This window comes from Simplicispira sp. GW247-4R2A, assembly GCF_059424465.1.
The window spans coordinates 150,016-193,109 of record NZ_JBWKZM010000005.1 but is presented as its reverse complement, the minus strand read 5'-3'; the positions used below and the strand labels follow the sequence as shown (position 1 = coordinate 193,109).

The window sequence follows — 43,094 nt, the reverse complement described above, 5'->3', positions numbered from 1 at the left end:
GGGGCGCGAGGGCTCGCACCACGGCATGGACGACTATGTGGAGATCAAGTACCTGTGCCTGGGGGATATTCAGCAGTGAGGGGCGCCGCGCCGCGCCGCCAGTACTCTTGAATTGATAGCTGCTAGCGCTTGATTGGTAAGCGCTAGAGGGCTATTTTGCTTGAAATTTTGCGCTGTGGGCCCTCTACGCCAGCGCCTCATCCAGCACCTGCACCCAGTGCTTCACCGGCGTGGCCGTGCCGCTTTGCAAATGGGTGATGCAGCCGATGTTGGCCGAGGTGATGACGACGGGTTCCAGGGCCGAGAGGTGGCCGATCTTGCGCTCCAGCAACTGGTGCGACAGCTCTGCCTGCAGCACCGAGTAGGTGCCGGCGGAGCCGCAGCACAGGTGCGATTCGTTCAGCGTCAGGCGCACGTCAAACCCCAGCGCGCGCAGGTGCTGCTCGACGCCGCCGCGCAGCTGCTGGCCGTGCTGCAGCGTGCAGGGTGGGTGGAAGGCGATCACGCCCTGGGGCACGCGCCGCAGCTTGCCTTGCAGCGCCGGCGCAATCTCGGGCAGCAGTTCCGAGAGGTCGCGTGTCAGCGCGCTGATGCGGGCGGCCTTGTCGGCGTATTGCAGGTCGTGCTGCAGGTGGTGGCCGTATTCCTTCACCGTCACGCCGCAGCCCGAGGCATTCATCACGATGGCCTCCACCGCGCCGCTTTCCACCTGCGGCCACCAGGCGTCGATGTTGGCGCGCATCTCGGCGCGGCCGCCGTCTTGGTCGTTGAGGTGGAACTTGACGGCGCCGCAGCAGCCCGCGTCGGGCGCCACCATGGTCTGAATGCCGATGGCGTCAAGCACGCGTGCGGTGGCGCTGTTGATGCCCGGCATCATGGCCGGCTGCACGCAGCCCGCCAGCAACAGCACCTTGCGAGCGTGTTCGCGCGTGGGCCACGCGCCGGGGTTTTCCTTGGCTGGCACCTTGGCCCGCAAGGTTTCCGGCAGCAGACCGCGCACCGCCTGGCCCATCTTCATGGCCGGGCCAAACAGCGGTGAGGGCAGGCCTTCCTTGAGTGCCCAGCGCACACCGCGCTCAATCACGGGGCGGCCCACTTTGTCTTCCACGATCTTGCGGCCGATATCCACCAGCTTGCCGTATTCCACGCCGCTGGGGCAGGTGGACTCGCAGTTGCGGCAGGTGAGGCACCGGTCCAGGTGCAACTGCGTGGCGCGCGTGGGCGTGGTGCCTTCCAGCACCTGCTTCATCAGGTAGATGCGGCCGCGTGGGCTGTCGAGCTCGTCGCCCAGCAGTTGGTAGGTCGGGCAGGTGGCAAGGCAAAAGCCGCAGTGCACGCATTTGCGCAGAATGGCTTCGGCCTCAGCGCCTTCGGGCGTGCCTTGGAATTCGGGAGCGAGCTGGGTTTGCATGGCGGTAGGGGGACGGGGGTCAGGAGCTGTGACCGGGCTGCGTGGCACTCGATTTGTCTGTCCGCCTCAGCATGACGCGCAGATGGGCGCGGTCAATCCACAGCGGCGGCAGGGCGAGCGTGAAAAGCACCAATGCCAGCGGCACCACAAACACAAAGCCCACGTGCTTGAAGCCCGCCGCGCCGGCCACGCCGCCGAGCAAGAATATGCTCACCAGACTGGCGTACAAGCCGAGGCGCCGGCGATTGGCGCGCACCTGTTGCTCGGGCGGCTTGCCGCTGCGGTTCCAGTACAGGAGCTTGCCCAGTTCAATGCCCAGGTCGGTTGCATTGCCCGTCATGTGCGTGGTGCGGATCTCGGACGACGACATCTTGCTGATCGTGGCGTTCTGCAGCCCCATCATGAAGGACAGCAGCAGCACCGTGGCGGGCACGGCAAACGGGGTGTGCCAGTTGAGCGTCATGGCGCCCAGCAGGCCAAATACCAGCATCAGCAGCGCGACCAGCAGCAGCGGCAGGGCGTAGGTCCCGTGCAACCGGTGCTGGCGCGCCCAGTTCACCAGAATGGCCGTCGTGGCCGCACCGCTGATGAAAGCCAGCAAGGCGCCCAAGGCGCCCAGCACCAGCACCATGTTGCCCAGCACCAGGTTGTCGGCCAGCATGGAGACAAAGCCCGTCATGTGCGAGGTGTACAGGTGCACGACCAGAAAGCCCCCGGCATTGATGGCACCGGCGTTGAAGGCCAGCAGCAGGCCCAGGCGCCGGTTGTGGGTGCCTGTGCGGTGCTGGTCGGTCAGGTGGCGAAACCGGCGCACGGCGCTAGCACCCGCCCATGCGGCCAGGGTTGAAGATGCCCGCCGGGTCAAACGCCTGGCGCAATTGGGCGTGAATCTTCTGCAAGGCTGGAGAAGCAGCATCAAAACCGGCTTTAGCGCTTGATTCATCTACGCTTGCAGCTACAAATAACGAAGCGCTTCCGCCCACGCTGCGGGCCAACTGCCGAAGTGCCGGGCCGTGCTCGTGGCCGGCCTGCACCCAGCGCAGGCCGCCGTGCCATTCGACCAGCGGGGGGGCGACGCCGGCGGGCAAGGCCAGCACCGGGGCGGTTTGCGGCACCGACAGGCGCCACAGGCCTTGCTGCGGCACGCGCTGTGCAAACCAGGGCAGGTGCTGCTCGCGGCAGGCCTGCCAGTCGCCAGCGACCTCGGCATGAGTCTTGCGCTCGCCGCCCATGCTGCGGCAGGCCGCCTCGATGGCAGCGACGGCGCCGCGCAGGCGCACGTACAGGCGCCCCGAGCCTTCGTCCTCGACCCAGCAGCTGGCATTGAGCGGTAGCGGCTGGCCGCCCCAGGCATTCAGGCGGTCAAGCGCTTCGGCCTGGCTGCCTTCAAAGACCAGCGTCGCCTCTGCAGGCGCCAGCGGCAATACCTTCAGGCTGACATCGGTGATGACGCCCAGCGTCCCCCAGCTCCCCGCCATCAGGCGCGAGACGTCGTAGCCGGCGACATTCTTCATGACCTGGCCACCAAAGGTCAGCGGCTCGCCCCGGCCGTTAATGATCGACACGCCCAGCATGTAGTCGCGCACCGCGCCCACGCTGGCGCGCGCCGGGCCCGAGAGGCCGGCTGCCACCATGCCGCCCACGGTGGCGCCGGGGCCAAAGTGCGGCGGTTCAAACGGCAGGCATTGGTTCTGTTCGGCCAGAGCCGCTTCCAGCTCGGCCAGCGGAGTGCCGGCGCGTGCGGTGACGACCAGCTCGCTCGGCTCGTAGCTGGTGATGCCGGCCCATCCCCGGGTGTCGAGTGGCTCGCCTGGCGATGCCGGGCTCGCCAGAAGCCCCTTGCTGCGGCCGCCGTGAATCTGCAGCGGCGTGGCCTGTGCGGCGGCAGCGCGCACGCGGTCTATGAGGTCTGAGAAAGCGCTTTCCATGGGCGGCTATGGTACGCCCAGGCCTCTTTGTCGCTGCGTGAATTTTCTGCACGCAACGTGTGAGGGCCGCCTGCTCCGGGATATTTCGGGGTCTGACCCCAATTATCGTTTTTCGGGGTGTGACGCCAACGGTGCAATTACGGTGTGCGCTCCATGGTGCGCTGCACCTGTCCTTGGGACTTGAGTTGGTCAAAAGCGGCCTGTGTGCGGTGGACCACATCCAGGGGCGTCTGCAGGCTGTAGGCCATGTAGAGGCCGGTGGAGGCTTCGGCCAGTGTGAGCACGCGCACCAGGTTGGCGCAGTCGAAGCCCGTCTGCTGGCACAAGGAGGTGGCGTCGTCCGTGGTCAGGGGGACCAGGTCGACCTGGCCGCGCAGCAGCTTGCGGAAATTGTCCAGCGACTGTGCCGACACCACCAGGCGCTCGAACCCCTTGGAGCGCAAGTACTGTTGGCGCACATCGTCACGCATCACGCCGATGGTATAGGCCTTGGCGGCCTCCAGATTGCCGATGTCAAGCGGGTGCGACTTGAGCCGGTAGAGGTGGTACTGGATCTTCATGATTTCGCCGGCCCATTGGAACTGGCGTTCGCGTGCCGGTGTGCGTGCTATCAAAAAGATGAGCACGTTGGGCTCCTTGAGCGCCATGTCGTAGGCCCGCGCCCAGGGATACAGGTGCACGCTGTAGTCGGAAAGGCCCGCGCGTTGCAGGGTTTGCTCCACCACCTCGGTCGCGGTGCCCACCACCTTGCCATTGGCTACGTAGGTATAGGGCGTGGTCTCGGTGACGGCCTCGATGGTCTGGGCCTGCACTGCTGCCGTGCCGACGATGAGCATCCAGAACAACAAAACGCGGTGGGGCATGGTGCTTCTCCTGTGGCCTTCAGGCGGTTGATCCGAGCGGCCCGGCGACCTGGTTGCGCCCGGCAGTCTTGGCTCTGTACAAGGCCTCGTCGGCGCGCTGGAACAAGGCGTCAAAGTCGTCGTGGGCGTCTGCCGACAACACCGCCAAGCCAACGCTGATCGTCACCACCCGCGCCGCAGATGAATACAGGTGTTCGATGCCGCACTCGGCTACCGCCTCCACCAGGTGCTGGGCCAGCAGGCGGCCGCCCACAGCGTCGGTGCCGGGAAGGATGACGCCAAACTCTTCTCCGCCGATGCGCGCCGCGACGTCTCCGGCGCGCGCCAGGCGGGCCTGCAGCGTGTGCGCCACCGCGCTGAGGCACCGATCGCCCATGGCATGGCCGTAGTGGTCGTTGTAGTCCTTGAAGCAGTCAATGTCGCAGATGAGCAAAGCCAGGCCCTGGCCGGTGCGCAGGGCGCGGCGCATCTCCACGGTTTTGGTTTCGTCGAACTGCCGGCGGTTGGGCAGGCCCGTCAGGGGGTCGGTGCGGGCCAGGCTTTGCAAACGTGCATTGGCGGTTTGTAGTTCTGCGGTGCGCTCGGCCACCAGACGTGCCAGATGGTCGCGGTGGTCGGCGAGCTCCTGCTCGTAGCGTTGCTGGCGTTCCAGGTGGTTGGCCAGGTTGGCCTGCAAGTGGTTGACGCCGGATTCAAGCTGCGTGAGCTCATCTTGCGCATGGCCTGCGCGGTCCAGATGCAGCTGCGCCCCCAGGTTCGCTGGGCCAACGCCAGCCAAGTGCGCCGCAATGCGCTGCACGTGTACCGTCACCATGCGGTTGAACATGAGCATGATGAGTCCGGCGAGCACCAGCGACTGCATCAGCTGTGCCAGCATGATGGTGGCGAGCTGCCTGCGCAGTTGCTGCCACAGCAACTGCTCGTTGCCCTGCAGCACCAGCGTGCCGACCGTTTCGTGCGCGCCCGGATAGGGTTCATAGGTCAGCGCCAGGCGGCGTGTGGGTGCGCGCCCCGGCCCGGTCCAGCCGTCACGGGTACTTTCGAAGACTTCCGCCGGCCGGTTGGCCAGCGCCACCTGCACCACAATGCGGCCCACCGCCGGGACGTCCCGCACGCTGTGCACATGGGCTAGCAGTGCTTCGCGATCGAGTTCCCAGATGGCCTTGGACAAGGTGCCGCTGTAAATCTGCTCAATCTGCGCCAACTCGGCGTCCATGCGGGCGACGCCGGTGTTCCAAGCCAGCCAGGTCAGCGTTGCTACCGACGCGAGAATGAAAAGGCTGCAAAAGGCCAGTGTGGTCCACACCAGGCGCCAGCCGAGCGAGCGCTGGCGTCCGGAGGGTTCGAGCGCTGCCGGCTGCGCGGCTGCGCCAGTCCTTGGCGGTGCGCTCATTGCCACTTGCGCTGGAGCTGCTCGTAGCCGCCGCTGCGCTTGAAGTGTTCGAGCGCCTGGCGGAAGCGCTCCACGGTGGCGTCGGGCGTCTGTTTGCCAAAGGCCATGTAGTAGCCCTCACCGCTCAGTTCGGGAATGCGGTACACCCGAGCCAGCGTCTTGGCCGGGTTGTCGCCCGCCTGGCGTGCCAGGTAGCTGGCGGTCAGCTCGTTCATGATCCAGAGGTCCACACGGCCAAGCTTGAGCTTTTCGTAGTTGAGCTCGTACTTCACGCTGGGCTGGAGGTTCTGGCCTTTGACGAACCCATGGGTCATCAGGAACTGCTCGCCCACATCTTCATTCACCGTGGCGATGCGGTACTTCTTCGCGGCCTCCAGCGAGTCGATGCTGTAGGCCCTGCCGGGTTGACCAAACAGGTAGTAGTTGGTGGGGGCGATGACGCCTACCCATTTGAACAGCTTGTCTCTCTCGGGCGTGCGTCCAATGCTGTAGATCAGAACGCCGGGTGTGCCGTGCGCCGTTTCATAGGCACGTGCCCAGGGCATGGACTGGAATTCGCCATGCAGTTTGAGTTCTTTGAGTACGGCCTCGACCACTTCCGTGCTCAGACCCGTGAGCTTGCCGTGATCGGTGTAGTTGTAGGGCGGATATTCTTCGGTGAGGACGCGCACCGCACCATCGGCGGCCACTGCGCAGCCCGCGCCCCAGCACCACAGCGCCGCCAGGCATGCAAAGCGGCGCCAGATGCCCGTGGCACTGAAGGAAGTCGGTACGGCCATGCGGTCGAAGGATGGGTTGAAGGGCGGTGTGTGGGCTTGCTGCCGGCCCTTGTTCAGTATCCGATGCCCCGCCCGCGAGGTCAATGCGGGCATCTTCGTGGGGTTTTGGGGTCTGACCCCAATTAATCTTCGAGCAGGCCCTCGGTGATGCTGGCCTCGTCCAGGGTGGCGAAGCAGCGGTTGTGCTGGTGGGTGAGCGGCCCGCCGCCTGGTACCAGGCTGCCGTCTTCGTAGCCCATGGCCTTGAACTTCCACACACCGCCAATGCGTTTGAGGTGGCCGACAGGTTCGCCGCTGGCCAGGTGGACGGCCACCACGCCCTCATTCACGGCGTGTAGCGTCAGGCGTGGCATGGTCTGCCCCGTGGCGACATGCGGGCGCCAAGAGGCGATGCGGAGTGCATCGGGAACGGGGAGCGCAATCCGAGGGAAAATTTCAATAAAAAATAGCCTCTAGCGCTTATGGGGCATGCGTATACAGCTATTGTTTTAGATGGTTTCAATCGACCTCCTGCGGCAGGAGCGCAGCCTCCTGAAATGCGTTCACCGGGAGCCCGGGAACCGCGACCGGTTCTTGCAACGCCAGCACCTGGCCTGCCAGCGGCGTGCGTTCCAGTTCATCCTCCGGTCGGCCGTGGCGCGCGCTGGTGACGAACAGCGTGCGCAGCTCTGGCCCGCCCAGACAGACCATGGTCGGGCAGGCGAACGGCGTGGCGATCTCGCGCAGCACCTCGCCAGTGGGCGAGAGTTGCAGCACCCGGCCACCCTCGTACAGGGCGCACCAGTAGTTGCCGTCGATGTCCACCGTAGCGCCATCGGGTCGGCCGCCGTAGCCTGCAGTGCCGGGGGTCCATCCGGGTGGCTTTGGTGAGAACTGGTGCAGTGCGCGCGCCAGGCCCAGGGTGTTGGCCGCCGCTTCCCAGTCGCGCGCCTCGATGCGGTGCGTCGGCGTGTCGGCCGAGTACAGCGTGCGCTGGTCGGGCGACCAGGCCAGGCCGTTGAGCGTGCCCGCGCCACCCCACATTTTTTGCACCTGCGCCGTGCCAGAGCGCGCGTCCATGCAGTACATGGCTGCCTGGCCGTGTCCCGTGCTGGCACCAGACCGTTCGTCGCGCGTGCCGACCCAGAAGCGCCCCAATGGATCGCACTTGCCGTCGTTGGCGCGCTCGTGCGCCGGGTCGTAGGGGAGCCGTGCAATGCGCACCAGCTCGCCGCCCCAGCGCCGTGCGCGGTAGATGCCGCTGCGCAGTGCCAGTACCCAGCCGCTGGCTGTGCCTGCAGATCGCGCGGGGGCCATGCAGCCGGGCTCATCGGGCAGTGGCCAGCGCTCGGCGGCGCCGGTCGCGGGGTCGACGCGCAGGGCTGCGCGGCCGGCGATGTCCACCCAATACAGACGACCGTCGCCCGCCTGCCAGAACGGCGATTCGCCCAGTTCGCAGATGGGACTGCCCAATGCGCGCCATGCCATGGCTTGACTCTCGAAGGTTGTGGAGTCGGTGATTATTCCTGCAGGGAAGCGCCGATAAAAAAACCCGCCTCGAAAGGCGGGCTCTTGCACAGCGGCGATGCGCCTGCGTTCAGCGGCTGTAGGCCGTCTCGCCGTGCGAGGTGATGTCCAGGCCCTCGCGCTCGGCTTCTTCCGGTACGCGCAGCCCCACCAGAAGGTCGGCGATCTTGTAGCTGATGAAGGCGGCCACACCCGACCACACCAGCGTCATCAAGACGCTCTTGCACTGGATCCACACTTGCGCGCCCATGGCGAAGGTGTCGGGGGTGAGGCCACCGGTGCCGCCCAGACTTTGCGAGGCAAACACGCCCGTCAGGATGGCGCCCAGAATGCCGCCCACACCGTGCACGCCAAACACGTCAAACGCGTCGTCGGCGCCCAGCCTCTTCTTCAGGCCGCCCACGCCCCACAAGCAGACCAGACCGGCCAGCAGACCCAGCACGATGGAGCCCATGGGGCCGACGAAGCCCGCGGCTGGCGTGACGGCCACCAGGCCGGCCACCGCGCCCGAGGCCGCGCCCAGCATCGACGCCTTGCCCTTGTGCAGCGCCTCGCCGGCCAGCCACGACAGTGTGGCGGCGCCGGTCGCCAACGTGGTGTTGATGAAGGCCAGACCTGCCGAACCATTGGCCGCGCCAGCAGAACCCGCGTTGAAACCAAACCAGCCCACCCACAGCAGCGAGGCGCCCACCATGGTCAGCGTCAGGCTGTGCGGCGTGAATGCCTCCTTGCCGAAGCCAACGCGCTTGCCGACCATGTAGGCGCCCACCAGGCCGGCCATACCGGCGTTGATGTGCACCACGGTTCCGCCCGCAAAATCCAGCGCGCCATCTTTGCCCAGCAGGCCGCCACCCCAGACCATATGCGCTATCGGGATGTAGCTCAGGGTGAACCACAGCACGGCGAAGATCAGCACCGCCGTGAATTTCATGCGCTCGGCGAACGAGCCGACGATCAGCGCCACCGTGATGGCGGCAAAGGTGGACTGGAATGCGACGAACACGTATTCAGGGATGGTTGGCAACATGCCCGAGAGCGTGTCTGGCGCAATGCCCTTGAGGAACAGCTTGTCGAATCCGCCGAAGAACTGCCCCTCGCCGCCAAACGCCAGGCTGTAGCCGTAAATGGCCCAGAGCACGGTGATGAGCGAGAAGATGACGAACACCTGCACCAGCACCGAGAGCATGTTCTTCGAGCGCGCCAGGCCCCCGTAGAACAGCGCCAGGCCCGGAATCACCATCAGGATGACGAGCAGAGTCGAGGTCAGCATCCAGGCGGTATCGCCCGAGTCGAGCTTGGGCGCGGGCGCGGCTGCAGGAGCGGTATCGGGCGCCGCTTCGGCCGCCATCGCCGCGGCCGGGGCCGCAGGAGCCGCAGCCGGCATGGCGTCAGGGGCGGCGACAGGCGCGCTGGACACCGCTTCGGTGGCCGCTGGCGCCTGTGCCAGGGCCAGCGGGCCCAGCGTCAGCGCGCCGAGCCCCAGCAAGAGAGAAGCAAGGAATTTTTTCATGGTGGTGTTCTCGGTTGGATGGAAGGGCGGCGCTCTACAGCGCTTCCTGGCCGGTCTCGCCGGTACGGATGCGCACCACCTGTTCCAGCGCGGCGACAAAGACCTTGCCGTCGCCGATCTTTCCGGTGCGGGCCGCGCCCTCGATGGCTTCGATGACGCGCTCCACCAGATCGTCGGCCACGGCCGCTTCGATCTTTACCTTGGGCAAGAAATCGACCACGTACTCGGCGCCCCGGTACAGCTCGGTGTGCCCCTTCTGGCGGCCAAAGCCCTTGACTTCGGTGACCGTGATGCCCTGCACGCCGATGTCCGAGAGGGCTTCGCGCACCTCGTCGAGCTTGAAGGGTTTGATGATGGCGGTGACCATTTTCATGTCATGTTTCCTTTCAGATACGGGCGCATTCAGAGCGTCTTGGTCAGGGTCAGCAGCAAACGTGGTTTGTTCACGTCACCGAAGAAGGACTTCTTGTTGGCGCCCGCAATGGCCGCCGCCAGACTCAGGCCGCTGCCAAAGTCGTAGGCGCCACCGAATTGATAATCCATGTAGTTGGGCACGCCGGTGTCCTTGATGTCACCGGCAAAGCGCGTGAACCCTACCGAGGCCTTGAGCGTGGTGCTGGGCGCCACTTCCTGGGCGAAGGCAAAGTTCAAATAGCCCGTGTTGCGCCCGCGCAAGCCCGAGCCGGCCTTGGCACCGGCCCAGCCGAAATAGTCATCCGACACCGTGTGTGAATACTTGGCCGTGAGCGGGCCCCAGGTGGCCGCGCCGTAGAGCTCGGTGGTGTTGCCGCTCGCATTGCCGGGGTAGGCATAGAGCAGGCCGCCCAGGTCAATGTCGAACGCGCCGGCCTTGAATTTGTAACCGCCGTAGAAATCCATCTCGATGGAGTTGCTGGGCAGCCAGTTCACGCTGGAGTTCCAGTTGCCGACATACCAGCCCGACTCGCCAAAGGCGTAGTCGAAACCGCCCTGGATGGCGGGTTTGACCGCTGTGCTTTTGTGTGTGTCCTGGTCCTGCCCGCGGAACTTGTAGTTCGTGGTGAGCGCGATATTGCCGCTCAGTTGCGCGCTGGCCAGCACGGGCAAGGCGGCCGCCAAGGCCACAACAAGTGGGAGTGCAAAGGTCTTGAGGGATGCGTGGGTCATGGGTCCTCCGGGAGCGGAACGTTGGGGATAGTCCCTTTAAGCAGGGAGCGTGCCAGCGTGGCTTCTTCCTGTGGCATGCTTCGCTGCAACACGCCGTAACGCTCTCGGACAGTGGCCCGCAGGCCGCCGCCGCAGCGCAGAGCGTGCACTGCAATGGGGAGAAAACCGCTCATGAGTCTTGCTTTGGTGCAAAGCCGCGCCCTGCTGGGGCTGCGCGCGCCGCCGGTCACCGTGGAGGTGCACCTGGCCAATGGCCTGCCCAGCTTCACGCTGGTGGGCCTGGCGGAGGTGGAAGTGAAAGAGGCCCGCGAGCGCGTGCGCTCGGCGCTGCAGAACGCGGGGCTGGAGTTTCCGCACAACAAGCGCATCACCGTCAACCTGGCGCCGGCCGATCTGCCCAAGGATTCGGGGCGCTTTGATTTGCCGATTGCGCTCGGCATCCTGGCTGCCAGTGGGCAGATCGATGCCGCGCGGCTGGCGGGCTGGGAATTTGCCGGCGAGCTTTCGCTCTCGGGCGAACTGCGCGCAGTGCGCGGCGCCCTGGCCACCAGCCTGGCGCTGCACACCGCCGGCGCGCAAGGCGAGAGCACAAGCAGCGTGCGCCTGGTGCTGCCGCCGGGCAGCGCCGAAGAAGCCGCACTGGTGCCCGGCAGCGCCGTCTGGCGCGCGCGCCATCTGCTGGATGTGGTGCGCGCCTTCCTGCCCACCCCGCCGGACGCCGAGCCACCAGCCGATGCGGGCTGGGAGCGCATGGCGCACCAGGCGCCGCAGGCGCATGCGCACTACCTTGATCTCGCCGACGTGAAAGGGCAGGCCGCGGCCCGGCGCGCGCTGGAGATCGCGGCGGCCGGCGGCCACAGCCTGCTTCTGATGGGGCCGCCGGGCTCGGGCAAATCCATGCTGGCGCAGCGCTTTGCCGGCATCCTGCCGGACATGACGGTGCAGGAAGCGCTGGAGAGCGCCGCCGTCGCCAGCCTGGCCGGGCGCTTTGCCATTGAGCGCTGGGCCGAGCGGCCTACGTCGAGCCCGCACCACACGGCCAGCGCCGTGGCGCTGGTGGGCGGTGGTTCGCCACCCCGGCCAGGCGAGATTTCGCTCGCACACCACGGCGTTTTGTTCCTTGACGAACTGCCGGAGTTTCCGCGCGCTGCCTTGGAGGCCCTGCGCGAGCCGCTGGAGACCGGCCACATCACCATTGCCCGTGCGGCGCAGCGCGCCGAGTTTCCGGCGCGCTTTCAGCTCATCGCGGCCATGAACCCCTGTCCCTGCGGCTTTCTGGGCTCGGCGCAGCGCGCCTGCCGCTGCTCACCCGACCAGGTTTCGCGCTACCAGGCGCGCCTCTCCGGCCCGCTGCTGGACCGCATTGATCTGCACATTGAAGTGCCGGCCCTGCCCGCCACCGATTTGCTCGGCGCAGCGCCGGGCGAAGCCAGCAACTTGGTTCGCGAGCGGGTGGTGCTGGCCCGCGAGCGCGCCCTCGCGCGCCAGGGCTGCGCCAACCAGGCGCTGCAGGGGCAGAAAATCGATACGCAGATTGCGCTCGACGCTGCGGCCGCGCAGTTCCTTCAAACCGCCGCCGCGCGCCTGGGCTGGTCGGCCCGGGCCACGCACCGCGCCCTCAAAGTGGCGCGCACCATTGCTGACCTGGCCGGCGCACAGGCCACGCAGATGGCCCATGTGGCCGAAGCCATGCAGTACCGGCGCGCCCTGCGCGGGGCTTGAAAACGCAAAGGCCATGCGCACACTGGCATGATCGGGGGTTTTTCCCAACGCCGACTGCCATGACCGAGAACGCTGCTCCCGCTGAGTCCCAAGACCTGACGCCCGTTGCCGAGCCAGTGCCGCAGGCGCAGAACGCCGGGGACGGCGCTGCTGCCACGCAACCCCCAGCCCGCAAAGCACGCGGCGGCCGGGGCCGTGGCAACCGCGCTGGCGGCAATGCACCGGCCCCTGGCGCCGACGCGCCCCAGCGCCGCGCGCCGCGCCCGGTGCCGCCCGCGCTGGAGCAGCTTGCCGCACTCTACCCGCAGCTTTTTGGCGCGGTGTTCCGCCCGCTCAAGCGCGGCATCTTCCAGGACCTGATGGCCGCGCACCCCGAGGCGTTTGAGAAAGACGCGCTCAAGCAGGCGCTGGCCATCCACACCCGCTCCACGCGCTACCTGCAGGCCGTGGCCGCAGGCCAGCAGCGCCACGACTTGCAGGGCCAGCCCGTGGAAGCCATGGCACCCGAGCATGTGCACCACGCGCTGGTCGAGGTCTACAAGCGCCGCCAGGGCCGTGGCCAGGACGACCTGCTGCCGCGCCTGCGCGCGCGCATCGTGGACAACATTGAGGCCAGCGGCCTCTCGCGCGAGGACTACGCCGAGCGCGTGCGCACGCGCGACGGTGCGGCCAATGCGGTGCTGGACGAAGCCTTTGCCGAACTGGCGGCCCGCGCCGCCAAGGACGAAGCACTGCTGCGCACTTACGAGGCCAGCGGCCAGAGCGTGGAAGCCTTTGCCGACATGTACGGCATGGACGTGCGGGCGGTGACGCGTTCGGTGGTCAGTGCGCGTTCGCGGCTGGCGGCGGCGAAAGCTGTCGCTGAAGCGCCGGAAGCGCCCGCCGTGACGTCGGCACCAGAGGCGCCGGAAGCGGCGGGTGACGCTGGCTAGAGCAGCGTCAGGCTGGCACCGCGCATTTCACAACTGCTATATATTGGTTCGGTCACACACCCTCCGAGAGGCATGCATGTCCATCCAATCTCTTCTGAAGTCCACCGTGGTGGCACTGGCGATCGTGAGCGCTGGGCCGCTTTTCGCACAGGGCACGCCCATTGATGCCGCGGCGTTTGACGCGCTGATCGCCCAGGGCCCCGTCGCCGATGCGCAGACCATTGCATCAAGCACCTGGGCCAGCAAGATCAAGCAGGCCGGCCTGCTCCGCCTGGGCGGTACGCAAACCTCGAATCTTTTCTCGCTGCTCAACGAGAAAGACGGGAAGATGCGCGGCTTCGACGCAGGCCTGGCCCAACTCATCACGCGCTACATCCTGGGCGATGGGAGCAAATACAAGTTCACGCAGGTGACCTCGTCCACGCGCGAGCCGGTGCTCCTCAACGACCAGGTGGACATGGTGTTCGCCACCTATTCCATCACCCCCGCCCGCGCCGAGAAGATCTCGTTCGCCGGCCCTTACTACACCTCGCAGGCCGGGGTGCTGGTCAAGGCGGGCAACAAGGCGATCCAGTCGTACAACGACCTGGCCGGCAAGAAGGTCGCCACGCAGGCAGGCTCTACGGGGCCCGCGATCCTGGCGCAGGTCGCGCCCAAGGCGGTCGTGCAGGAGTTCCAGACGCACCAGGAGGCCCTCGACGCCCTGCGCCAGGGACGCGTGGACGCCTACGTGACCGATTACACGCTGCTGCTCAACGCCTTGAGCCTCGGGACCGGCGACACGAAGCTGGCGGGCGCGCCCTTTGGTGCGCAGGACCCGTACGGCGTCGGACTGCCCAAGGGCTCGGACGGCGTGGCCTTCGTCAATGCCTTTCTGAAGAAGGTGGAAGCCGACGGCACCTGGGCCAAACTTTGGACCATCTCCATTGGACAGCGCACCGGCAGTACCGCCGTTCCAACACCGCCCGCCCTGCCATAACCCGTTTCAATAGCGGGTTTCAATAGCGGATGGGCGAGGTTTCCAAGCTTCTGGCCGACTATGGGCCTGCCTTCGGGCAGGCCCTTTTGCTGACATGGAAGCTCACAGCGCTGTCGTTCGTGCCCGGCTTCCTGCTGGGCATGGTCGTCACGGTGCTTCGGCTCCTGCCACTGCCGCCGCTGCGCTTTGTCCTGACCGTCTACGTCGAGATCTTTCGCAACATTCCCAGCGTCGCGCTCTTGATCTTCATCGTGTTCGCGCTGCCCGACCTCAACGTCCTGATCGACTACGAGCCCAGCGTGATCCTGACCTTGATGCTGGTCTGCTCCGCGTTCACGGCGGACTACCTGCGCGCGGGCATCAACACCATCCCGGGCGGCCAGATGGAGGCCGCGCTCAGCCTGGGTATGCGGCCGATACGCGTCATCTATTCGATAGTGTTGCCGCAAGCGCTGCGCGCCGTGGTGCAGCCGATGACCTCACTGCTCATTGCATTGATGCTATCGACCTCGCTGGCGTCGCAGGTGCCGTTTCCGGGCCGGGAGCTGACCGCGCTCGTGTCCAAGATCGCCAACGACTCCGCCGCCGGCATTCCCGCCTTTGCGGTGGCCGCTGCGATGTACGTGGCGACGGGCTTGCTCATCGCCTGGGCGGGCGCCACCCTGGAAAAGAAGGTGCGGATACTGCGATGAGCCGCCCTCTGGAAGAGATTCTGTTCGGCAATCCGCGCCCCCAGGCCCAGGCCGCCATGCGGGCGGTGAGCGTGGCTGCAGCGGCCTTGCTGCTCCTGCTGGCTGCGGGTGTCGCGCTCCGGTTCCATACCGCAGGGCAGCTCGACGCCCGGTTCTGGGAATTCTTCGCCTGGCCGACGACCTGGGCCTTCCTGGCCACAGGCCTGCTCGGCACGCTGGCATCGGCGGCGATGGCCGCCGCTATCGCGCTGGCCCTCGGTCTGGTGCTGTTGCTCGGGCGCCTGGCGCCGTTGCGGCTGGTGCGCTGGCCGAGCATCGCGGTCATCGAGTTCCTGCGTGGCACGCCGACGCTGCTGCTCATCTATGTGTGTTTTCTGGTGCTTCCGCAGGCCGGGATCAAGCTGAGCACCTACTGGATGCTGACCTTGCCCGTGGCCTTAAGCACCGCCGCCGTGGTGGCCGAGGTCTACCGCGCGGGCGTGCTCGCCGTTCCCCGTGGCCAGACCGATGCTGCGCGAAGCCTGGGGATGACCGAAGCCCAGGTGTTCTTCCTCATTGTCTTCCCCCAGGCCCTTCGCTACATTGTCCCGGCCCTGGTCGCGCAACTGGTCATCGTGGTCAAGGACACCACCTTCGGCTACGTCGTCACCTACGGTGAGCTCATGCAGAACGCCAAGGTGCTCATCGCCAACTACCACGCGCTGGTGCCCGTGTACCTCGTCGTAGCGCTGCTGTACTGCCTGGTGAACTACGCGATATCCCGGGCGAGCAAGCGGCTCGGCGGGCCGATGCATTGACCAGCGCCAGATGGCTTACGGGTCGGCGGCGCGCCGCTCTGGCTGAGTCCGGCGGTTGGCAGACGTGTAGCCCCCGGCATTGATGCGCCCAGCGCCGCGCCCGGTGCCGCCGGCGCTGGAGCAGCTTGCCGCCCTCTACCCGCAGCTTTTTGGCGCGGTGTTCGTAACGCGTCAGCGTGACGGATGTCGCCATCCACGGTAACTGGCCGGCGTGTGATCTCGACATGGGTGGCCGGGGGCCGGAGAGTTGCGACGATGGTGCTGGTCATGAGGATGTTTCCTTGTGTGAGGTCTGGCCTGCTGCATAGGCCGCAACTATTGCCATGGCGGTAACGGCGAGAAAGGAGATGGATGGCTTGATCTGTTTCATGATGTGCGGATACCAGTCGGCGTGCCCGCGCTATACCCCGCAGCGACTGCCATGAGTGCAGCAAGTACAAGCAGGAACGCTTCTTCGGACAATCCCGAGCTGCGGAGGGCTACCCACGGTCCAATGCTGGCGCCGATAAACAGGACAAAGGTATAGAAGGAAACCGCCAGTCCGCGTACTGGAGCGGCAGCTACTCCAGCGACCTGGGCGATGAGTGCGGGCACGCTGATGCCGATGCCTGCGACGAAAACCACACTGGCGCCCAGCAAGGCATACAGGTGATCAGCACCTGCCAAGGCGCTAAGCACGAGACCCGCTGCGGCGACGACAAGGCCCGCCGTCGCCATCCGGTGCGCGCCCCAGCGAGGGATGTAGGAAGCAACAGCGAGCGGGGCAAAAAAAGCAGGAAGCGCAAGCGCGCGAGCCAGCAGAGGACTGATGTGCTGCTGGGCCATAGCGGCGCCGAGGTGCGCATCCAGCTCAACATAGAAGGCGACGAAGCACATCAGCAGCAAGAACGCGGGGACATAGACGCGCCGGAGTGCTGCGTTGGCCAGGAGACTGCCGAGCGGTCGATAGGTACTCCATAGCGACGTAACTGGGCTTTTGGCGCGATGGGCTGCGTCTTTCACGATGCCAATGCGGATGGCAGTCAGCACGTAGACGCAGAAAAGCGGCAGCAGTGCCACGCCGAAACCCCATCGGTTCGCCACGGAGCCGCCATAAATTTGCCCTAACAGGCCAGCAGAGAGGAAGGCGGTGCTCATCCAAGCCACTCCCCAGACCCGCTGGCGCGGGGTTCCACGCTCTGCGATGTAGGCAAGCGCGACGGGCGGAAACGAGGCCGCAGCGAAACCCTGCAGAGCCCTTCCCGTCAGGAAGGCACCCGGCGTACTCACCATCGTGAGCACCACGGTGACGAGCGCCAATGCCAGCAACCCCCCTACCATCACCGGTTGGCGACCGACGCGATCTGAAAGCGGTCCAAACACCAGGAATCCACACGCGTACGCGACACCAAATGCCGCTAATGTGAAGCCAGATTCCCCTGGGCTGAGTCGATAGGTCTGTGCCAACAGCGGCAAGATGGGCAACGGGAGGTAGAGAAGAGAGACGACTGCCAGCGCGCACACCACGAGTTGCGCCGTTAAAGAGTTCGAATGGTTGACCAGGGGTGAATTCATAAAATATCCTACGCTGTTATGTAGCTAGCTACATAAAAAACTAAAAAAAGGAGCAATGTGCAGACGACTTCGGGCTTACCCGGCGCCCGGCTCTGACGATAGAACACTTGGCCCGTTGAGCTTCATCATCATCTTCCGCAGCGCCTCGCGCTCCCTTGCATCGAAACGGCTCATGAGACGCGTGACCCATTCGTAATGACTGGGAAGTGCCGTAGAAAGAAGCTCTTCGCCAACCGAAGCCAACTGAATGATCCATGCGCGGCGGTCGCCTGGATTCGCAAGCTTGGTACACATTCCTGCCGCCTCCATGCGGTCAAGAACGCGTGTCATCGTCTGAGAGGTCACCGCCACCCCGTCTGCCAGAGTGCCAACACTCAACCCGCCGGGATTGCGTTTCAGCAGCAGGAGAACGAAGAACTGCGTTTGTGAAAGGCCGTCGCGCGCAAGATTGCGCTCGAACGCAGACAGCATCTCACTGGTCGCCGAGGCCAAAATCAGCCAAGTCTGCAGCCCATCGATGTCCCGGTTGCCGTAGCGCTGGGCAAATTCGGCCAAAGTTTCATAGTTCGGGAGATCCCTCAGCTCAAACATAATTTATTAAGTTGCCTGATATGTAGTTGGCTGCATTATAGCGCCGATCACATCACCCGCCAATGATGGGCTTTCTTGTCTTGGTGCAGCAATGTCTGTCGAGGGCTTTCGGGCCGGCGCAAAGACTACCGATACCGCCCCAAATACCGCCGCTCAAACCCCCGCTTGGCCCAGTGCATCAGCCGCATCGGCGGCAGCAGCAGGTTGCGCTGCTCGGTGCGCCACACCAGCGTGCCGGTCCCCAGCGCGTCGATGATGCAGGCCAGTTCGGCCTTGAAGCCCGTGGTCTGCGGCCGTCCGGCCAGGCCGTCGATCAGGTTCTGCGCGGCGGCCGCCGCCTGCAGGTCGGCCATGTGGGCCTGCTTGGGCATCCAGTCGGGGCCGGGGAAGCTGCCGGAGTCGCCCACCACGTAGACGTGCTCGAAGCCCGGAACGCGGCACTGGGCGTCGGCCTGCAGCAGGCCGCCGGGCGAGCGCGGCAGGGCGGTTGCGTCGAACCAGGCGTTGCCGGTCATGCCGGGCATGAACAAGATCAGGTCGGCGGCAAATTCGCCGCCTTCGGTGACCACCTTGTCGGCCTCGAAGCGGACCATCTTGTGGCCCAGGTGCGTGGTGATGTTGCGCCGCGCCATCTCGGCCAGCAGGTGCGCCACGGCCTTGGCGCCCAGGCGGGCGCCGGGTTCCTTGGAGGGGTTGAAGAACACCAGCGTGAACCGCTCGCGCCGGCCCTCGCGGCGCAACTGCGCGTCGATGCCGAACAGGAACTCGAACATCGGCCCGCCGCGCACCGCTGTGGGTTCCTTGGGGTTGCCGGCAAAACCCACGGCAATGGTGCCGCCCTGCATGGCCTTCAATCTATCGCGAATCTTTTCGGCTGCCGCAATGCCTTCGCAGGGTGTGATGGCGTGTTCTATGCCGGGTAGCTTTTTGATGAAGCGCCCGCCGGTGGCAATCACCAGCGCGTCGTTCGCCACCTCGCCCGCCGTGGTCTGCACGCTGCGGCCATCGGGGGAGAGGCCGGTGACTTCGGCGCCAACGTGGCGCACCTTCATGCGGGCGAAGAAGGGCGCCAGCGGCACGATGAGCTGCTCGCGCGTGCGCAGGCCGCTGGGAATCCAGATGGTGCCGGGCAGGTAGTGCAGTTCGGCGCGTGGCGAAATAAGGGTGATCTCGTCCTGGCAGCCGCGCGCGCGCAGTTCGCGCACGGCGGACAAGGCGCCAAAGCCGCTGCCCAGGATGGTGACGCGCGCGCCGGTAGTCATTCAGCTCCCCTGGCCGGCCAGCGCCGCGCGCAGCGTCTCCACTGCCTGCGCAAGGGGCTGGGCAATGGTGATGGCGAAGGCGTAGGGTGGGTTCATGGGGACTCCAGTTTTAGGGTAGAAATAGCCTCTAGCGCTTATGCAGCAAGCGCTAGCAGCTATTGATTTAAGAGTTTGCGCGGGTGTGCGTCATTTCTCCAGCCGCTCGATGCCCAGCGCCTTGAGCACATGCTTCTCGTACAGTGGCTCGGAGGTGCCGTTCTTCATCTTGTACATGAAGTACTTTTCAAACGCCACCTTGGCCAAATGCACCCACTTGCCCTTCTTGAACCAGTTGACGTTGCGCGGTGGAATCTGCGGCAGGGCCACGAAGGCGGCGCCGGTGTCGCCCATGTCGGCCAGGCAGATGGCGTTCCAGGTGCCCTTGGCGTCGGCGGGCTGGCCCTGCAGCTCGGCGGCGATGTTGTGCACGATGGCGGTGATCATGCTTTCGATCATGTAGCCGGTCTTGGGCGCGCCGGTGGGCACGGGCGTCACTTCGACGGGCGGAATCGCCACGCAGACGCCGGCCGAGTAGATGTTGCGGTACTTCTTGCTGCGTTGGAATTCGTCGATCAGCACAAAGCCGCGCGGGTTGCACAGGCCTTCGACCTGGGCGACCGCGTCCACGCCCTTGAAGGCGGGCAGCATCATGCTGAATTTGAAGGGCAGCTCGTGCTCTTTTTTCACCTGGCCGTCTTCGCCCAGCTCGGTGACGAACATCTTGCCCGCCTCCACCTTGGTCACCTTGGCGTTGCAGATCCACTTGATGTCGTTGTTGCGCAGGTCGCTTTCCAGCATGCCCTTGGAGTCGCCCACGCCGCCCAGACCCATGTGGCCGATGTAGGGCTCGGGGGTGATGTAGGTCATCGGCACCTTGTTGCGCAGTTTGCGGCGCTGCAGGTCCTTGTTGAAGATGAAGGCGAATTCATAGGCCGGGCCAAAACACGAGGCCGCCGGCATGGCGCCGATGATGGCCGGGCCCGGGTCTTTGATGAATTCCTGGTAATCGGCCCAGGTCTGCTCGGCGTGGTCGACGGCGCAGATGGAATGGGTGAAACCGCCGGGGCCTGCGCCGGGGACTTCATCGAAGGCCAGCTTGGGGCCGGTGGTGATGATGAGGTAGTCGTAGTCCACCGCCTCGCCGTTGGCCAGCGTCAACTGGTTGCCTGCCGCGTCGATGCGGTCCACGCGCTCGCCGATGAAATCAATGCCCTTCTTTTCCAGGTAGGGGCGGATCGGGATGGTGGTCTCGCTGCGCTCGCGCCAGCCCACGGCCACCCAGGGGTTCGACGGCACGAACTGGAAGTAATCGACCGCGTTGATCACGGTGATCTTGTGCGACTTGTCGATTTTGGCGCGCAGCTCATAGGCCGCCGGCATGCCGCCGGTGCCTGCTCCAAGAATCACGATATGGGCCATCTTCGTCTCCTCTGTGTGCCGGTGCACCGGCTGTGGGTGGTTGAAACGGGGGTCGTGGGCGGTCAGTCGGCAGACTTCGCGCCGGGATTGGTCGTGGTGGTCATGGCGGCGCTCAGGGCCTGCAGCGCGGCCTCGCCGGGCCGGCCGCTGAGCGTGGCCAGTTGCAGGCGGGCGAGCAGCCAGTCGGTGCGCGCCTGGGCCAGTTGCAGTCGCGCTGCCGCTTGGTCGTTTTCGGCGGAGAGCACATCCAGCAGGGTGCGGTCGCCCACCTCCTGGCCGAGTTGCGTGGCGGCCAGGCGCTCGTTGCTGGCGGCGAGCGCGTCGGCCAGCGCGCGTATGCGCTCGGCGCCGGTGGCCAGTTGCAGCCAGGCGCTGTGCACGTTCTGCGCCACCTGTTCGCGCACGGCGTCGAGGGTGGCGCGCTCTTTTTCCAGCAGCGCAATGGCCTCGCGCTCGCGGGCGTCCTGCATGCCGCCGGTCCACAGCGGGACAGTGAGCTGCACGCCCACCAGGGCGTTGGTGGCATTGCTCCGCGCGCTGCCGTAGTCGCCGCTGCCGTGAATGCGGTCCTGCCCCACCTGGGCCACCAGGTCCACGCTGGCGCTGCTGGCGGCGCGCAGCCGGTCGGCGGCGGCCTGGGCGTTGTCGACGGCGAGTTGTTGCAGTTGCAGTTGCAGGTTGTGGACCTCGGCCTCGGCCTGCCAGGCGGGCAGCGGCGTCGTGTCGGCCGCCACGTGGGTGGGCGCTTGTGCTTCGAGGGCCGCCACGGGCAGGCCCGTCAGGTCGGTCAGCACGCGCTCTTTCACGGCCACGTCGTTTTGTGCGGCCAGGCGCTGGGCGCGCAGCAGCGCCAGGCGGGCGCGCGCTTCGTGCGTGGCGGTGATGGGGGCGTCGCCCAGGTCGTAGCGGTCCTGGGCTTCCTGGCTGATGCGCTGCACGGCGGCCAGTTGTGCATCCAGCACGGCCAGCGATTCGCGCGACAGCGCCAGGCCAAACCAGGCCTGGGCCACGCGCTGTGCGAGCTGCTGGCCCGCGACCTGCCAACTGCGCTCGGCCACTTCGGCTGCGGTGTTGAGCTGGCGCTGCTGGGCGCGGCGCTGCGGGTTGTAGAGCGGCTGGCTGGCCTGCAGCGCCCAGCGGGTGCTGGCGCCGCCGGTCACCGAGGTGGAAAAATCCACGCCCTGTGACGTGCCGAAGCCGGGCGCGGAAAACTGCGCGCCGCGCGTGTCGGTCTCGCTGCTGCCCAGCCCGGCCGTTGCCTGGAACTGCACCCCCGGCCGCCACAGTGCGGCGGCCTGGTCGCGCCGCGGCTGCGCCGTGTCGTGCGCGGCGCGTTCGGCGGCGTAGCTGCGGTCGTTTTGCTCGGCGGCGGCGAATGCGGCGGCCAGGTCGGCCGCCTGCGCCTGCGGTGCTGCGCCCCACAGGCTGGCAGCGAGTGCGAGGACGAGCACAGGGGCAAACGCAGGGGCGGTGAGGCGCTGGCGGGGCATACAGGTTCTCCGGGTCGATCAGGCCGCGGCCGGCGCAGCCAGGGCGGCAAATTCGTCGAAAGCAGCCGAGGCCTTGGCGGCGTACATCAGCGAAGGCCCGCCGCCCATGTAGACCGCCATGCCCAGCATCTCGGCCAGCTCGGCGCGGCTGGCGCCGAACTTCACCAGGGCCTGGGCGTGGTAGCCAATGCAGGGGTCGCAGCGCGAGGAAACCGACAGCGCCATGGCGATCAGCTCCTTGGTCTTGGCGTCCAGTACGCCGGGCTTGCCGGCCGCCTGCGCCATGGCGGAGAAGCCGCGCAGGGTGTCGGGGATCTCGGTGCGCAGTTGCTGGATTCCTGCCGATATGTCGCGGGTCAGGTCGAGGTAGCTTTCGGTCATTTTTTTAATGAAATTGGCCTCTAACGCTTATTGCATATGCGCTAGCGGCTATTAATTGGATAGCGCTTCCGCCTCTGCAGGCGGCATGAGCCGGTGCAGGCGATTGCGGTACGCCGCGTAGTACAGGGTGGGAATGACCACCAGCGTGAGCACGGTGGAGACGGCGATGCCGAAGATCAGCGAGATGGCCAGGCCATTGAAGATCGGGTCGTCCAGGATGAAGAAGGCCCCCAGCATGGCGGCCAGCCCGGTGAGCACGATGGGCTGGGCGCGGGTGATCGCCGAGTGGAGGATGGCCTGCCGGAATTCGACGCCGCTCTTCACCTGCAGGTTGATGAAGTCCACCAGCAGGATGGAGTTGCGCACGATGATGCCGGCCAGCGCAATCATGCCGATCATGCTGGTGGCGGTGTACTGCGCGCCCAGCAGCGCGTGGCCCGGCATCACGCCAATGATGGTCAGCGGAATCGGCGCCATGATGACCAGCGGCGTGAGGTAGCTGCCAAACTGCGCCACCACCAGCAGGTAGATCAGGATCAGGCCCACGGCGTAGGCGGCGCCCATGTCACGGAAGGTCTCGTAGGTGATCTGCCACTCGCCGTCCCACTTGAGCGCGTAGCCGCGCCAGGCGTCGCTCGGCTGGTGGATGAAGTACTCCGCCAACTGGCCGCCACCGGGCATCGGCAGCTTGGCGATGCTGCTGCGCATCCCGAACATGCCGTAGAGCGGGCTGTCCACCTTGCCGGCCATGTCGGCGAGTACGTAGTTCACCGGCAGCAGGTCCTTGTGGTGCACGGGCTGCTCGCGCAAGGTGTCGCTCACGGTGACGAGTTCGCGGATCGGCACCAGCGCGCCGCTGGCCGAGCGCACCGTAAGCTGGAGCAGCGCGGCCAGGTTGCCCTGTTGCTCGGGTGGGAGCTGTAGCGTGGCGGCGGCCGGGTACTTGCTCTGGTCGTGCAGATAGGTCGTGGCTTCACCCGCCAGCCCGGCGCGCAGCGTGCTCACGATCGCTTGCTGCGGCACGCCCAGCAGGGCCGCTTTGCGGCGGTCCACCAGCAGGAGCTGGCGCGGTGCATCGGCAATGCTGGTGTCGTCCACATCCACCAGGCCGGCGGTCGTCTCGAACACGCCGCGCACGGCTTTGGCCACTTCGCGCCGGCCTTGCGCGTCCGGCCCGTAGATTTCGGCGACGATGGGCGAGAGCACGGGCGGGCCGGGCGGCACTTCCACGACTTTGACGTTGGCGCCAAAGCGCTTCGCAATCTCCTGCAGCGGCGGGCGCACGCGGGTGGCGATGGCGTGGCTTTGCGCGTCGCGCGCGTGCTTGTCCACCAGGTTGACCTGGATGTCGCCCACCTCGCCGCCGGCGCGCAGGTAGTACTGGCGCACCAGGCCGTTGAAGTTGATCGGTGCGGCGGTGCCGGCGTAGGCCTGGTAGTCGGTCACCTCGGGCACGGTGGCCAGGTAGGCGCCCAGCTCGTGCATCACGGCGGCAGTGCGCTCCACCGGCGTGCCGGCGGGCATATCGACGACCACCTGAAATTCCGATTTGTTGTCAAACGGCAGCATCTTGAGCAGCACCAGCCCGGTGGCGGGCAGCGCCACGGAGATGGCGATCAGCAATGCCACGCCCAGGCCCAGCAGGGCGCGGTTGCGTCCGCCACGTTTTTCATCCAGCAGCGGCGTGAAGATGCGCGTGAACAGCGGCGTGATGCGCCGCGCCATGCCCGAGGGCTGGGCATGGCCTTCCTCGGCCTGGCCGGCGTGCTGCTTCATCCACAGCCGTGCCAGCCATGGCGTGACGACAAAGGCAATCGCCAGCGACAGCACCATACCCATGCTGGCGTTGATGGGGATGGGGCTCATGTACGGGCCCATCAGCCCGGATACGAATGCCATGGGCAGCAGCGCCGCAATCACGGTGAGCGTGGCGAGGATGGTGGGGCCGCCCACTTCGTCCACCGCGCCGGGGATGATCTGCGCCAGCGTTTTGCCCGGCTCAAGCTGCTGGTGGCGGTGGATGTTCTCCACCACCACGATGGCGTCGTCCACCAGGATACCGATGGAGAAGATCAGCGCAAACAGCGACACCCGGTTCAGTGTGAAGCCCCAGGCCCAGGACGCAAACAGCGTGGCGGTAAGGGTCAGCACCACGGCGGTGCCGACGATGGCGGCCTCGCGCCGGCCCAGGGCGATGAACACCAGCGCCACCACCGAGGCCGTGGCGAACAGCAGTTTCTGGATCAGTTTTTTCGCCTTGTCGTTCGCGGTAGCGCCGTAGTTGCGCGTCTCGGCCACTTGCACGTCGGCCGGAATCACGCTGTTCTTCAATTGCTCGGCGCGCGCCATCACGGCGTTGGCCACGTCGATGGCGTTTTCGCCCGGCTTCTTGGTGATGGCGATGGTGACGGCGGGGTGTTCCGCGGCGTGCTCGCCGGCCGTTCCGTACCAGGCGTAGTGCGCGGCTGGCGGCGGGCCATCGCGTACCTTTGCTACGTCGCGCAGAAACACCGGCTTGCCAGCCTGCACGCCGACGACAAGGTCGGCCACCTCGGCGGCGCTGGCCAGCAGCGGACCGGCTTCGATGGCGACGGCCTGGTTGGCGCGGAGCAGATCGCCCACCGGCAGCCCCAGGTTGGCCGACTGCAGGGCGCGGCGCAGGTCGGCCACGGTCACCCCGGCGCCGGCCATGCGCGCCGGATCCATCTCGACCATCACCGCGCGGCCAGGGCCGCCGATGGTGGTGACTTCGCGCGTGCCGGGCACGCGCTTCAAGTCGGCTTCGATGCTGTGCGCCACGCGCTCCAATTGAAAGGCGTCGGTTTGCGGGTTGTTGGAGTAGAGCGTCAGCGCGACGATGGGCACGTCGTCAATGCCCTTGGGTTTGATGATGGGCGGCAGCACGCCCAGGCCCTGGGGCAGCCAGTCGGCGTTGGAGTTCACCGTGTCGTACAGCCGCACCAGTGCCTCGGTGCGCGGTACGCCCACCTTGAACTGCACGGTGATGATGGCTGCGCCGGGCCGCGAGACCGACATCACATGCTCGGCGCCGGTGATCTGCGAGAGCACCTGCTCGGCCGGGATGGTCACCATCTGCTCCACGTCGCGCACGCTGGCGCCGGGGAACGGAATGATCACGTTGGCCATGGTCACGTTGATCTGCGGTTCTTCCTCGCGCGGCGTGACCAGCACGGCAAAGGCGCCGAGCAAAAAGGCCACCAGCGCCAGCAGTGGCGTGATCTGCGCACTCTGGAAGAAAGCCGCAATGCGGCCGGAGATACCGAGGCGGGAGGGTGTGCTGGCGCTCATGAGTGCCCCTTGCCCTTAGCGCGCACTGCCGACGGCCAGCGGGTCCAGCACCACGGCTTCGCCGGGCGCCACACCGCTCAAAATTTCCACGCGATCACCGGTGACCGGACCGAGGCGCACCTGGCGCAGCAGCGGGCGGCCCTGGGCGTCGGGCACGTACACACCCGTCATTTCGCCGCGGCGCAGGACCGATTTGAGGGGTACGGTGACGCTCGCCTTGGGCGCATCGGCTGCTTTGGAATCGGCCGGCACCGCTGCAAGCCAGAGGCGCGCAAACATGCCGGGCACGGCGTGGGTGAACTGGGCGGGCAACTCGGCGCGCAGTTGCTGGGTGTGCGTGCCGGCATCCACCGTGGGCAGCAGTTGCACGCGCGTGGCCTGGGGTTGCTGGTCAGCGGGCAGGCCAGGCAGTTCGATACGCACCTGGGCGGCGCCCACTGTGCCGCCGGCAAGGTTGGCCAGAGCCGACTGCGGCACCGAAGCCGTGATGCGCAGGGCCGACGGGTCGTAGAGCGTGAGCAGCGGCCGGCCCGGCATGGCCATGTCACCGAGCTGCACCGGCACCTCGGCCACCACGCCGGCGTAGGGCGCGCGCACTGTGTGCAGGCCCGCCCCCGTGCGGGCGGCGCCCGCTTGAGCGCTTTGCGCATCCACTTGCGCGCGCGCCGCTTTGAGCTGGCCCTCGGCGCGCTCCAGTGCGGCCGCGCTGATGTATTTTTTGGCGTGCAGTTGTTGCTGGCGCTCGAAATCGCGCTGCGCCACGGCCAGGTTGGCTCGCCCGGCCTGCACCTGGGCTGCGCTGGCGGCAGCGTCCTGGTCGGCTGTGCGCGCATCGATGCGCACCAGCAACTGGCCGGCGCTGACGCGGTCGCCCGCGTGCACGGCCAGTTCCACCACCGCGCCGGGCACCTGGGCGGCAATTTGCGTCTGGCGCACGGCCTCTACGACGCCGTCGTAGCTGACAGCACGGGCGCTGCCTGCGGCCTGGGCAGGCGCAGTCGCCAGGGGCGCATCGGTGGCGGCAAGGGCGGGCGCGGTCCAGACGCAGGACAGCGCCAAGGCGATGGCACTGATCCGGGCGAGAGCGGAAGAGAGAGCGGAAGAAGGCGTCATGGGCATTCTCTTGAGAGCAGTCGCGGAGGTCGCGGTACGAAGATGTTAATGTATTATTTGCGCAAATAGTTAAATAGTCAATTAGCGACGATTGCCGAGGTTTTCAAGGGGCGCGCGATGGGTGATTCAGGCGGTCGACGGCCTAGCCCGCGCCCACGGCCTGGAACAGCGCCGCACTGTCGGCCAGGCGCTGTGCCTGGGCGGCCACCAGGCTGCTGCGCAGTTGCAGGGCCTGTTGCTGGGCCACCAGCCATTGCAGGTGGCTGGTGGCGCCCAGCGCCAGTTGTTGCTGCGTGGTCTGCAGGCTGGCCTGTGCGGCGGCATCGGCGCGCTCCAGCGTGGCGAGCACTTGCGCATCGGCCTCGGTGGCGCGCAGGGCATCGGCCACGCTGCGCAGCGCGTCCAGCACCACGCCCTGGTACTGGGCGGCAGCGGCGTCCAGGCCTGCCAGCGCCGCGCGCTGCTGCGCGGGCAGGGCCGGGTCGAACAGGGGCTGGGTCAGTTGGGCAATCAGGCCCCATACGGCCGAGCCGCCACCAAACAGGGCGCCCGTGGTCAGCGCCTGACTGCCCAGGTTGGCGCTGAGCCGAACTTGCGGGTACAGGCGTGCCACGGCCACCCCATGCTCGGCGCTGGCCACGCGCACCAGTGCTTCGGCTGCCTGAATATCAGGGCGCTGGCGTACCAGTTCGGACGGCAGCACCTGCGGCAGCGCGGCGGGCAGTGTGAAACTCTGCAGCCTGAACGCGGGCAGCGGCTCGGCGCCTGGTGTGCGCCCGGCCAGCAGGGCGAGCAGGTAGGCGCTTTGCAGCGCCTGCTTGCGCAGCAGCAGCGCGGAGGCGCGGGTCTGCTCCAGCGCGGCCTGCAGTGCCTGCACGTCCGCCGGCATGGCCTGGCCCAGGCGCAGGCGTTCCTGGGCAATATCGGTTTGTGCCGCCTGGTTGCTGGCGATGGCTTCCAGCGCTTCGGCCTGGGCGGTGATCCGTGCCTGGGTGATGGCGGTGCTGGCGATGCGTGCGGCCAGGTCGAGGCGGGCGCCTGCCAGCTGGTAGCGGCGGTAGTCGGTGCGCGCCGCCAGGGCCTGGAGGGCGCGCTGGTTGCCGCCTGACACATCGAGCTGGTACTGCACGCTGACGCTGGCGCTGTGCAGGCTGAACGTGCGCCCATCGCCGGGCAGGCCCTGCGCGCTGGGGGAGATGTGCTGGCGGGCACTGCCTGCACCGAGGTCGGCGCGCGGCAACTGAGTGGCACGCTCCTGAGCCGCCTGCAGCTCTTCGGCCTGGCGCAGCTGCGCTTGCGCTGCCGACAGCGTCGGGCTGGCCTTCAGGGCCTCGGCGACCAGCGTGTCCAGGCCGGGGGAGCCGAGTTGCTGCCACCAGGGCGCCTCCAGGTCCATGTCGGTGCGCCACGCCTGCGCCGTGCCAAAAGCGCTCTCGCTGGCGCGGCTCCGCACGGCTGCGGCGGGCTGCGGCAGGGCGTTGTCCGCCAACGGTGCCGGGGGTTGGTAATCGGGGCCCGCCGCGCAGCCCGCGAGCAGGGCGGCCAGCAGCATGGCGAGGGCAGGGCGCCTGCTTGGCAGAGCGTGCAACAAAAGATGGTTCATGGCGCGGTTTCCAGTGGGGCAGCGCGGCCGGGCCGCAGGCGCCAGGCCAGGGTGGCGATGCCCAGCCATACGGCCGTGCGCAGTGCCATGGCCGCCACGGTGCGCACTTCGAATGCGCCGCCCGTCAGCACATGGATTCCGAAGGCTGCAAACACCAGGGCCGTGGCCAACCCAATCCCCAGCGCCAGCCACGCCGCCCAGCCCAGGCGCCGCCACAGCGCAATGCCTGCCGCTACGTAGGCAAAACCAGCGACGAAGTTGAACCAGAGCACAAAGGGCACATAGGCCCCGGCCGCACTGCGCCCGGCCGCGCCGCCAAACAGCACCGTGCCGCCCTCCTTGAGGGTCAGCAGGCCAAAGAGCACAGCGAACACGCTGGCACCGCGCAGCCAGGGATTGCGTTGCAGCAGGGCATTCATAGGGGTGGCCTCCGGGAGATGTTGCAAATTCATGGTGCGCGTCCTTCGCCCGCTTCCTCGTGCGTCACGCCGTCGCGGATGTGGTAAATCCGCTTGAAGGTCGGAATGATCTTCTCGTCGTGCGTGACCACAATCACGGCGGTCTCGAACCGCTGCGCCATGTCGTTGAGAATGCGGATCACGGCCAGCGCGCGCGTGCTGTCGAGTGGCGCCGTGGGTTCGTCGGCCAGCACCACTGGCGGGCGGTTGACCAGTCCGCGCGCAATGGCCACGCGCTGCTGTTCGCCGCCCGACAGCTGCGCGGGCATGGCGCGTGCACGGTGCCCCACGTCGAGCGCATCCAGCAACTCGCGGGCCTGCGCTCGCGCCTGCTTGTTGGGGACGCCTGCCAGCATGGGCAGCAGGGCGACGTTGTCGGTCACGTCGAGAAAGGGAATCAGGTAGGGCGCCTGGAAGACGAAGCCGATGCGGTCGCGCCGCAGCGCGCGCAGGTCGCGAATCTTCCAGCCGTTGTCGTAGATGACTTCGTCGCCCAGCGTCATGCGCCCGGCGCTGGGTTCGATCACGGCGCCCAGGCATTTGAGCAGCGTGCTCTTGCCCGAACCCGAAGGCCCGATCAGTCCCACCACCTCGCCTGGCGCCACCACCATGTTGACGTCCTTGAGCGCGTCCACGGCGGTGTCACCCTGCCCATAGCGCTTGCGCACGCCTTCGATGCGTATTCCTGCGTGTTCCATGTCAGCCATCCAAGGCGCCTCGCGCCAGCCACAACGTATCAAACTGGCACGGCCCAAAACCAGCGGACGCCGCGCAAGGGCCGCCCCGCCGCGCTGGCGTCGTCCCCCTTCCCGACGTAGCCGAGAGAAGGGGGAAGGCGCGCAGCGCCTCAGGGGGATGTCGTCGCATCTAACCTCCTACCGCTTCGGCTGGGTCGACGCGCAGCGCGGCGCGGATCGCCACCCCGCTGGCCAGCACACAGATGACCAGAATGGCGGCCAGCCCGGCAGCCGTGTCCTGCGGCACCAGGAGCACGTATTTGGGGAAGGCGGGCGCCATCAGCGTGGCAGAGATCTTGCCCACCACGAAGCCGATGATTCCCAGGCCCAGCGCCTGCTGCACGATCATGCCGGCGATGGTGCGGTTCTTGGTGCCGATGAGCTTGAGCACCGCGATCTCGCGGATCTTGCCCAGCGTGAGCGTGTAGATGATGAAGGCCACGATGGCCGCGCTGACCAGCGCCAGAATGGCCAGGAACATGCCGATCTGCTTGGCCGACGTGGCAATGAGCTTGCCGATCAGGATGCCTTCCATCTGCGCGCGCGTGGTGGCCGTGAGGCGCTGCCAGCGGCGGATCGCCTGCGCCACATCCTCAGCGTCGTAGCCTGGGCGCACGCGCACCAGCACAGCGTTGACCGAAGGGTTGGTGCTTTGCGAAGCCATCACCGCGTCGAGCAGGCCGGGTACGCCGGGCCGGTTGAAGGCGGGGTTGGCAGCCGTGCGGTGGCGGCTTTCCCAGAGCGCGTCGTTGTCGCGCAGGAATTGCGCCGCCTGCGCATCCTTGAGCGGGATGAACACCATGGGGTCGCCGCCAGAGGACACCATGCGCCGCGTGAGTCCTACCACGGTGTACACGTTGCGCCGGATCTGGATACGCTCGCCCAGCGCCATGCCGCTGGCGATGTCGGCCACCGCCTCGTAGTGGCTGCGTGTGAGCTGCCGCCCGGCCACCAGATAGGGCGGCCAGCCGGGTGTGCCGCTGCCGCCCGGTGCGATGCCGACCACCATGGCGCGCACATCGCTGGCGGCACTGGCCGCGCCTGCCGTACCCGCAGCCCCAGCGTTGCCCGCCAGGCGCTGCACCTGCATGGTCAGGTAGGTCACGTTGGCGGCATCCTGCACGCCGGGCAGCGCGCGCAGGCTGCGCCAGGTGCTGTCGTTCAGGCTCGATGGCTCGGCGTACGGCCCCAGCGTGCCTTGCTGCACCACCCAGATGTCGGCGCCGCTGTTGTCCAGCAGCGCGCGCCCGTCGTCCACCATGCCGCGGTACACCCCGGCCATGGTGAGCGTGACGCCGATCAGCAGTCCCAGGCCAATGCCGGTGAAGACAAACTTGCCCCAGGCATGGAGGATGTCACGGCCTGCCAGGCTGATCACGGCGCCCCCTTGGTGATGCGGTCCACCACGTGGGTGTTGCTGCGGGCGCTCAGTTCTTTCTCGCTGTAGACAACGATGCGCGCGCCTTCCTTCAAACCGCTGTGCACCTGCACCTGGCCGTCCAGATCAGCCTGGCCCAGCACCAGGGGGGCAAAGCGCAGGCCGTCCGCGCCCAGTTCCCATACGCCCATCTTGCCGCCCACGCGCCGCAGGGCGGCGTTGGGAATGGTGGGCGCGGCGGCGAGTTCGGGCAGGGTAATGGTGACTTCCGCCAGCGTGCCCAGCGGCGGCAAGGGCGTGGGCAGGGTGGCCAGCACCACCTTGGCCAGCGTCTCTTCGGTCACGGCATCGGCCAGGGGCTCAACGCGCAGCACGCGTGCGGCCAGTGGCGCCGTGGTGTCCGAGCGCAGCAGCACCTGCGCGGGCAGGCTGGCGCGCAGGCCCGCAGAACTGGTTTGGTCAAAGCGCACGTTGACCCACAGGCTGGCCGGGTCTACCAGATCCACGACGGCTTGCCCCGGCACCACGGTGCTGCCGGGCTCGGCCAGGCGGGCGGTGACCAGGGCGTCCGCCGGGGCGCGCAGGCGCAGCTGGCCGCGCTGCGTGCGCAGGGCTTCCAGCTCGGCGCGCAGGCGCGCCACCTCGGCCTGGCTGCCCGCCAGAGCGGCGTTGGCGCTAGCCAAGTCTTGCTGGCGGGCGGTGGCGGTCTCTTCGCTGGTGGCGCGCACGGCCAGCAACTCGGCGTAGCGCGTGGCCTGGGTCTGTGCCTGCTGCTGGCGGGCCTGCGCGTCCTTCAGGCTGGCCTGGGCGCGTTGCACGGCGGCGGCCTGGGCGTGCAGGCGTTCGTCAAAATCCACCGCATCCATTTCGCCCAGCACCTGGCCTGCGCTAACGCGCTCGCCCACTTCCACCGACAGGCGCAGCACGCGCCCGGCTACTGTGGGACCCACGTGGTAGGTGGTGCGCGCTTCCACCGTGCCAATGCCGAACAGGGCGGGCGTGATGGCGCGCTGCCGGGCCGTGGCCACCGTGACGGCCACGGGAGCGAGCGGCCCCGAGCGCAGCACCACGTAGATGAACAAGGCCAGGAGCGGCACCACCACGGCCAGCAGGGCCAAGGTGCGGCGTTGCAGGGGAAGTCGGCTCATGGCGTGCTCCGGATGCCGCGCTGGTAAATGGCAAAGACGCGCGGCGCATCGCGGCGAATTCGCTCCACGTCGCCCGACAGCATGGACTGCATGACCAGGCCTTGGATGGTGCCGATGAACAGCGTGGCGGCGGCTTCGGGGTCCAGGGTGGGGTCGATCTCACCGTCCGCCTTGCCGTGCGCAAAGAGCTGCTGCAGGCGCTCACCGTAGCGCGCCAGCAGCGTGCGCACCATACGCCGTGGCAGGCTGTCGCTGGTGCGCTGGAGTTCGCCAAACATCATGCGTGGCACACCCGGGTGCTCTGCGACAAAGCCCGCGTGCGCCAGAAACATGGCTTCCAGCGCGGCCAGAGGCGAGGGTGCCTCTTGTGCAGCCTGCTCCACACGGGCCAACAATTGCTCGGCTACCCACTCCATCACGGCCTGCAGGATCGATTCCTTGGAGGGGAAGTGCCGGAACAGCGCCCCCTGTGTCAGCTGCATGTGGCCGGCAATCGCTGCAGTGGTGATGTCGCTGGGGTTTTGCGTGGCGGCGAGCTGCACTACCGCCTCCACGGTGGCGGCGCGGCGCTCGTCCGCAGGCAAGGGTTTGGCGCGTGGGTTCACAGGGGCATTCTGTAGGTGAGTAATTGATTACTATCTTACGGTGCCGTCGATTTTTTGGCAAGACAGGAAAAAATCCACAGGGTGCTTAGGGGCGGTGGCAGGTGGACTCGCAAGGAAATTCCTGCACGCGCCATCCCACGGTACCCCTGAAATGACCCGGCTGAGCGCACCCTCGAGTCGGTGCTGCGCAAGCGAGCCGCAAGCGGCTCGCTCAACCGATAAAAGTTTAGGTGTTTTTGGCCTCTAGCGCTTATGCAGTAAGCGCTGTAAGCTATTAAAATTATAGTATTCAGCGCACACGCGGCGCCGCCCGCATCTGTTCGGGCGTGGTGAACCAGGCACTGCCCTGGCCCATGCGGTCGCGTGCCTGTGCCAGCTCGTGGCGCGCCACGGTGCGCAGGTGCACTTCGTCTGGCCCGTCCATCAGGTGCAGGGCGCGGCCCCAGGTCCAGAACTGGGCCAGCGGCGTGTCGGGCGAGAGGCCCATGGCGCCAAACACCTGCATGGCACGGTCCACCACGCGGCTTTGCAGGCGCGCGGCCACCACCTTGATGGCGGATATCTGTGACCGCAGCTGCGCCTCCTGCGCAGCGTCTGCCTGGTCCAGCCGCCACGCGGTGTGCAGCACCAGCAGGCGGGCCTGGTCGATTTCGATGCGCGACTCGGCCAGCCAGTCCTGCACATTGGCAAAGCCCGATTCGTAGCTGCCAAACATCTTGCGCTCCAGCGCGCGTTCGGCCGCCAGTTGCAAGGCGAGCTCGCACTGCCCAATCGTGCGCATGCAGTGGTGGACCCGCCCAGGCCCCAGGCGTGCCTGCGCCATGGCAAAGCCTGCGCCCCACTCGCCGAGCAGTGCGCTGGGGGGCACGCGCACGTCCTGCAAGAGGATCTCGCAATGCCCCTCGGGTGCGTGGTGGTGCAGCACGGGGATGTTGCGCACCATGTGCACGCCTGGCGCATCTAGCGGCACCAGCACCATGCTGTGGCGGCGGTGCGTGCCTGCATCCTCTGCGCCGTCGTCGGCGTTGCGGCACATGACGATCAGCAAGCGGCAGTTCGGGTGTGCTGCGCCGGTGATGAACCACTTGCGCCCGCTCACGAGCAGCGCATCGCCATCGCGGCGCACGGTGGTCTGCAGGTTCGTTGGGTCGGACGACGCCACGTCGGGCTCGCTCATCGCAAAGGCCGAGCGAATGCGCCCGCTCAGCAGCGGCCCCAGCCATTGCGCGCGCTGCTCGGGCGAAGCAAAGCGGTGCAGCAATTCGATGTTGCCGGTATCCGGCGCGCTGCAGTTGAAAACCTCGGCCGCCCAGGGCAGGCGGCCCATGGATTCGGCCAGCGGTGCGTAGTCAAGGTTGGCAAGGCGCGTGCCGGGTTCATCCTCCTGCAAGCCGGGCAGGAACAAATTCCACAAACCTTCTTCGCGCGCCAGCGCCTTCAGGTCTTCCAAAAATGGCGGCGGGAACTGACCGGCCTGCGCCGCCGCGTGCCAGGCAGCGTTGTGCGGCAGCAGGTAGCGCTCCAGAAAAGCATTCAAGCGCTGCAGCATTTCCTGCGCGCGGGGAGAAGGTGCGAAGTCCATGCGCGATTGTGGGCAGCGCGGCAGCGCCGCGTCACAACCGAGGCGACAGCGGGGCGCTGCGGGCGGCGAGCGCTGCCACGGTTCCCAGCAGCAGGGCGGCCAGCAGGTTGTGCGCCAGGGCGGCGGCCAGGGGCAATTGGGCGAGCACCAGCGTCACGCCAAGCTCGACTTGCAGCGCTGCCAGAGCCATGAGCAAAGCCGCCTCGCGCCGTCGCTTGGCCTGCCAGGCCGAGAGCGCCAGTATCCCCAGCGCGGCCAGCGTGGCCAGCGTGGCCAAACGGTGCAGCAGATGCACGCCCATCCCCGCGGCGTAATGCGGCATTCCAGCCCCTTCGCCGGGAGGGAGCCAAAGCTTGAGTGCCGTCCAGCCATCCGCGCCGGGGCGGCAACTGGAGAGCTGCGGGCAACTCAGGCCTGCATAGCCCGCGCTCACCAGTGCGCCCAGGCCGATCTGCAGCAGCAGGACGAGCCCTGCCACCACGGACCAAAGGTGCAGGCGTTGGCGCTGCTGCTCGCCCATGGCGCCTGGTGGCACCGCCAATCGCACACATGCGGCAAACAGCAGCAGGCCGCCCAACAGGTTGCCCAGCGTCACCGCCGGCGCACGCGCGTTGGCGGTGAAGGGGCCGAGTACGGCAAGAAACAGAACCAAGCCAAGCGCAACCAGGACGACGCGCCCCTCGGCGGCCAGGCGCAAGCTGCGCCGCCAGGCGAAGGCCGCCATGGCCGCCAACAGAAGCAGCAGCGACGAGGCCACGGCGCGGTGCACGGCGCGTGCCGAGTGCTCGGCAGCGCTGGGCGGTGCGCGCGCCGCCTCGGCGCGGGCTGCGCGGGCATGGCATGCCGGCCATGGCGTGCAGTCCAGCCCGGCACTGCTCTGGCGCAAAAAGGCGCTCAAACCCGTCACCACCAGCACGAGCAGCGCGCACAGCCAGGCGGCGCGCTGCAAAAGCGTGCGCCGGCGCCCAAAGGGATCGGTAGAAGGGGGCAAGGGAGGTAGGAGCATTGCTTTTGGCGGCACCGATTTTGTTCAAAACCACGCAGCTTGAGCGGACTTCCAGGTGTTTACCACTAGTGCGGGCGCCTATGGACCTTGTTGCAAATCAAGCCTATGCTGATTTCAAACCGGAAAATGGTTTGCACCTTTTGGTAACCGAGGAGACAACATGGAACACCATGACGACGAGAACGAGAAGGTGCCGATGCTTCAGCAACTGCTCGATAACCCCTTTCTGCTTCTGTTCATCGGGGTGATGGTCCCGATGATCGTGTATTCACTCTGGGGGGTGATCGATATCTTGACCATCCCCGTGGCCAAGTGAGGGAGAACCGCATATGAGTGCCATTCTTCCCCCAGCAGAGCGGCTTTGGTGGAAACACCCGCTTGATCGCGTTGAAGCCGTCTGGATCGCCATTGCCTTTGCCTGGTGCATGGTCATGTTCCTCATGATGGTGTTCTGGCATGTCTACGGCAAGCAGAACCTCTCCACGGAAACCTACAAAACCACGCCGGACAAATTCGCCGCCAAGGCACAGGCCATGGTGGACAAATACACCGTGCGCACCGAAACCGACGAGAAAATTCCGGTGGTGCATCCGCCCGTGGGCAGCGACATCTACCTGACCGCGCGCCTCTGGGCCTGGAGGCCCATTCTGGAGCTTGAGAAAGACAAAACCTACAAGCTGCACCTGACTTCCATGGACTACAACCACGGCTTCTCGCTGCAGCCCACCAACATCAATATCCAGGTGGTGCCTGGGTACGAGCACGTGGTCAAGATCACGCCCAACCAGTCGGGCCAGTTCTCGATTGTGTGTAACGAATATTGCGGCATCAACCACCACACGATGGTGGGACGCCTCTACGTGAAATAGCAGGAGCACAACACCATGGCTGCAACTTCTGCCGCGCTGTCTGCCAGCGCCACTACCTACCGCACCTGCCCGCGCTCGGGCCTGCAATTCGAACGCAATGCCGAGCTTTTGATGAAGTTCAACGCGGTGACGGCTGTCGTCGCGCTGCTCGTTGGCGGCATCCTCGCCATTGGCGTGGTGCTGACCCGCTGGCCTGCTGTGCACTGGCTGGCTGCCGACACCTTCTACACGGTGCTTACCGCGCACGGCATCAACATGCTCATCTTCTGGATGATCTTCTTTGAAGTCGCTGTGCTGTACTTTTGCTCGTCGACGCTGCTGCGATGCCGGATCGCCACGCCAAGAATCGCCTGGCTGGCCTACGCGCTGATGCTGATCGGCGCCGTCATGAACAACATCGATGTGTTCCGTGGCAACTCCAGCGTGATGATGACGTCCTACGTGCCGATGATGGCCACGCCCTGGTTCTACCTGGGCCTGATCCTCTTTGCCGTCGGCGCGCTGATTGCCTGCTTCGTGTTCTTTGGCACCCTGGTGGTCGCCAAGCGCGACAAGACCTACCAGGGCTCGGTGCCCCTGGTGACCTTTGGCGCCATCGTCGCGGCCATCATTGCGGTGTTCACCATCGTCTCCGGCGCCATCATCCTGATCCCGACGTTCTTCCTGTCGATCGGGCTCATCAAGGAAGTCGATCCGCTGATCTACCGCACCATCTGGTGGGCCTTTGGCCACTCGTCGCAGCAGATCAACGTGGCGGCGCATATCTCGATCTGGTACATGGTGGCCGCCGTGGTGTTCGGCGCCAAGCCGATGTCCGAGCGGGTGAGCCGTGGCGCTTTCCTGCTCTACATCTTCTTCCTGCAGCTTGCCAGTGCCCACCACTTGCTGGCCGACCCCGGTGTGAGCACCGAGTGGAAAGTGGTCAACACCAGCTACTTCATGTACTTTGCCGTGCTGGCTTCGATGATCCACGGCTTGACGGTTCCGGGGGCCATGGAAGTGGCGCAGCGCGCCAAGGGCTACAACAAGGGATTGTTCGAGTGGCTGCGCAAGGCGCCGTGGGGCAACCCGACTTTCTCCGGGGTGTTCATCTCCATCATTGGCTTTGGCTTCCTGGGTGGTATTTCGGGGGTCATGATGGGTACCGAGCAGCTCAACCTCCTCATCCACAACACCATCTACGTGCCGGGCCACTTCCACGCTACGGTGGTGATTGGCACCACGCTGTCGTTCATGGCGCTGACGTACTTCCTGATTCCGGTGCTGTTCAAGCGCGAGACGATTGCGCCGGGTTTGGCCAAGATTCAGCCTTACCTGTTCGGTTTCTCGATGTACTTCTTCTGCCTGGTGATGATGGGCGCCGGCACCCTGGGCGTCTCGCGGCGGCACTGGGACATGGCGTTCTCTGGCGCTGCGCTGGCCTACGAATGGCCGGGAGCGGCCTACCTGATGATGGGTCTGGTCGGCATTGGCGGCATTGCGGCCATCACGGGCGGGGCGCTGTTCATCTACATCACGGTCGGTTCGCTGCTGTGGGGCAAGAAGCTTGACCAGGGCGTGGTCAGCCCTCGCTTTACGCCGATTCCGCCCACTGCACCGACGGCAACTGCGCAGACCTACGGCTCGGCCGGTTTCACGGCGCCCGGCACCTTTGTGCTGGCGATGGTGTTCCTGGTGGCCTTTGTCCTGTACTACTTCATCAACTGGAAGTACCTCGCACAGCTGTGGGGCCTGTCCTGAAACGGAGGCAAGCCATGCACACCGACACGCTCCACCCCGCGCGCAGCCTGGCTGTGCAACGCACCCGCGACGTGATCTCGCTGTTCAAGCTGCGTATCGGCTCGCTCATCATGGTCACCGCCCTGGTGGGCATGGTGGTGACGCCAGGCCCGGCGCCGAGCTGGCTGCAAGTCCTGGTGCTGGCCCTGTCGGTGCTGGTCGCGTCGGCCAGCGCCGGCGCTTTCAACCAGTACGTCGAGCACGAGAGCGACCAGCTCATGGCGCGCACCCGCCGGCGGGCCTTTGTCACCGGCGCACTGCCGCACCACCCGGCCTGGCTGGTGCTGATGGGCGCCATGCTGGTGGGTGCGGTGGCCGCTGCCTGGCTGGTGCTCAATGGCGCGGCGGCGGTGTATGTGTTCCTGGGCGCCTTCTTCTACGCCTTTGTCTATACCGTGTGGCTCAAGCGCCGAAGTGCCCTGAACATTGTCGTCGGCGGCCTGGCTGGCAGCTTCGCCGTGCTGGCGGGCGCAGCGGCCGTCAATCCCACGCTCGGGCCGCTTCCCTTGCTGCTGGCCCTGGTGCTCTTTTTGTGGACCCCGCCGCATTTCTGGTCTTTGGCTATTGCCAATCGGGCGGACTATGCGCAGGCGGGCGTTCCCATGCTGCCGGTGGTGGTCGGCAACGAGCGCGCTGCGCGCATCGTGCTGGCCAGTACGGTGGCGCTCCTGGTGGCCTCTCTTCTGCCCGTGTTCTGGGGTGCGGGGCCGGTGTATGCCGTCGGGGCGTTGGGTGGTGGACTGCACTTCGTGCACAAGGCCTGGGTGCTGGCGCGTGAAGTGACGCGGCCGCATGCGATGTCGGCATTTTTTGCCTCCCTGATCCAACTGAGCACCCTGCTGGTGGCAGCTTGCATCGACGGCCTGGTCCGCTGAACGAGAGTTGCCCATGCGCTGTCGTCCCTCACTTGCTGCGCTGCTGCTGGCGTGGGCGATGGGGTGCGGTGCGGCGCTGTCGCTTCCTGTGCAGGCGCAAGAGGCCGTGCCGCCCGGGTCGGCGCACGGTTTCGATGTCCGCCTCGCCTTGCGTGCCAGCCAGGACGCCGTCGGACGAGAGCTGGGCGAGCACCTGTTTCGCGACCGCAATGGCCGCACGGTTGCTCTCTCGGGCTACCGGGGCAAGCCGCTCCTGGTGAGCTTTATCTATACCGGGTGCTTTCAGATCTGCCCCGGCACGACGCGTGCGCTGCAACAGGCGGTACAGGCGCTGGAAAAGAGCGTGGGCCCCGGGCAGTTCAATGTCGTGAGCATTGGCTTTAACCAGCCTGAGGATTCGCCCCAGGCGCTCAAGGCCTTTGCCGCAAAGTTCAACATCGGGTCTGGCAATTGGGAGTTTCTGAGCCCGCGTGCTGCCGATGTTCCGGCACTGGCGCGCGACTTCGGTTTTTTGTTCCAGCCGACCACGGCGGGTTTTGACCATGTGCTCCAGCTGAGTCTGGTGGACGCACAAGGGCGTATCGTGCGGCAGATCTATGGCGAGCAGTTGAATGCGGCCGATCTCGGCGAGCCGCTGCGGCTGCTGCTGGCAGGTGCGCCAGTAGCGCGAGAGCGCGTGCTGGAGGGGTTGTGGGAGCGCGTTCGCCTGGTGTGTACGGTGTACGACGCGAAAACTGGCAACTACCGCGTGGACTACACCTTGCCGATACAGATTGCCGGCGGTCTGACGTTCTTTGTCGTCATGATGGTGTTCTTCTTCAACGAGTGGCGCGCGAGCCGCCGCAGTGCCCGCCAGCGCCCGCCTGCGCGCCCGCGCCGCGCTTGAGATACGGGCGAATGACCGTTTCATCCAGCCTGCTCCCTATCGTGCCGGTCCCCAGCGCGCCGGCGCGGCTGTGGCGCGCACTGGAGCACGGCTTCGACGCGCTGGCAGGCACCAGCGGCAATCCACTCAAGCACCTGGGGGCTCTGGGGTTCTGGTTGCTGTGGCTGCTCGTGGGCAGTGGCGCCGTGCTCTATGCGGTGCTCGACACTTCGGCCAGTGGCGCCTACCCGTCCATCGACATGCTCTCGCGCGAACCCCGGCAATGGGGGAGTCTTCTGCGTGGCTTGCACCGCTACAGCGCAGATGCCATGGTGGTCGTGGTGCTGGCCCACGTTGTGCGGGAATGGATGCTGGGGCGGTTCCGCAGCTTTCGCGCGCCTTCCTGGTTGACGGGCGTGCCACTGCTGCCGCTGATGTTTGTCTGTGCCATCGGCGGTTTCTGGCTTAACTGGGACCGCCTGGGCCAGTTTTCCGCGACCGCGACGGCCGAGTGGCTCGATGCACTACCGGGTCTGGCCTCGCCACTTTCGCGCAACTTTCTAGGTGGCACCCAGTTGAACGACCGATTGTTCTCGCTGTTTGTCTTCGTGCACTTGGGCGTGCCGCTGCTGCTGGTGTTCGGTCTGTGGTTCCATGTCCAGCGCATCAGCCGCCCGGCGGTCTTTCCGCCGCGTGCGCTGACCATTGGGAGCGTGCTTGCCCTGCTGGTGCTGGCCGCCGTTGTGCCCGTGCGCAGCCAGGGGCCTGCCGATCTGGGTACGGTGCCCGCAGGGCTGGCCTACGACTGGTTGCTGCTGTTTATCCATCCGCTCACCGCCGCCACCTCCGCCGCGCTGGTCTGGGGCTTGCTGGGTGCCACGCTGGCTTTGTTGCTGGCGCTGCCCTGGCTCGGCTTTCGGCGGCGCGCTGCGGTGCCTGAGGGCCGTCCGCAGGAGGCGCAGGTGCGCTCGCCCGCAACGTCACACACCGCTTGGCGCCCGATCGCGCTGGCGCAATTGGTGGCCGAGGTCGACCCAGCCCACTGCAGTGGGTGCCGCCGCTGCGTCGAAGACTGCCCCTACGCCGCCATCACCATGGTGCCGCACCCCAGCGGCCGCGTGGGGATGGAACTGGCGCAGGTGCGCAGCGACCTGTGCGCCAGTTGCGGTATTTGCGTGGGTTCCTGCCCGTCGTCCACGCCGTTTCGCAGCGCACAGGTGCTGCAAACAGGCATCGACATGCCGCAGTGGCCCATCGATGCGTTGCGCCAGCAGATGCTCACCGGCCTGGCCGCCTTGCCCGGGCCCGAACGCTACGTGGTGTTTGGCTGTGCGCAGGGCGTGCAGCTCGATGCGCTTGCTGCGCAGGGCGTGCTGGTGCTGCCGCTGGTGTGCACCGGTCTGCTGCCGCCGTCTTTCGTTGAGTACGCGTTGCGCGCTGGAGCCAATGGCGTCCTGATTGCGACGTGTCGCGAGGGTGGCTGCGCTTTCCGTCTGGGCGAGCGCTGGACGCGCGAACGCCTGCTCGGCCAGCGCGAGCCGCGCCTGCGCGCCGGTGTGCCGCGGCAGGCGTGGTCGCTGGTTGCGGCCGATGCCGGTGATGAGGCGGCACTCGCGGCGGCATTGACAGCCCTGCGCGCGCGTGCGGCAGAACCTTTTGTTTCCTTGGAGTTTTTTGCATGAATCGCGTTTTCGTCCTGGCAGGCCAGGCGCTGCTGTACGGCGGTTTTGCGCTGTTGATCGGCGTTTTTTCGCACTGGCCGGCGTATGCCCCGCTTGCCGCGGATGAGGCGCTGATCAAGCTCAGTTTCGTCCACCACGGCAAGCGCATCGCAGAGTGCCGCCCTTACACGGCGGCGGAGCTCGCGAAATTGGCGCCCAACATGCGTGCGCCGCTCAAATGCGAGCGTGAGCGCGCGCCCGTGACGGTGGAGCTCGACATCGACGGCGCAACCGCCTACCGCTACACGGCTGCGCCGTCCGGGCTTTCGCGCGACGGCGCCTCTACCGTGTACAAGCGCCTGGAAGTGCGCTCGGGCACGCACCGCATCACCGTGCGCCTGCGCGATACCACGGCAACCAGTGGATTCAACTACCAGCACGAAGCCACTGTTGACCTCAAGCCCGCCCAGGTGCTGGTGATCGACTTCGATGCGGAACGCGGAGGCATCGTCCTGCTATGAGCGCCTTGGCCCCTTCTTCTTTGGTGTCCACTGGGGCGCCTTCTGCGCGCCCTGTACCAGCTCGTGTGGCGGCCGACTATTCGCTGGCTGTCCCACAGGACGCGCGCCGTGCTCTGGCGCGCAGTTGGCTCTGCCTCGGCGTGTCGGCCTTGGTGGGCTCGGGCCTGTTTTCCATCTTGCTGGTCCTCTCGCGCACGCCGGGGGTGAACCGACTGCTGCCAGCGGCAGACTTCTTTCATACCTCGCTGGTGCTGCACGTGGATCTCTCGGTGCTGGTGTGGTTCATGGCCATGGCGGGCCTGCTCTGGAGCCTGCACGGCAGCCCGCGCGGGCTGCGCTGGGGCTGGGCCGCGCTGTGGACCTGTGCGGCCGGCACCTTGGCGATGGCGGTCGCGCCCTTCCTGAATGGGGGCGAGCCCATCATGGCCAATTACATCCCGGTGCTGCACTCGCCGCTGTTCCTGGCCGGTCTGGTGGTGTTTGGCCTGGGCGTGGGGGTGCTCGCGCTGCGCAGCATTGTGGTGGCGCCGCGCCTCGGGGTGGCGTTTGGCGGGCGCGGCGCACTCGGCTTTGGCCTGGACGCTGCCGCTATGGCCACGGTGGTGGCGTTGCTGGCCTTTGGCTGGTCGTTGGCCAAATTGCCCTTGGTACTGCCCGGCAAGGCGTATTACGAAATCCTGTTCTGGGGTGGTGGCCATGTGCTGCAGTTCACCTGGACGCTGCTCATGCTGGTGGGATGGCTGTGGCTGGCGAACGCCTGCGGCGCGCGGCTGCTGCTGAGCCCGCGTGTGGCGGTATTCATGTTTGCACTCGCGCTGGCAGGGGTGTTCGTCACGCCCTGGGCCTACCTGGCCTATGACATCAGTTCGGTCGAGCACCGGGCGCTGCTCACCTGGGCGATGCGCGCCGGCGGCGGCACGGCCATCGTCCCGGTCGCGCTGGCGGTGGTGGTGGCCTTGTACCGCCAGCCGCTCTCGCATGCCACGCAAAACCCGCTGCGTGCGGCGGTGCTGGCGTCCATCCTGCTGTTTGGCGCTGGGGGGGTGATCGGTATCTTCATCAGCGGCAGCAACGTGCGCATCCCGGCGCACTACCACGGCTGCATCGTCGGCGTGACGCTGGCGCTGATGGGGCTGGTCTACCACTTGCTGCCGGCGCTCGGCTATGCCGCGCCGCAAGGGCGGCTCGCAG

At 66.7% G+C, this 43,094-nt stretch carries 40 protein-coding genes (1 of these 40 running past the window's edge); 13 read left to right on the top strand and 27 right to left on the bottom strand.

Annotated elements, in window-relative coordinates; translation table 11 throughout:
• Positions 1-184 precede the first annotated feature (184 nt).
• The 11 genes from glcF to AC07ZH_RS05925 all read right to left on the bottom strand — a co-directional run bounded on the left by glcF (position 185) and on the right by AC07ZH_RS05925 (position 10,536).
• A complete protein-coding gene (glcF, locus tag AC07ZH_RS05975; protein WP_495198949.1) occupies positions 185-1,411 on the bottom strand; it encodes a glycolate oxidase subunit GlcF in 1,227 nt (408 codons plus the stop codon).
• 19 nt (positions 1,412-1,430) lie between these two features.
• Positions 1,431-2,225 carry a YoaK family protein gene (locus tag AC07ZH_RS05970; protein WP_245960624.1) on the bottom strand — a complete coding sequence of 265 codons (795 nt, stop codon included), beginning with the start codon at positions 2,223-2,225 and terminating at the stop codon, positions 1,431-1,433.
• 4 nt (positions 2,226-2,229) lie between these two features.
• Positions 2,230-3,339: a glycolate oxidase subunit GlcE gene (gene glcE / locus AC07ZH_RS05965; RefSeq protein WP_495198948.1), complete on the bottom strand. Its 1,110-nt coding sequence runs from the start codon at positions 3,337-3,339 to the stop codon at positions 2,230-2,232.
• 137 nt (positions 3,340-3,476) lie between these two features.
• Positions 3,477-4,202, bottom strand: coding sequence for a substrate-binding periplasmic protein (locus tag AC07ZH_RS05960; RefSeq protein WP_495198947.1), 726 nt, complete (start codon positions 4,200-4,202; stop codon positions 3,477-3,479).
• A 19-nt stretch (positions 4,203-4,221) separates the two neighbouring features.
• On the bottom strand, positions 4,222-5,595 hold the full coding sequence (locus tag AC07ZH_RS05955; RefSeq protein WP_495198946.1) for a sensor domain-containing diguanylate cyclase: 1,374 nt from the start codon (positions 5,593-5,595) through the stop codon (positions 4,222-4,224).
• Entirely contained in the window at positions 5,592-6,467 is an 876-nt protein-coding gene (locus tag AC07ZH_RS05950) for a substrate-binding periplasmic protein (protein ID WP_495198945.1), read from the bottom strand. The genes AC07ZH_RS05955 and AC07ZH_RS05950 overlap by 4 nt, the downstream gene beginning before the upstream one ends.
• Positions 6,468-6,496: 29 nt before the next feature.
• Entirely contained in the window at positions 6,497-6,727 is a 231-nt protein-coding gene (locus AC07ZH_RS05945) for a hypothetical protein (RefSeq protein ID WP_495198944.1), read from the bottom strand.
• 145 nt (positions 6,728-6,872) lie between these two features.
• Positions 6,873-7,841 carry an SMP-30/gluconolactonase/LRE family protein gene (locus tag AC07ZH_RS05940; protein ID WP_495198943.1) on the bottom strand — a complete coding sequence of 323 codons (969 nt, stop codon included), beginning with the start codon at positions 7,839-7,841 and terminating at the stop codon, positions 6,873-6,875.
• Between the two features lie 109 nt (positions 7,842-7,950).
• Positions 7,951-9,390 (bottom strand): ammonium transporter, encoded by a 1,440-nt coding sequence (locus AC07ZH_RS05935; protein ID WP_495198942.1) that lies wholly within the window; start codon positions 9,388-9,390, stop codon positions 7,951-7,953.
• Positions 9,391-9,424: 34 nt separating this feature from the next.
• Positions 9,425-9,763, bottom strand: a complete 339-nt coding sequence (gene glnK / locus AC07ZH_RS05930; RefSeq protein ID WP_119109928.1) for a P-II family nitrogen regulator — start codon at positions 9,761-9,763, stop codon at positions 9,425-9,427.
• 29 nt (positions 9,764-9,792) lie between these two features.
• Positions 9,793-10,536: a TorF family putative porin gene (locus AC07ZH_RS05925; protein ID WP_495198941.1), complete on the bottom strand. Its 744-nt coding sequence runs from the start codon at positions 10,534-10,536 to the stop codon at positions 9,793-9,795.
• A 171-nt stretch (positions 10,537-10,707) separates the two neighbouring features.
• Between AC07ZH_RS05925 and AC07ZH_RS05920 the strand changes: the two genes are divergently transcribed.
• The 5 genes from AC07ZH_RS05920 to AC07ZH_RS05900 all read left to right on the top strand — a co-directional run bounded on the left by AC07ZH_RS05920 (position 10,708) and on the right by AC07ZH_RS05900 (position 15,658).
• Complete coding sequence (locus tag AC07ZH_RS05920) at positions 10,708-12,258, top strand: YifB family Mg chelatase-like AAA ATPase (protein WP_495198940.1); 1,551 nt, start codon at positions 10,708-10,710, stop codon at positions 12,256-12,258.
• A 59-nt stretch (positions 12,259-12,317) separates the two neighbouring features.
• Complete coding sequence (locus AC07ZH_RS05915; protein WP_495198939.1) at positions 12,318-13,190, top strand: ProQ/FINO family protein; 873 nt, start codon at positions 12,318-12,320, stop codon at positions 13,188-13,190.
• Positions 13,191-13,266: 76 nt separating this feature from the next.
• The gene (locus AC07ZH_RS05910; protein ID WP_495198938.1) at positions 13,267-14,169 is read left to right on the top strand and encodes a glutamate ABC transporter substrate-binding protein; all 903 of its coding nucleotides are present in this window, start codon (positions 13,267-13,269) and stop codon (positions 14,167-14,169) included.
• A gap of 29 nt (positions 14,170-14,198) precedes the next feature.
• Entirely contained in the window at positions 14,199-14,861 is a 663-nt protein-coding gene (locus AC07ZH_RS05905) for an amino acid ABC transporter permease (RefSeq protein ID WP_495198937.1), read from the top strand.
• Complete coding sequence (locus tag AC07ZH_RS05900; RefSeq protein ID WP_495198936.1) at positions 14,858-15,658, top strand: amino acid ABC transporter permease; 801 nt, start codon at positions 14,858-14,860, stop codon at positions 15,656-15,658. The genes AC07ZH_RS05905 and AC07ZH_RS05900 overlap by 4 nt, the downstream gene beginning before the upstream one ends.
• A 366-nt stretch (positions 15,659-16,024) precedes the next feature.
• Here AC07ZH_RS05900 and AC07ZH_RS05895 read toward each other — a convergent pair whose 3' ends face one another.
• The 16 genes from AC07ZH_RS05895 to AC07ZH_RS05820 form a co-directional block, all read right to left on the bottom strand.
• Positions 16,025-17,212, bottom strand: a complete 1,188-nt coding sequence (locus AC07ZH_RS05895; protein ID WP_495198935.1) for an MFS transporter — start codon at positions 17,210-17,212, stop codon at positions 16,025-16,027.
• Between the two features lie 75 nt (positions 17,213-17,287).
• Positions 17,288-17,803, bottom strand: coding sequence for a MarR family winged helix-turn-helix transcriptional regulator (locus AC07ZH_RS05890; RefSeq protein WP_495198934.1), 516 nt, complete (start codon positions 17,801-17,803; stop codon positions 17,288-17,290).
• A 125-nt stretch (positions 17,804-17,928) separates the two neighbouring features.
• Positions 17,929-19,065 (bottom strand): NAD(P)/FAD-dependent oxidoreductase, encoded by a 1,137-nt coding sequence (locus AC07ZH_RS05885; RefSeq protein WP_495198933.1) that lies wholly within the window; start codon positions 19,063-19,065, stop codon positions 17,929-17,931.
• A gap of 186 nt (positions 19,066-19,251) precedes the next feature.
• The gene (locus AC07ZH_RS05880; RefSeq protein ID WP_119109982.1) at positions 19,252-20,523 is read right to left on the bottom strand and encodes an NAD(P)/FAD-dependent oxidoreductase; all 1,272 of its coding nucleotides are present in this window, start codon (positions 20,521-20,523) and stop codon (positions 19,252-19,254) included.
• Positions 20,524-20,585: 62 nt separating this feature from the next.
• Complete coding sequence (locus tag AC07ZH_RS05875) at positions 20,586-22,013, bottom strand: TolC family protein (protein WP_495198932.1); 1,428 nt, start codon at positions 22,011-22,013, stop codon at positions 20,586-20,588.
• 18 nt (positions 22,014-22,031) lie between these two features.
• The gene (locus AC07ZH_RS05870) at positions 22,032-22,394 is read right to left on the bottom strand and encodes a carboxymuconolactone decarboxylase family protein (protein WP_495198931.1); all 363 of its coding nucleotides are present in this window, start codon (positions 22,392-22,394) and stop codon (positions 22,032-22,034) included.
• A 51-nt stretch (positions 22,395-22,445) separates the two neighbouring features.
• Positions 22,446-25,703: an efflux RND transporter permease subunit gene (locus tag AC07ZH_RS05865; protein WP_495198930.1), complete on the bottom strand. Its 3,258-nt coding sequence runs from the start codon at positions 25,701-25,703 to the stop codon at positions 22,446-22,448.
• A gap of 15 nt (positions 25,704-25,718) precedes the next feature.
• Complete coding sequence (locus AC07ZH_RS05860) at positions 25,719-26,816, bottom strand: efflux RND transporter periplasmic adaptor subunit (RefSeq protein ID WP_495198929.1); 1,098 nt, start codon at positions 26,814-26,816, stop codon at positions 25,719-25,721.
• Between the two features lie 142 nt (positions 26,817-26,958).
• Positions 26,959-28,419, bottom strand: a complete 1,461-nt coding sequence (locus AC07ZH_RS05855; RefSeq protein ID WP_495198928.1) for an efflux transporter outer membrane subunit — start codon at positions 28,417-28,419, stop codon at positions 26,959-26,961.
• A complete protein-coding gene (locus tag AC07ZH_RS05850) occupies positions 28,416-28,838 on the bottom strand; it encodes a hypothetical protein (RefSeq protein WP_495198927.1) in 423 nt (140 codons plus the stop codon). Before AC07ZH_RS05850 ends, AC07ZH_RS05855 begins: the two co-directional genes overlap by 4 nt.
• 29 nt (positions 28,839-28,867) lie before the next feature.
• On the bottom strand, positions 28,868-29,575 hold the full coding sequence (locus tag AC07ZH_RS05845) for an ABC transporter ATP-binding protein (RefSeq protein ID WP_495198926.1): 708 nt from the start codon (positions 29,573-29,575) through the stop codon (positions 28,868-28,870).
• Positions 29,576-29,744: 169 nt separating this feature from the next.
• Positions 29,745-30,992, bottom strand: a complete 1,248-nt coding sequence (locus AC07ZH_RS05840; protein WP_495198925.1) for an ABC transporter permease — start codon at positions 30,990-30,992, stop codon at positions 29,745-29,747.
• Complete coding sequence (locus AC07ZH_RS05835) at positions 30,989-32,140, bottom strand: efflux RND transporter periplasmic adaptor subunit (protein WP_495198924.1); 1,152 nt, start codon at positions 32,138-32,140, stop codon at positions 30,989-30,991. The genes AC07ZH_RS05840 and AC07ZH_RS05835 overlap by 4 nt, the downstream gene beginning before the upstream one ends.
• Positions 32,137-32,745 carry a TetR/AcrR family transcriptional regulator gene (locus tag AC07ZH_RS05830; RefSeq protein WP_495198923.1) on the bottom strand — a complete coding sequence of 203 codons (609 nt, stop codon included), beginning with the start codon at positions 32,743-32,745 and terminating at the stop codon, positions 32,137-32,139. Before AC07ZH_RS05830 ends, AC07ZH_RS05835 begins: the two co-directional genes overlap by 4 nt.
• 289 nt (positions 32,746-33,034) lie before the next feature.
• Positions 33,035-34,327: an acyl-CoA dehydrogenase family protein gene (locus tag AC07ZH_RS05825; protein WP_495198922.1), complete on the bottom strand. Its 1,293-nt coding sequence runs from the start codon at positions 34,325-34,327 to the stop codon at positions 33,035-33,037.
• A gap of 31 nt (positions 34,328-34,358) precedes the next feature.
• A complete protein-coding gene (locus AC07ZH_RS05820; RefSeq protein ID WP_495198921.1) occupies positions 34,359-35,318 on the bottom strand; it encodes a COX15/CtaA family protein in 960 nt (319 codons plus the stop codon).
• Positions 35,319-35,493: 175 nt separating this feature from the next.
• On the opposite strand from AC07ZH_RS05820, the gene AC07ZH_RS05815 reads away from it, so the two are divergent.
• The 8 genes in view from AC07ZH_RS05815 to AC07ZH_RS05780 are tightly spaced (at most 15 nt apart) and all read left to right on the top strand, a layout consistent with a single transcriptional unit that may run on beyond the window.
• Positions 35,494-35,649 carry a hypothetical protein gene (locus tag AC07ZH_RS05815; protein WP_199665472.1) on the top strand — a complete coding sequence of 52 codons (156 nt, stop codon included), beginning with the start codon at positions 35,494-35,496 and terminating at the stop codon, positions 35,647-35,649.
• Positions 35,650-35,662: 13 nt separating this feature from the next.
• Positions 35,663-36,202 (top strand): cupredoxin domain-containing protein, encoded by a 540-nt coding sequence (locus AC07ZH_RS05810; RefSeq protein ID WP_119109948.1) that lies wholly within the window; start codon positions 35,663-35,665, stop codon positions 36,200-36,202.
• 15 nt (positions 36,203-36,217) lie between these two features.
• Entirely contained in the window at positions 36,218-37,942 is a 1,725-nt protein-coding gene (locus AC07ZH_RS05805; RefSeq protein ID WP_495198920.1) for a cbb3-type cytochrome c oxidase subunit I, read from the top strand.
• A 14-nt stretch (positions 37,943-37,956) separates the two neighbouring features.
• Positions 37,957-38,856 carry a heme o synthase gene (gene cyoE, locus AC07ZH_RS05800; protein ID WP_119109950.1) on the top strand — a complete coding sequence of 300 codons (900 nt, stop codon included), beginning with the start codon at positions 37,957-37,959 and terminating at the stop codon, positions 38,854-38,856.
• 13 nt (positions 38,857-38,869) lie between these two features.
• On the top strand, positions 38,870-39,742 hold the full coding sequence (locus AC07ZH_RS05795; protein WP_245960625.1) for an SCO family protein: 873 nt from the start codon (positions 38,870-38,872) through the stop codon (positions 39,740-39,742).
• An 11-nt stretch (positions 39,743-39,753) separates the two neighbouring features.
• Entirely contained in the window at positions 39,754-41,403 is a 1,650-nt protein-coding gene (locus tag AC07ZH_RS05790) for a cytochrome b N-terminal domain-containing protein (protein ID WP_495198919.1), read from the top strand.
• Complete coding sequence (locus tag AC07ZH_RS05785; RefSeq protein WP_495198918.1) at positions 41,400-41,903, top strand: hypothetical protein; 504 nt, start codon at positions 41,400-41,402, stop codon at positions 41,901-41,903. The genes AC07ZH_RS05790 and AC07ZH_RS05785 overlap by 4 nt, the downstream gene beginning before the upstream one ends.
• A protein-coding gene (locus AC07ZH_RS05780; protein WP_495198917.1) for a cbb3-type cytochrome c oxidase subunit I crosses the window boundary here: on the top strand, positions 41,900-43,094 show its 5' portion. 263 nt of this gene lie beyond the right edge of the window; only the first 1,195 of its 1,458 coding nucleotides appear in the window; it begins with the start codon at positions 41,900-41,902; the stop codon falls past the right edge of the window. Before AC07ZH_RS05785 ends, AC07ZH_RS05780 begins: the two co-directional genes overlap by 4 nt.

Excerpts from the sequence above, each read along its gene's own strand:
- glcF (WP_495198949.1), bottom strand. The coding sequence starts at position 1,411 with ATGCAAACCCAGCTCGCTCCCGAATTCCAAGGCACGCCCGAAGGCGCT.
- AC07ZH_RS05960 (WP_495198947.1), bottom strand. The coding sequence starts at position 4,202 with ATGCCCCACCGCGTTTTGTTGTTCTGGATGCTCATCGTCGGCACGGCA.
- cyoE (WP_119109950.1), top strand. The coding sequence starts at position 37,957 with ATGCACACCGACACGCTCCACCCCGCGCGCAGCCTGGCTGTGCAACGC.
- AC07ZH_RS05860 (WP_495198929.1), bottom strand. The coding sequence starts at position 26,816 with ATGACGCCTTCTTCCGCTCTCTCTTCCGCTCTCGCCCGGATCAGTGCC.
- AC07ZH_RS05895 (WP_495198935.1), bottom strand. The coding sequence starts at position 17,212 with ATGAATTCACCCCTGGTCAACCATTCGAACTCTTTAACGGCGCAACTC.
- glcE (WP_495198948.1), bottom strand. The coding sequence starts at position 3,339 with ATGGAAAGCGCTTTCTCAGACCTCATAGACCGCGTGCGCGCTGCCGCC.
- AC07ZH_RS05865 (WP_495198930.1), bottom strand. The coding sequence starts at position 25,703 with ATGAGCGCCAGCACACCCTCCCGCCTCGGTATCTCCGGCCGCATTGCG.
- AC07ZH_RS05920 (WP_495198940.1), top strand. The coding sequence starts at position 10,708 with ATGAGTCTTGCTTTGGTGCAAAGCCGCGCCCTGCTGGGGCTGCGCGCG.
- glnK (WP_119109928.1), bottom strand. The coding sequence starts at position 9,763 with ATGAAAATGGTCACCGCCATCATCAAACCCTTCAAGCTCGACGAGGTG.
- AC07ZH_RS05855 (WP_495198928.1), bottom strand. The coding sequence starts at position 28,419 with ATGAACCATCTTTTGTTGCACGCTCTGCCAAGCAGGCGCCCTGCCCTC.
- AC07ZH_RS05785 (WP_495198918.1), top strand. The coding sequence starts at position 41,400 with ATGAATCGCGTTTTCGTCCTGGCAGGCCAGGCGCTGCTGTACGGCGGT.
- AC07ZH_RS05950 (WP_495198945.1), bottom strand. The coding sequence starts at position 6,467 with ATGCCCGCATTGACCTCGCGGGCGGGGCATCGGATACTGAACAAGGGC.
- AC07ZH_RS05935 (WP_495198942.1), bottom strand. The coding sequence starts at position 9,390 with ATGAAAAAATTCCTTGCTTCTCTCTTGCTGGGGCTCGGCGCGCTGACG.
- AC07ZH_RS05955 (WP_495198946.1), bottom strand. The coding sequence starts at position 5,595 with ATGAGCGCACCGCCAAGGACTGGCGCAGCCGCGCAGCCGGCAGCGCTC.
- AC07ZH_RS05880 (WP_119109982.1), bottom strand. The coding sequence starts at position 20,523 with ATGGCCCATATCGTGATTCTTGGAGCAGGCACCGGCGGCATGCCGGCG.
- AC07ZH_RS05905 (WP_495198937.1), top strand. The coding sequence starts at position 14,199 with ATGGGCGAGGTTTCCAAGCTTCTGGCCGACTATGGGCCTGCCTTCGGG.
- AC07ZH_RS05875 (WP_495198932.1), bottom strand. The coding sequence starts at position 22,013 with ATGCCCCGCCAGCGCCTCACCGCCCCTGCGTTTGCCCCTGTGCTCGTC.
- AC07ZH_RS05945 (WP_495198944.1), bottom strand. The coding sequence starts at position 6,727 with ATGCCACGCCTGACGCTACACGCCGTGAATGAGGGCGTGGTGGCCGTC.
- AC07ZH_RS05805 (WP_495198920.1), top strand. The coding sequence starts at position 36,218 with ATGGCTGCAACTTCTGCCGCGCTGTCTGCCAGCGCCACTACCTACCGC.
- AC07ZH_RS05810 (WP_119109948.1), top strand. The coding sequence starts at position 35,663 with ATGAGTGCCATTCTTCCCCCAGCAGAGCGGCTTTGGTGGAAACACCCG.
- AC07ZH_RS05940 (WP_495198943.1), bottom strand. The coding sequence starts at position 7,841 with ATGGCATGGCGCGCATTGGGCAGTCCCATCTGCGAACTGGGCGAATCG.
- AC07ZH_RS05850 (WP_495198927.1), bottom strand. The coding sequence starts at position 28,838 with ATGAATGCCCTGCTGCAACGCAATCCCTGGCTGCGCGGTGCCAGCGTG.
- AC07ZH_RS05900 (WP_495198936.1), top strand. The coding sequence starts at position 14,858 with ATGAGCCGCCCTCTGGAAGAGATTCTGTTCGGCAATCCGCGCCCCCAG.
- AC07ZH_RS05885 (WP_495198933.1), bottom strand. The coding sequence starts at position 19,065 with ATGACTACCGGCGCGCGCGTCACCATCCTGGGCAGCGGCTTTGGCGCC.
- AC07ZH_RS05835 (WP_495198924.1), bottom strand. The coding sequence starts at position 32,140 with ATGAGCCGACTTCCCCTGCAACGCCGCACCTTGGCCCTGCTGGCCGTG.
- AC07ZH_RS05825 (WP_495198922.1), bottom strand. The coding sequence starts at position 34,327 with ATGGACTTCGCACCTTCTCCCCGCGCGCAGGAAATGCTGCAGCGCTTG.
- AC07ZH_RS05795 (WP_245960625.1), top strand. The coding sequence starts at position 38,870 with ATGCGCTGTCGTCCCTCACTTGCTGCGCTGCTGCTGGCGTGGGCGATG.
- AC07ZH_RS05870 (WP_495198931.1), bottom strand. The coding sequence starts at position 22,394 with ATGACCGAAAGCTACCTCGACCTGACCCGCGACATATCGGCAGGAATC.
- AC07ZH_RS05915 (WP_495198939.1), top strand. The coding sequence starts at position 12,318 with ATGACCGAGAACGCTGCTCCCGCTGAGTCCCAAGACCTGACGCCCGTT.
- AC07ZH_RS05815 (WP_199665472.1), top strand. The coding sequence starts at position 35,494 with ATGGAACACCATGACGACGAGAACGAGAAGGTGCCGATGCTTCAGCAA.
- AC07ZH_RS05910 (WP_495198938.1), top strand. The coding sequence starts at position 13,267 with ATGTCCATCCAATCTCTTCTGAAGTCCACCGTGGTGGCACTGGCGATC.
- AC07ZH_RS05845 (WP_495198926.1), bottom strand. The coding sequence starts at position 29,575 with ATGGAACACGCAGGAATACGCATCGAAGGCGTGCGCAAGCGCTATGGG.
- AC07ZH_RS05925 (WP_495198941.1), bottom strand. The coding sequence starts at position 10,536 with ATGACCCACGCATCCCTCAAGACCTTTGCACTCCCACTTGTTGTGGCC.
- AC07ZH_RS05790 (WP_495198919.1), top strand. The coding sequence starts at position 39,754 with ATGACCGTTTCATCCAGCCTGCTCCCTATCGTGCCGGTCCCCAGCGCG.
- AC07ZH_RS05890 (WP_495198934.1), bottom strand. The coding sequence starts at position 17,803 with ATGTTTGAGCTGAGGGATCTCCCGAACTATGAAACTTTGGCCGAATTT.